Below are 56,365 nucleotides of genomic sequence, written 5' to 3'. Positions count from 1 at the left end.
AGGGCTCATCAATCACCAGCGTGCCAAACGTCAGGTGCTGTGGCTGGCTGGCCACGGCGGTCGTGGCGTGGCCCGCTGGCTGGTGCTGGCGCAACTGGGCGCGCAGGCGGGCGGCCACCACGGCGGGCGGGGTGGTTTTGAGGATGTAGTCGTTGGCACCCAGCTCCAGCCCCAGGATGTGGTTCATGTCGCTATCCAGCGAGGTCAGCATCACGATGGGGCCGTGGAAGGTTGGCCGCAGCTCGCGGCACAGGGTCAGGCCGTCTTTACCGGGCAGCATGATATCCAGCAGGATCAGTGCAGGCTGCACGCGGGCAACGGCATCCAGCGCGGTATCCCCGCGTGGCTCGATGATCACGTCCAGATCGTGGCGCGCCAGGAAGTCGCGCATCAGCGCGGCCAGCTCGGCGTCGTCCTCAACAAAAAGCACGGTATGTTTCATGGCGACAGACAACAGCAGTAAAACGCCAGAGTATCCTCTGCCCCCCTGGTGGCGGCAAGACACCAGTAGCGGCGTGACTGTAGCAAGATGTTGCCGTGCGCTGGCACGCCATGTGAAGGCGCGCTGGCCATGGTTGACCTTCCCCGGCCCGGGCCGGATAATCCGCACTCTTTTCAAATGCTTACGGCCCCGCCGCCTTATTGATGACCGCAGCACCCAAAGCCCTGCCGCCGCGCACCCTGTCCGTTGCCCCGATGTTGGACTGGACTGACCGCCACTACCGCTACTTTGCCCGCCTGATTACCCGCCATACCTGGTTGTATACCGAGATGGTGACCACCGGCGCGCTGCTGTACGGCGACGTGGGCCGCCACCTGCGTTACCACGAGGCCGAGCACCCCATCGCACTGCAACTGGGCGGCAGCGAGCCGGACGAGCTGGCGCGCTGCGCCCGTCTGGCACAGGAATGGGGCTATGACGAGGTCAACCTGAACGTGGGCTGCCCGTCGGAGCGGGTGCAGAAGGGTGCATTTGGCGCCTGCCTGATGGCCGAGCCACAGCTGGTGGCCGACTGCGTGAAGGCCATGCGCGACGCGGTGGACATCGATGTTACCGTCAAGCACCGCATTGGTATTGATGACATCGACAGCTACGACATGATGCGGGCGTTTGTCGATACCGTGGCCGACGCCGGCTGCCGTACCTTCATCGTGCACGCGCGCAACGCCATCCTGAAGGGCCTCAGCCCCAAGGAAAACCGCGAGATCCCGCCGCTGAAATACGACTACGTGTACCGCCTGAAGCAGGAGCGCCCCGACCTGGAGATCCTGATCAACGGCGGCATCAAGACCAACGCCGAGATTGCCGGCCACCTGCAGCACGTAGACGGCGTAATGGTTGGCCGCGAGGCCTACCACAACCCCTACCTGATGGCCGCCTGGGACGCGCAGTTCTACGGCGATGCCCACGACGTGCCGTCGCGCGGCAAGGTGGTGGAAGCGCTGTTGCCTTATATTGCCGACCGCTTGCAAGACGGCAGCAGCGTGCGCCACATCGCCCGCCACGTGCTGGGCCTGTTCCACGGCGAGCCCGGTGGCCGCCAGTGGCGCCGCATGCTGTCCGACGCCAAAGAGCTGAAAGACGCCGACGAAAGCCTGCTGATCCGCGCGCTGCTGGCCACGCACGGTTGAACTGTCACGCAGTCCTTGTAAGATAGCCCTGTCATCCCGTGCCCGGTTCGCCGGGCCCAGGCTGCCGACAAGGTGCCAATCCAGGTCTTGCCGGACCCGGCACCGCCGGGCCGCACCGCAACGTACCTGAGTTCGCAGCCTTCCTGTTTACAAGTCCCCCCCTGTTTGCCCGGCAATCAGGGTGGGGCATCAATCTGCGCCCGGCTTGCCGGGCTTTTGGGTTTTATGGCGAGTACCCCTGCCAACAGCAAGGTTGGCCGCAGTACCCGCCCCGGAGCAAAGCATGATCAATAAACTGGTACTGGCCAGCAATAATGCCGGCAAGCTCAAAGAATTTGCTGCCCTGCTGGCCCCGCTGGGCATCGAGGTCATTCCGCAGGGCCGTCTGAACGTGCCCGAATGCCCCGAGCCGCACTATACCTTTCTGGAAAACGCGCTGGAAAAAGCCCGCCACGCCAGCCATGTGACCGGCCTGCCGGCACTGGCCGACGATAGCGGCATCTGCGTGGAAGCACTGGGCGGCAAGCCCGGCGTGCTGTCGGCGCGCTACGCTGGCGAGCCCAAATCGGACGAGCGCAATAACGCCAAGCTGGTAGAAAAACTGCAGGGTAAAGACAACCGTCGCGCCTATTACTACTGCGTGCTGGTGTTGGTACGCCACGCCGACGACCCGCAGCCGCTGGTGGTAGACGGCGCCTGGTACGGTGAGGTGGTGGACACCCCGTCCGGCAACGGCGGCTTTGGTTACGACCCGCACTTCTGGCTGCCCTCGCACGGCTGCACCGTGGCGGACCTGCCGGCCGACGCCAAGAACGCCATCAGCCACCGTGGCCAGGCCATGCAGGCGCTGCTGGCCAAGCTGCAGGCGCAACTGGCATGAGCGTGATCGATCTGTCTGCGCTCAAAGGCGGCCTCAAAGAGCTGCCGCCGCTGTCGCTCTACATCCACTTCCCCTGGTGCGTAAAGAAATGCCCGTACTGCGACTTCAACTCGCACGAGTTCAAGCCGCAGGACGGCAGCATCGCCATCCATGACGCGGCCAACGTTGGCCGCAACGGCATAGGGCAGGGCTTTGACGAGATGGCCTACGTGGACACGCTGCTGCGCGACTTCGAGCTGAGCCTGCCCGCCATCTGGGGCCGCCCCATCACCACTATCTTTATGGGTGGCGGCACCCCCAGCCTGTTCAGCCCGCAGGCCATGGACGCGCTGCTGTCCGGTCTGCGCGCCCGTGCGCGTATCCACCCGGACGCCGAAATCACCATGGAGGCCAACCCAGGCACCTTCGAGCTGGAACGCTTTGCCGGCTACCGCGCGGCGGGCATAAACCGCCTGTCCATCGGTATCCAGAGCTTTGACCCCGGCCACCTCAAAGCGCTGGGCCGCATCCACGACGGCGACGAAGCCCGCCGCGCGGTAGAGATCGCGCTGACGCACTTCGATAACGTGAACCTGGACCTGATGTACGCGCTGCCGCAGCAAACGCTGGCGCAGGCGCTGGCCGACATCGATACCGCCATCGGCTACGGCGTGAGCCACATCTCGGCCTACCACCTCACCATCGAGCCCAACACCCTGTTTGCCGTGCAGCTGCCGGCCAACCTGCCGGACGACGACCTGTCGGCCGATATGCAAGAGGCCATCGAGGCGCGGCTGGAGGCCGCCGGCTACGTGCACTACGAAACGTCGGCCTTCGGCAAGCCCGGCCGCTTTGCGCGCCACAACGTCAACTACTGGCAGTTTGGCGACTACGTCGGCATCGGTGCCGGTGCGCACGGCAAGATCAGCGCCCACGACGGCATCGTGCGCGAGATGCGCTACAAGCAGCCGGCGGCCTATATCCAGGCGGTAGCCGACGGCCAGCCGGTGCACACCCGTAACAAGGTTGGCCGCAAAGACCTGCCGTTCGAGTTCATGATGAACCTGCTACGCCTCACTGGCGGCTTTGAAAGCAGACTGTTCACCGAGCGCACCGGTTTGCCGGTATCCTGTATCCAATCACAATTGCAGCAAGCACTGGCCGAGGGTCTGATCGAACAGGACCTTACCCACATCCGCCCCACGCTGAAGGGCCAGCGCTTTCTGAACGAACTGTTAACCCTGTTCCTGCATGAAGAAGGAGAAGTCTGATGGCAAAAGAAATCATCCATACCGATAAAGCCCCGGCCGCAATCGGCGCCTACTCGCAAGCCGTGAAAGCCGGCAACACCGTGTACCTGTCCGGCCAGATCCCGCTGGACCCGGCCACCATGACCGTGGTGGAAGGCGGTTTTGCTGCTGAAACCCACCAGATGTTCAAAAACCTGCAAGCCGTGTGCGAAGCCGCCGGCGGCAGCCTGGACCAGATCGTGAAGCTGAATGCCTTCCTGACCGACCTGTCCAACTTTGGCACTTTCAACGAAATCATGGGCCAGTACTTCAGCCAGCCGTTCCCGGCCCGCGCCGCCATCGGGGTGGCCAGCCTGCCTAAAGGCGTACAGGTAGAAGCCGACGCCGTGATGGTGCTGGGCGAGTAAGCTTTTACCTCGTGGTGACAAACAAAAAGCGGCCTGCGGGCCGCTTTTTGTTTGCGCTAGTGGAGGTGGGGTTGGCCGCAGGGCGGAGTCATTATGGTTTTGACATGATGGTAATTGGCGAGTACGCTGCCTGATATTGATGGAAATTAACGGCTTTCAGTGCATTTATGTTGTAGTGTCACGGTGGATAAAAAGCTGAATATACATTTGGAGGTGATAAGCACAATGGCTGGTACAGTTAATCAATATGGCCTTGGTCGTTATATTCCAAGTGATATAAAACAAATGATTAGACAGCGCTGTGGTTTTGGTTGTGTTATATGTGGAACAGCATTTTATGACTATGAGCATTTTGATCCTGAGTTCAAACATGCTAAGGAGCATAATCCTGAAGGTATGACTTTGTTGTGTTCTCAGTGTAATCAAGATAGAGCACGAGGACGACTATCCGCATATACTGTTGCCAAAGCAAATAAAAATCCAAAATGCCTGCAGAAAGGATTCTCTAATCAGTTTTTTGATTTTTGGGATAAGCCAATAGAAGTATTTTTTGCTGGCTCAAGATTTTTTGACTGCAAAAATATTATTGTAATTAATGAATATCCCATTTTGTCCATATTGCCCCCGGTGTCATTGGGCATGCCAATGCGGTTGGCGGGTCTGTTAACCGATGGGTGCGGTAAGGAGGTGATTTGGATAAAAGAGAATGAGTTTGCACTCAACTCTGATACTTGGGATATTGAGTGTGTAGGTCCTCTGATAACTGCTAGGAGCGGGAAGGGAGATGTTTGTTTAAGAATTAGATTGCAGCCTCCATCAGCAATTGTAATAGAGCGGGTCGAAATGCTTTTTTCTGGTGTCAGGTTGTCTGGCAATGAAAATGAGCTAAGACTGTCTCTTGATGGCAAAGGCTGGAGTACTATAGCAAGCTGTAGTGTGGAGAGTTGTTATACAGGGTTATCGTTAAGCAATGGGAGACCTGCAGCTGCTAATGATCCAGTATTCTAAATGTCACGATGGGCTGGAATAAAGTCCCGCGTTTATCATGGATCTTCACCGCATCGCGGCCAACCTTTTTGTTTTGTGGTGCCGCTGCGCGGCAGATGAACATGCCGCTGTCCGCGCGGCGGCGGGGTACTTTCTTTTGCGTCGCCAAAAGAAAGTACCCAAAAAAAAGGCGACCCGGGGCTGCTCGAAACCCCGTGCCAAACGGCCCGCCCCAGGCGCCGCCGAACTCGTCCCTCGCTAGCGGCTCGGAACTCAAACAAATCGGCGTCTTAAAACCTGGGGCAAACCGTTTGGCCCGGCTCGCGCCAACGGGGCAGGGTGGCATCGGTGCGGTTCTATTAATTGACTAGTTTGTGTGCTTTGGGCCTTGAATGCTTTTGTAGTCTTAAAAGCTTGGCCGTAAACATTTGCTTTACTGCGGCCAACCTTGTGCAGCGACCCTGTGCCCCCTTGGGGAGCGCCGGTAAAAAGCCCACCGCAAGGTTTTAAGCAGCCGATTTGTTTGAGCCCGGAGCCGTTAGCGTAGGGCGAGTTCGGCAGCGCCTTGCGGTGGGCTTTTTGCCGGGGTTTCGCGGACCGCGGGGGCGAGGGGGGATGAAAGGGGGCGGCGACCCGCCCCCTTCCCGTCAGCCGGGCGGAACCGGCTGTAATTATTATCCGCGAAGCGGATTCCAGACCTTTCATGTTGTCGCACGACAAAATTAAATGCGACCAACCTTGCACCGCTTGCCCGCGTTACCCACAAAAAAGCCCGCTCATTCGAGCGGGCTTTGGCTTGCTGGCTGTATGGCCAATAAAAACGATCAGCCGTTCTGGCGTGCCAGCTGTGGCGCATCTGCGTGCACGTCGCCGGCGGCGATGCAGGCGGCGGCGGTGAACAGCACGTCGGTGGAGCTGTTCAGTGCGGTTTCGGCCGAATCCTGTACCACGCCGATGATGAAGCCGACGGCGACCACTTGCATGGCCACGTCGTTGCTGATGCCGAACAGGCTGCACGCCATGGGGATCAGCAGCAGCGAGCCGCCAGCTACGCCGGAGGCGCCGCAAGCGGCGACGGTGGACAGCACCGACAGCAACAGGGCGGTGGGCACATCGACATGGATACCCAGTGTATGCACGGCGGCCAGGCTCAGTACCGAGATGGTGATGGCAGCACCGGCCATATTGATGGTGGCACCCAGCGGGATGGACACGGCGTAGGTGTCTTCATTCAGGCCCAGTTTCTTGCACAAGTTCATGTTCACCGGGATGTTGGCCGCCGAGCTGCGAGTGAAGAAGGCGGTGACGCCGCTTTCGCGCAGGCAGGTGAAGACCAACGGGAACGGGTTGCGGCGGATGGTCAGGCCGACGATCAGCGGGTTCACCACCAGCGCGATGAACAGCATGGCGCCCACCAGTACCAGCAGCAGCTTGCTGTAACCCAGCAGCGCCGACAGGCCGGTGGTGGCTACCGCTTCGGCTACCAGGCCGAATACGCCGATCGGGGCAAAGCGGATGATCACGCCCACGATGCGCGACACGCCATCGGCCAACTCGTTCAGCAGGGTTTTGGTGCTGTCGCTGGCGTGATGCAGTGCCATGCCCAGCGCGACGGCCCAGGTGAGGATGCCGATATAGTTGCCGGTAGCGATGGCGTTGATCGGGTTATCCACAATCTGGAATACCAGGTTATTCAGCACCTGGCCAATACCGCCTGGCGGCGTGGTGCCGGTCGCGGCAGCCACCAGTTGCAGCGTGGAGGGGAAGGCAAAGCTGGCCAACACGCCGGTAACGGCGGCCAGGAAGGTGCCCAGCAGGTACAGGGTGAGTACCGGGCGCATATTGGTTTGCACGCCCTGCTTTTTATTGGCAATGGCGCTGGCCACCAGCACGAATACCAGCACCGGTGCCACGGCCTTCAGGCCTTTGACGAACAGGCTGCCCAGGAAGGTCAGCGATTTGGCGGTATCGGGGGCAACGCTGGCCACGGCAATACCGGCCAGCAAACCGATCACGATCTGCAGCACGATGCTGCCGTTCATGATGCGGTGGATCAGGGTAGGGTTCTGCTGCATAGGGGTTCCACGGTTCTGTCGTTATAGGTATCTGGCATGCCTGCGGGCGCGCCGGGCTGGCTTGCGGCCAACCTCCAAGACGATTCAAAACTGCAGAACAATCAAACGGGTAACGCCGTACAAGCAACAGCGCGCGCAGTGTAGCAAATTTTTATTGGTGACAGAATCCTGTATCCAAAAGCTGTCAACTGTCACCATTGTCAGCCTGGTAAAAACAATCTGTTTACCTGCGCCCGCTTTATGCAGCTGTTACCAGCATGGCCTAATGGTGGCTGACCAGTTTGCGCCCCGTTTGCCTGCCGTGTCGCAGGCCAACGCCAGCCCCAAGGAGCCCCGCATGCGCCAGCTTTACCCTTACCAGATCGTGAATGTGTTTGCCGAAAGCCGCTTTGGCGGCAACCCGCTGGCGGTGTTTACCGATGCCACGGGCCTGTCCGATGCCGACATGCAGCTGATTGCACGGCAGTTCAACCTGTCCGAGACGGTGTTCATCCACCCCGGCGACGATGCCGCGCTGGCCAGCTTGCGCATCTTCACCCCCAGCTACGAGCTGCCGTTTGCCGGCCACCCCACGATTGGTAGCGCAGCGGTGCTGCACGCGCTGCGCCAGCCGGGCGACGCCTTTACGCTGCGTACGCAGGCCGGGCTGATTCCGATCACACTCAACGATGGTGTGTTCCGCCTGACTGCCGTGGCTGCCACGCAGCGTGCGGCCAACGTTGGCCGCGCCGACGCCGCCGCCATGCTGGGGCTGGACGAGGCCGACATTGCTCTAGCGCCGGTGTGGGTGAATGCCGGCAGCGAGCAAATGCTGATCCGCCTGGCCAGCCGCGACGCAGTGCTGCGTGCCCGCCCGGACCATGCCCTGTTTACGCGCCACGCCACGCTGCGCCCTGGCCGTAGCGTGGCTTACCTGTGGTACCAGGCCGACGGCGTGGCCACGGTGCGGCTGTTCTTTGAACAGCAGGGTAGCGTGATCGAAGACCCGGGTACCGGCAGCGCCTGCGCCAACCTGGGCGGCTGGTGCGCGCTGAACGGCCTGGCGCCGCTGTCGTGGCGCATCGAGCAGGGTGCTGCCATTGCGCGCCCCAATGTGCTGTATCTGGACGTGGCGGCCGATGGCAGTGTGCAGGTAGGCGGCAAAGTACAAGCGGTGGCCGACGGGGTATTCACCTTGCCCTAAGGCCAGGTGTTTCCCACAATAAAGGCAGCCGCGGCTGCCTTTTTGTCTTTTGCCGCGACCCCGGCGTTGCGAATACGCCCGTGGCGGCCACCGCTGGCCGGCCAGCCATTGACGCTGCCCCGGTGCGCTGATAGCTTTCTGCGCTACGGCTAGAGCCGTAGCTCGAAACAGGCGTTTGATGGCATGAGGGGTGCCGGACGCCCAAAACACAATACGAGGGAGTACAGATGAAGACATTTGCAAAACTGGCCGCAGTCACCGCCCTGACCCTGTGCAGCAGCCTGGCGCTGGCCGCCGGCGCGGGTGGTACCTGGAAAACCATCGATGACGAAACCAAGCAAGCCAAGGCGCTGGTGGAAATCACCGAAGCGGCCAATGGCGAGCTAAGTGGCAAGATCATCAAACTGTTTGCCAACCCCGATGCGGTCTGCGACAAGTGCGAAGGCGCATTGAAAGGCAAGCCGGTCGTGGGCATGACCATCCTCACCGGACTGAAAAAAGATGGTGACGGCTGGGAAGGCGGCAAGATCCTGGACCCGAAATCGGGCAAGGTCTACAGCGCCAAAGCCAAGCTGGCCGATGCAGGCAAAAAGCTGGAAGTACGTGGCTTCCTGGGCGTGGCACTGCTGGGCCGTACCCAGACTTGGGAACGCCAGTAAGCGCGCTGCGCAGCCTTAGCCTGGCGGCTGGCTAGCGGCCGGGTTGTTATCGAAGCGGGATGGCTTGTGCCATCCCGTTTTGCATTGGGTACAATCGCAGCATGAACGCTACCGTCGACATCGCCAGCCAGCCCATCGTGGCGGCCGCCGCCACCGCCAAAAGGCTGGAAAAGCTGGGCCTGACCCGCCGTTTCGACCTGGTGCTGCACCTGCCGCTGCGCTACGAGGATGAAACCCACCTCTACCCCATACAGCAGGCGCCGTACGGCCAGGCGGTACTGGTGGAGGGCGAGGTGACCCACTGCGAGGTGCAGTTCCGCCCGCGCCGCCAGCTGGTGGCGCAAATCGAAGACAAAAGCGGCAAGCTGGTGCTGCGCTTCATCCACTTCTACCCCAATACCCAGCAGGCGCTGGCCAAAGGCCGCCGCGTGCGTGCGTTGGGCGAGGTGCGGCGCGGGTTCTTTGGCGACGAGATGGTGCACCCCAAGCTGCGCGAGGTGCACGAGGGCGACCCGCTGGCCGACAGCCTTACGCCGGTCTACCCCACGGTCAATGGCCTGTCGCAGCCGGTGCTGCGGCGGCTGATCCACGCCGAACTCAAGGCGCAGCCCATCCCCGAAACCCTGCCCGACGAAGTGCGTCGCCGCCTGGGGCTGATGCCGCTGGCCGACGCCGTTCACCTGCTGCACCGCCCCGGGCCGGAGTATTCCGCTACCCAGCTGACCGACGGCAACCTGCCGGCCTGGCAGCGGTTGAAATTTGACGAGCTGCTGGCACAGCAGCTGTCCATGCGCCTGGCCTACCGCGCACGGCGCGAGGGCAGCGCGCCGGTGATTCAGGGTGACGGTAGCCTGCGTACGCAGCTGGCGGCCAACCTGCCATTTGCGCTGACCGGCGCGCAGCAAAAAGTGCTGGGCGAGATCGTGGCCGACCTGGCGCAGCCGCACCCGATGAACCGCCTGCTGCAAGGCGACGTGGGCAGCGGCAAGACCATTGTGGCCGCCATGGCTGCGCTGGCGGCGATCGAGGCGGGGTTTCAGGTAGCGCTGATGGCGCCCACCGAGATCCTGGCCGAGCAGCACTACGTGAAGTTGGCCGCATGGCTGGCACCACTGGGCATCAATGTGGCGTGGCTATCCGGCAGCCTGCGCAAGAAAGCACGTGGGGAGATGGCGGCCAAGATTGCCAGCGGCGAGGCGCGACTGGCGGTAGGTACCCATGCGCTGTTCCAGGACGATGTGGCGTTCGACCGCTTGGGGTTGGTGATTGTCGATGAACAGCACCGCTTTGGCGTGGGCCAGCGCCTGGCGTTGCAGCAAAAAGGTGCCGAGCCGCACCAGCTGATGATGTCGGCCACGCCGATACCGCGCACGCTGGCCATGAGCTTCTACGCCGATCTGGATGTGTCGGTGATTGACGAGCTGCCGCCGGGGCGCACGCCTATCGTGACCAAGCTGATCAGCGCCGAGCGCCGCGACGAGGTGGTGCGTTTTGTGGACAAAGCCTGCCGCGAGGGCAACCAGGTGTACTGGGTGTGCCCGCTGATCGAAGAGTCGGAAACCCTGCAGCTGCAAACGGCGGTGGATACCCACGTGGTGCTGCAGCAGGATCTGCCGCAATGGGGCGTGGGCCTGGTGCACGGCCGCATGAAGGCCGCAGAGAAGGCCGAGGTGATGGGGCAGTTCATCCGCAACGAGCTGCAGCTACTGGTGGCCACCACGGTGATCGAGGTGGGCGTGGATGTGCCCAACGCCAGCCTGATGGTGATCGAGCACGCCGAGCGGATGGGCCTGGCCCAGCTGCACCAGCTGCGCGGCAGGGTAGGGCGCGGCGCGGCCAAGTCCACCTGCGTGCTGCTGTTTGATACCCCGCTGTCGGAGCTGGCCAAGGCGCGGTTGAAGGTGATTTATGAAAACACCGACGGTTTCGAGATCGCCCGTCAGGACTTGAACATCCGCGGCCCCGGCGAGTTTCTGGGGGCGCGCCAGAGCGGCCTGCCCATGCTGCGTTTTGCCGACCTGGAGGTGGATATCGAGCTGCTGGAAGCCGCCCGCGAGCTGGCACCGCAGCTGCTGCAACGTTGGCCGCAATACGCTCAGGCGCATCTGCAGCGCTGGCTGGCGGGCAGGGCGCATTTTCTGAAAGCGTAGTGGCGCTGGCGGCCAAGCTGGCCGGCGTGTAGACATGAAAAAAGGCTGCCGGTTGGCAGCCTTTTGCATGATGGCAGTGGGTGTTTACACGAACAGTTTCACGCCAAAGTAGTACAGGGTAATGGCCAGGCCCATGCTCACCGGCAGGGTCAGCACCCAAGTCGTGAGGATGGTCTTCACGGTACTCATCTGTACACCGGAGCGGTTCACCAGCATGGTACCGGCTACCGCGCTGGACAGAATCTGCGTGGTGGATACCGGTGCGCCGATGGCGCTGGCCAGGCCAATGGACACTGCCGACATGGTTTGTGCCGCCATGCCCTGCGCGTAGGTCATGTCCTGCTTGCCGATCTTGGCACCTACGGTGTTCACCACACGTTTCCAGCCCACCATGGTACCCAGGCCGATGGCCAGTGCTACGGCAACGATCACCCAGGTCGGGGCGTATTCGGTGGTGGCAGACAGGTCTTTCTGGATGCCTTTCAGCTGCTTCTGGTCTACTTCATTAATGCCGGCGACCTTGCCGATTTTCTTGGCTGCATCGCCCAGGCAGATCAGCTGGGTACGTACGTTCCAGCGCTTGTCTTCTGGCAGCTGCTGGAAGGATTTGGCATCGCCAATAGCAGACAGCAGCTCGCCGGTTTCGTCGATGACCTTGGAAACATCACACTTGTGCGAGTTGCTGGCCGGGTATTTGGCATCGATGATGGCCTGGTTGCGCTGGTACAGCTCTTTCAGCTGCACGGCGGCAATCTTGGTGTGCTCGATCTGGATCGGCTCGGCGTCCAGGTTCACCACAAAGTGGGCCGGTGCCAGCGCAATCAGTACCAGCATCACCAGGCCAACACCTTTCTGACCGTCGTTGGAGCCGTGGGTAAAGCTCATGCCCATGGACGACACGATCAGCATGAAGCGCGCCCAGAATGGCGGGTGTTTGCGGCCTTCGATCTGCTGGCGCTGGAACGGAGACTTGTGAATATTGGACAGCGGGCGCAGCTTCAGCAGGGTAAACAGCATCAGGCCTGCCAGGCCGGCACCGAACAGCGGCGACATGAACAGCGACACAAACACGTCGATGGCCTTGCTCCAGTTGATACCGTTGGACAGCGAGTCGCCGGTGATCAGCGCATTGCCCACGCCCACACCCAGAATGGCACCAATCAGGGTATGCGAGCTGGACGCCGGGATGCCGAAGTACCAGGTACCCAGGTTCCACAGGATGGCGGAGGTCAGCAGGGCAAACACCATCACCATGCCTTGGGCAGAGTTGATGTTCAGCAGCAGGTCGGTGGGGATCAGGTTAACAATGGCGTAAGCCACGGCCAGACCGCCAAAGAACACCCCCAGGAAGTTGAACAGACCGGACAGCATTACGGCGGTCTGCGGCTTCATGGACTGGGTGTAGATAACGGTCGCTACCGCATTGGCGGTATCGTGGAAACCGTTGATGAATTCAAAAGCCAGGACAAAGGCCACCGAGAGAACCAGGGTGACTGCCAGCGTAGTGTCGAGCCCCGAGAGGAGTTCCAGCATGATGATGTGCAGTGCGTTATCAGAAAGGCGGGATTCTTGGGCTTTGCAGATGACACGTCAAGAGTTTGTAATAATCTTTTTTTGCCTTATCAAGATCCGGTCAGATTTGTCTTTTCGGGCTTGACAAAGGCGTATTATTTTTTGTCGTAGCTGGTTGATTTTAAAAAGGAAAAAAGCCCTTCGGCGCAGGCCGTAAGGGCTTTGTAATAAAACAGTAATAATCAGCCAAATTTGCCGGTGATGTAGTCTTCTGTTTCCTTGCGCTTCGGTGCGGTGAAGATGCCGTCTGTTTCGCCAAACTCCACCAGCTCGCCCAGATACATGTAGGCAGTGTAGTCGGACACACGCGCCGCTTGCTGCATGTTGTGGGTCACGATGGCAATGGTGTAGTCCTGCTTCAGTTCGTGGATCAGCTCTTCGATGTGGCCGGTAGAAATTGGGTCCAGGGCCGAAGTCGGTTCGTCCAGCAGCAGCACTTCCGGGCGGGTGGCTACGGCGCGGGCGATACACAGGCGCTGTTGCTGGCCGCCGGACAGCGAGTTACCGCTTTGCTTGAGCTTGTCTTTGACTTCGTTCCACAGCGCCGCTTTGCGCAGTGCCCACTCTACGCGGTCGTCCATTTCGGCTTTGGACAGGCTCTCGTACAGCTTCACGCCAAAAGTAATGTTGTCGTAGATGGACATCGGGAACGGCGTCGGCTTCTGGAACACCATGCCCACTTTGGCGCGCAGCATGTTCACGTCCACGCTCTTGGCCAGCAGGTTTTGCGAATCCAGAATGATTTCGCCTTCTGCGCTCATGCCCGGGTACAGCTCGAACATGCGGTTGAAGGTGCGCAGCAGGGTAGACTTGCCGCAGCCGGACGGGCCGATAAAGGCAGTGACCTGGCCTGCGGGAATATCCAGGTTGATATTCTTCAGCGCGTGAAATTTGCCGTAGTAAAAGTTCAGGTTTTTGACCTGGAGCTTGATGGCGTTAGTAGTCATGGTCGTCAAGCCTTAATGAGTAGAGTTGTTTTTGCTGGCAAACCAGCGGGCCAGAATGTTCAGGGTAAGGACGCTGAAGGTAATCAGCAGGGCGCCAGCCCAAGCCAGTGCGTGCCAGTCTTCGTACGGGCTCATGGCAAACTGGAAGATCACGATCGGCAGGTTGGCCATCGGCTGGTTCATATTGCTCCAGAACTGGTTGTTCAGGGCAGTGAACAGCAGCGGCGCGGTTTCACCGGAAATACGGGCTACAGCCAGCAAGATGCCGGTAATCACGCCAGCCTTGGCGGCACGCAGCGTCACGTACATGATGACTTTCCACTGCGGTGCGCCCAGGGCAATGGCGGCTTCGCGCAGGCTATTGGGCACCAGGCGCAGCATGTTTTCGGTAGTACGCACCACCACCGGGATCACCAGCAGCGCCAGAGCCATGGAGCCTGCCCAGCCAGAGAAGTGGCCCACGCTAACCACATAGACTTCATACACGAACAGGCCGATCACGATGGACGGGGCCGACAGCAGAATGTCGTTGATGAAGCGGGTTGCCGGCGCCAGCCAGCCGCGCTCGCCGTATTCGGCCAGGTAGATACCGGCCAGAATGCCGATCGGGGTGCCGAACAGGATGCCAAAGAAGGTCATCTGCAGCGAGCCGGCAATGGCGTTGGCCAGGCCGCCAGCCGAGCCCGGCGGCGGGGTGATCTGGGTAAAGACATCGGTCGACAGGCCGGACAGGCCATGTTGCAGCAGTGTCCAGAGAATCCAGAACAGCCAGAACAGGCCAAAGCCCATGGCCAGGGTGGCGGCCAGCATGTTGAAGCCGTTGACCAGGCGACGACGTGCGTAGATGGCGTTATTGCGTTGTGTAGACTGTGACATAACCTTGATCGCTTTCTCGGAGCCGATAGCTTGGCTGGTGCTCATGACGGGTTCCGATCAGGAAGAGCGGCCTTCCTGCTTCTTCAGCTGCAGCAACAGCAGCTTGGAGCAGGACAGCACGACAAAGGTAATAAAGAACAGGATCAGGCCCAGCTGGATCAGCGAGGACAGATACAGTTCACCGTTGGCCTCGGCAAACTCGTTCGCCAGCGTGGAGGCAATGGAGTTGCCGGCTTCAAACAGGCCGGTAGCGAAAATGGACGAGTTACCGATAACAAAGGTCACCGCCATGGTTTCGCCCAGGGCACGGCCCAGCCCCAGCATGATGCCGCCTACCACACCGGTTTTGGTGTAGGGCAGGACCACGTAGCGTACGACTTCCCAGGTAGTGCCACCCAGGCCGTAAGCAGACTCTTTCAGCATCGGCGGCACCACTTCAAACACGTCTCGCATCACCGAGGCAATGAACGGTATCACCATGATGGCCAGGATCAGGCCGGCGGTGAAAATGCCGATACCCATGGGCGCACCCTGGAACAGGAAGCCCACCAGCGGCAGGTCACCCATGTTTTCCAGGATCCATGGCTGTACGTGTTCACCAAACAGCGGGGCAAACACAAACAGGCCCCACATGCCGTAAATGATGGACGGGATACCTGCCAGCAGCTCTACCGCAATCCCCAGCGGGCGCTTCAGCAACGGTGGGCACAGCTCGGTCAGGAAGATGGCAATGCCAAAGCTGATGGGCACGCCAATCAGCAGGGCAATAAACGAGGTGACCAGGGTGCCGAAGATGGGCACCACGGCGCCAAACTGTTCGGTTACCGGGTCCCACTCGCTGCTGGTGAGAAAGCCCCAGCCGAAGTGGCGAATGCTCGGCATGGCGCCGATCAGCAGCGAAATCAGGATGCCGATGAGCATGGCCAATACCAGGAAGGCAAAGAAGCGGGTTGCCACCCGGAAGACCGAGTCAAGCAGCATCTGGCGTTTCAGATGGGCTGAGTACTGATTATTTTCCATGGGAAATCTCTAAGCGCTTGCAGACAAAAAGCCGGGAACGGGTCCCCGGCCTGCGTTGCTTGATGCCTGTCAGGCATTATTTCCAGATCGGGGCGCCGGAGGCGTCGGTGATCTGTTTCCAGCTATTGCGAATGGTAGTTTTCACATTAGCTGGCATTGGCACGTAGTCCAGTTGGGTGGCAATGGCATCGCCGTTGCTGTAGGCCCAATCGAAGAATTTCAGCGATTCGGTACCCTGGGCTGGTTTGTCTTGTTTCTTGTGCATCAGGATGAAGGTCGCGCCAGACAGCGGCCAGGTGTCTTTGCCCGGCTGGTTGGTCAGAATCAGGTAGAAGCCTGGCGCTTTAGCCCAGTCAGCGTTGGCCGCAGCGGCCTTGAAGGTGCTGTCATCCGGGTTCACGTAAGCACCGGAGGCATTCTGCATCTGGGTGTGGGCAATCTTGTTCTGTTTGGCGTAGGCGTATTCCACGTAGCCAATGGCACCCTTGATGCGGGTTACATAGTTGGCTACGCCTTCGTTGCCTTTACCACCGACACCGACAGTCCATTTCACTGCAGTGTTGGCACCGACGGTGCTGTTCCACTCCGGGGATACCTTGGACAGGTAGTTGGTGAAGATGAAAGTGGTGCCGGAGCCGTCAGAGCGGCGTACGACGGTGATTTTCTGGTCTGGCAGTTTGACGCCCGGGTTCAGCTTGGCGATAGCGGCATCGTTCCAGTTGGCAATTTTGCCCAGGTAGATGTCAGCCAGCAGCGGGCCGGTCAGTTTCAGTTGGCCGGCAGCAATGCCTGGCACGTTGATGACCGGTACTACACCACCGATCACGGTCGGGAACTGGGTCAGGCCGGCTTTATCCAGCTCTTCCGGTTTCAGTGGCATGTCGGAAGCGCCGAAATCCACGGTTTTCGATTGAATCTGTTTGATACCACCACCGGAACCGATGGACTGGTAGTTCATGTTGTTGTTGGTCTTGGCTTTGTAAGCCTCGGCCCATTTGGCGTACAGCGGATACGGGAAGGTAGCGCCGGCGCCAGTGATATCTGCCGCAAACGCGTGGCCTGCTACAAAACCGGAAAAAGCCAGAGTGGCGACCAGGCGGGTAGTGTGTTTCATTGCGTGCTCCAAAGTTTAACGGCGTGTTTCGATGGAGTGCATCGTAATGCTTGGTGATTTCAGAAATATTACAGTTCGTCACATTGCAGCCGGTGGGGTTGGCGCGGGTATAATCCGCCCATTCTTAATGGTTCACCAAAGGTAGGGCGCGATGAATAGCAAGCTGGTAATTGGCAACTGGAAGATGAACGGGCGAACTGCGGCCAACCAGGCTCTGGTGGCGGGCATGCTGGCCGATGCCGACATCAATCGCGCCGGTGTGGGTATTGCTGCCCCCGACATCTATCTTTCACAGCTGGCTACTATGCTGCAAGGTAGCCAGATGGCGGTGGCGGCGCAGGATGTCAGCCGTTTTGCCCATGATGGTGCGTTTACTGGCGAAACCAGTGCTGACATGCTGGCTGATCTGGGCTGTCGCTATGTATTGGTAGGCCATTCCGAGCGCCGGCAGTATTTTGGCGAGGATAATGCCGCGCTGTCTGCCAAGCTGCAGGCGGTGGTAGCCGCCGGTATGGTACCGGTGCTGTGCGTGGGTGAGACCCTGGCACAGCGGGAGGCCGGACAGGTAGAGGCAGTAATTGCTCAGCAACTGGAAGCCTTGGCTGCTATAAATGGACAGCACTATGTCGTAGCGTACGAGCCGGTCTGGGCCATTGGTACCGGCAAGGTGGCAACTATCGAACAAATAGACGAAGTGCATAAGCAGATCCTGGATGTCGTGTTGCAATGCTATGGTGCGTCTGATAGTATTCGCGTCCTCTACGGCGGAAGCGTCAAAGCAGACAATGCGGACGCAATCCTGTCGCTGGCAAGTGTCGGTGGCGCCTTGGTTGGTGGTGCGTCCCTCGAGGTTAACGGATTTGGCAAGATTTGCCAGGCTGCTAAAAAGTTGATATAGTATGGAACTCTTGAATACGTTTGCACTTGTCGCGCTTTTGATTTCTGCGCTGGCAATTATCGTCCTTGTCTTGATGCAGCATGGCAAGGGGGCTGATATGGGAGCTGCCTTTGGTGGTGGTTCTTCGGGAAGTCTTTTTGGTGCAAGCGGTTCCGCTAATTTCCTGAGCAGGGCAACCGCCGTGTCGGCTGCTGTGTTCTTTTCGATGTTGATGTTGATCAGTTATTTGCATGTCGCAAACGACAGCAAGCTTGGTGTAATGGATTCGACCATCGAAAAAGCGACATCGCAAATCCCGGGCGGTGCTGCTAAGGGTAATGCCTCCGGCGTGATTCCGGAATAAAAGTTAAAATTGTGCCGACATGGTGAAATTGGTAGACACGCTATCTTGAGGGGGTAGTGGCCGTAGGCTGTGTGAGTTCGAGTCTCACTGTCGGCACCACATTCAAAAAACAGGCCGCCGGGATTCCGGTGGCCTGTTTTGTTTGGAGTCAAGGGGGTCTGTCCTCCTTTCTTTTAGGGGTGTGCGGGAAATGCTGCAAAATTACTTTCCCATTCTGTTGTTTGTCGTCGTCGGCCTCTTGGTCGGGGTAGGTCCGCTGGTTCTGGGCTGGTTGCTCGCACCTAATAGACCTGATCCTGAGAAACTGTCTCCTTATGAGTGCGGTTTTGAAGCCTTCGAAGACGCACGAATGAAGTTTGATGTCAGGTATTACCTGATAGCCATTCTTTTTATCCTTTTCGATCTCGAGGTCGCATTTCTGGTTCCTTGGGCGGTCGTATTTAAGGAATTGGGCGTGTACGGCTTTGGCGTCATGCTGGAATTCCTGACCGTTCTGACACTTGGCTTTATTTACATGTGGAAAAAAGGAGCGCTGGAATGGGAGTAGAAGGCATTCTCGAAAAGGGTTTTGTCACTACCACTGCTGACAAGCTGATCAACTGGACGCGTACCGGCTCGCTGTGGCCCATGACGTTCGGCCTGGCTTGTTGTGCCGTAGAGATGATGCACGCTGGTGCAGCCCGCTACGACTTGGACCGCTTCGGTATCGTATTCCGCCCAAGCCCGCGTCAGTCTGACCTGATGATTGTGGCCGGCACCCTGTGCAACAAGATGGCACCCGCCCTGCGCAAGGTTTACGACCAGATGGCCGAGCCGCGCTGGGTTATCTCCATGGGTTCCTGTGCCAACGGTGGTGGCTACTACCACTATTCTTATTCTGTCGTGCGCGGCTGCGACCGCATCGTGCCGGTAGATGTCTATGTTCCAGGCTGTCCTCCTACTGCAGAAGCCCTGCTGTACGGCATCATTCAGCTGCAGAACAAGATCAAGCGTACCAATACCATCGCCCGCTGAGGTAAAACCATGTCATTGAAAATGGAAGAGCTCAAGTCGGCGGTTGAACAGGTGCTCGGCGAAAAGCTGGTTAGCGCCAAGATCGCGCTGGACGAGCTGACGATTGTCTGTAAATCCGCTGATACGCTTTCTGTGATGACGTCGCTGCGTGACAACGCTGCGTTGTCGTTCGAGCAGTGCATCGATATCTGCGGTATGGACTACAGCACCTATAAAGACGAGCCGCAAGATGGCCCGCGCTTTGCCGTTGTCTACCACCTGCTTTCCCTGACGCATAACACCCGCATCCGCGTGCGCATTTTTGCCGAGGACGACAGCTTTCCTGTTGTGCCTAGCGTGAATGACATCTGGTCTGCGGCCAACTGGTTCGAGCGCGAAGCGTTCGACCTGTTTGGTATCGTATTTGAAGGCCACCCGGACCTTCGCCGCTTGCTGACCGACTACGGTTTCGTCGGCCACCCGTTCCGCAAGGACTTCCCGGTGTCCGGCCATGTGGAAATGCGTTATGACGCAGCCCAGCAGCGCGTTATCTACCAGCCTGTAACCATCGAGCCGCGCGAAATTACGCCGCGTATCGTCCGCGAGGAGAACTACGGTGGCTGAAATCCGTAACTACACGCTGAACTTTGGCCCGCAGCACCCGGCCGCGCACGGTGTATTGCGCCTGGTTCTGGAGCTGGATGGTGAAGTGGTACAGCGTGCCGACCCGCATATCGGTCTGCTGCATCGCGGCACCGAGAAACTGGCTGAAAGCAAGACCTTCATCCAGTCCCTGCCTTACATGGATCGTCTGGACTACGTGTCCATGATGTGTAACGAGCACGCTTATTGCCTGGCCATCGAAAAACTGATGGGTATCGAGGTGCCGGAGCGTGCGCAGTACATTCGTGTCATGTTTGCCGAGATCACTCGCGTACTGAACCACTTGCTGTGGATCGGTGCGCACTCCATCGATATCGGTGCCATGACCATGTTCCTGTACGCTTTCCGTGAGCGTGAGGACCTGATGGATTGCTACGAAGCCGTATCCGGTGCCCGTCTGCACGCAGCCTACTTCCGTCCGGGCGGTGTGTATCGCGACCTGCCAGATAGCATGCCGCAGTACAAGGCTTCCAAAATCCGCAATGCCAAAGAAATCGCGCGCCTGAACGCTACCCGTGCCGGCACCATGCTCGATTTCATTGAAGATTTCACCCAGCGCTTCCCGGCCTGTATCGATGATTACGAAACCCTGCTGACAGATAACCGTATCTGGAAACAGCGTACCGTAAACATCGGTATCGTTACGCCTGAACGCGCCAAGAACCTGGGTATGACTGGCCCGATGTTGCGTGGTTCCGGTATTGCGTGGGATCTGCGCAAGACCCAGCCATACGACGTGTACGACCGCATGGACTTTGACGTGCCGGTAGGCGTAACAGGCGACTGCTACGACCGTTACCTGGTGCGCGTAGAAGAAATGCGCCAGTCCAACCGCATCATCGCGCAGTGCGTGAAGTGGCTGAAAGCCAACCCGGGTCCGGTCATTACTGACAACCACAAGGTGGCACCGCCTAGCCGTGAAGGCATGAAGTCGAATATGGAAGAACTGATCCATCACTTCAAGCTGTTCACCGAAGGCATGCACGTACCGGAAGGCGAAGCTTACGCTGCGGTAGAGCATCCGAAAGGCGAGTTCGGTATCTATCTGGTGTCCGATGGCGCCAACAAGCCATACCGCCTGAAGATTCGTGCCCCTGGCTACGCCCACCTGGCCAGCCTGGATGAAATGTCGCGTGGCCACATGATTGCCGACGTGGTGGCCATCATTGGTACTCAGGATATCGTGTTTGGGGAGATTGACCGCTGATGTTATCCGCAGAATCGCTAGCCAAGATTGATCGCGAACTGGCCAAGTACCCAGCCGATCAATTCCGTTCCGCGGCCATGTCGGCGCTGCGCATTGCGCTGACCGAACGCCGCGAAACGGGGGCAACGCCAGAAGAGCGTTGCCTGAACGCCGACGTGATCGAGTTCGTGGCCAACTACATCGGCATTCCGCCGGTAGCCGCTTACGAAGTCGCCACGTTCTACAACATGTACGACATGAAGCCGGTAGGCAAGTACAAGATCACGGTCTGTACCAACCTGCCATGCGCGCTGCAAGGCGGCGTGAACGCTGCCCAGTACATCTCCGGCAAGCTGGGTATCGCCCTGGGCGAAACCAGTGCCGACGGCAAGTACACCTTGCTGGAAGGGGAGTGCATGGGTGCTTGTGGTGATGCACCGGTACTGCTGCTGAACAACCACAAGATGTGCAGCTTCATGACCCCTGAAGCCATCGATAAAAAACTGGCGGAGTTGGAATAATGGCAGTCTTCGTCAATGGTGTGATTTTCGAGGGGGTGGATACCCACGCCCCGGATTGCTGGCGCATCGATGCCTATATGGCTCGTGGTGGCTACCAGGCGCTGAAAAAGATCCTGGAAGCCAATATGCCGCAGGAAGACGTGATTGCCGAGGTGAAAAGCTCCGGTCTTCGCGGTCGCGGCGGCGCTGGTTTCCCTACCGGCCTGAAGTGGAGCTTCATGCCACGTTCCTTCCCGGGTGACAAGTACGTCGTCTGCAATACAGATGAAGGCGAACCGGGTACTTTCAAGGACCGTGACATTCTGCTGTACAACCCGCACGCGCTGATCGAAGGCATGATCATCGCCGGCTACGCCATGGGTTGCAAAGCCGGTTACAACTACATTCACGGTGAAATCTTCGAAGCCTACGAGCTGTTCGAAGAGGCGCTGGATGAGGCTCGCAAGGCCGGTTTCCTGGGTGAAAAAATCCTGGGCACCGACTTCAGCTTCGACCTGTTTGCCCACCACGGTTATGGCGCCTACATCTGTGGTGAGGAAACCGCGCTGCTGGAATCGCTGGAAGGCAAAAAAGGCCAGCCACGCTTCAAGCCGCCATTCCCGGCCAGCTTCGGCCTGTACGGCAAGCCAACCACCATCAACAACACCGAATCGTTTGCGTCGGTGCCGTTCATCATTCGCGACGGCGGCCAGAAATTCCTGGAAGCCGGCAAGCCGAATAACGGTGGTACCAAGCTGTTCTCGATCTCCGGCCACGTAAACCGTCCGGGTAACTACGAGATCCCGCTGGGCACCCCGTTTGCCACCCTGCTGGAAATGGCTGGCGGCATGAAAGACGGCAAGAAGCTGAAAGCGGTGATCCCGGGTGGTTCGTCTGCCCCGGTACTGCCAGGCGACGTGATGATGGGCCTGACCATGGATTACGACAGCATCTCCAAAGCCGGCTCCATGCTGGGTTCGGGGGCCGTGATCGTGATGAACGAAGATGTCTGCATGGTAAAAGCGCTGGAGCGTCTGGCTTACTTCTACCACGAAGAATCTTGCGGTCAGTGCACCCCGTGCCGTGAAGGCACCGGCTGGCTGTACAAGGTCATCCATCGCATTGCCAACGGCGAAGGCCGCCCAGGCGATCTTGAGTTGCTGGACTCGGTAGGCAACAACATGGCAGGCCGCACCATCTGCGCCCTGGCCGATGCCGCTGTGTTCCCGGTTCGTAGCTTCACCAAACACTTCCGCAATGAGTTCGAGTACCTCATCGAGCACAAGAAGTCTTTGGTGGATCACAAATGGTGTTGAGCGATGCTTGAAATCGAAATCGACGGTAAAAAACTGACAGTCAACCAGGGCAGCACCATTATTGATGCCGCCCATACTGCCGGTACCTACATCCCTCACTTCTGCTACCACAAGAAGCTGTCCATTGCGGCCAACTGCCGCATGTGCCTGGTAGAAGTCGAGAAAGCACCTAAGCCGCTGCCTGCCTGCGCTACGCCGGTAACAGATGGCATGAAAGTGCACACGGCGTCCCCGCTGGCCAAAAAGGCCCAGCAAGGCGTCATGGAATTCCTGCTGATCAACCACCCGCTGGATTGCCCTATCTGCGACCAGGGCGGTGAGTGCCAGCTGCAAGATCTGGCCGTGGGCTACGGTAATTCCGGCTCCCGCTACCAGGAAGAAAAGCGTGTTGTGGTAGGCAAAGACATGGGCCCGCTGGTTTCCGCCGAGGAAATGAGCCGCTGCATCCATTGCACCCGCTGCGTACGCTTCACCGACGAAATCGGTGGCTTCCAGGAAATCGGTATGGCTAACCGTAGCGAATTCTCGGAAATCATGCCTTACTTGGGCAAGACCGTGAATTCGGAAATCTCCGGTAACGTGATCGACCTGTGCCCGGTGGGCGCGCTCACTTCCAAACCGTTCCGCTACAGCACCCGTGCCTGGGAGCTGTCGCGTCGCAAGTCGGTGAGCCCGCACGACGGCCTGGGTGCTAACCTGATCGTGCAGGTAAAACAGAACGAAGTCATGCGCGTTCTGCCGCTGGAAAACGAAGCCATCAACGAATGCTGGCTGGCCGACCGTGACCGCTTCTCCTACGAAGGCCTGAACAGCACCGAGCGTCTGCACAAGCCGATGATCAAGTTCGACGGCAAGTGGCACGAAACCGACTGGCAGACTGCGCTGGAATACGTCGTAAAAGGCCTGAACGGCGTATCTGCCGACCATGGCAAAGACGCTATCGGCTTCCTGACCAGCCCGCACAGCACCACCGAAGAGCTGTACCTGGCTCAGAAGCTGGCGCGTAGCTTCGGCGTAAACAACATCGATGCCGCCCTGCGCCGCAGCGACAGCCGCGTAGCTGCTGCCCAGCAAGGTGCACTGTGGCTGGGTTCCTCCATCACCGAGTTGGCCGCAGCCAAGTCGCTGTTGGTCGTGGGCTCCTCGCAGCGTCAGGAACAGCCGCTGCTGGCTTCCCGTATTCGCCAGTCGGTGAAAAAGGGTACCCAGCTGAACGTGATTCACGTAGCGGATGACGAGCTGTTTACCACACTGAACGCCAAGCTGATCGTCTCCCCGGCTGCGCTGGTGAATGCGCTGGCCCAGGTGCTGAAGGCTGCTGTGTCGATCAAGGGTGCGGAAAGCACGCTGGATCTGTCTGCGGCCAACGTAGGCGAGCAGGCACAAGCCATTGCTGCCAGCCTGTGCGCTACCGACAGCGCTGCCGTGATTCTGGGCAACGTGGCGCAGCACCACCCGGCCTTCTCCGAGCTGCTGGCCCTGGCACAAGAGCTGTCCCGTGTGACTGGCGCGCGTTTCGGTATCACTGCAGAAGCGGCCAACAGCGTAGGTGCCGATCTGGCCGGTGCCAACCCGGCACATGGCCCGCTGGGCGAAAGCGTCACCGCTGGCCTGTCTGCTGCCGCGATGCTGGCAGCCCCGCGCAAGGCGTACTTCCTGCTGAACGCTGAAGTCGAAGCCGACACCTATAACGGCCAGCAAGCCGTTGCCGCCATGAAACAGGCAGCAACCGTGATTGCGCTGACCGCTTATAAAGGTGCCGGCCTGCTGGACTACGCCGACGTACTGCTGCCAGTGGCCCCGTTCTCCGAAACCGCTGGTTCCTTTGTGAACATGGAAGGCAAGCTGCAGAGCTTCAACGGTGTGGTGCGCCCGCAAGGCGAAGCGCGTCCGGCGTGGAAAGTACTGCGCGTGCTGGGCAATATGCTGAGCCTGGACGGCTTCGAGCAGAATTCGGCTGAAGACGTACGTGCCGAGCTGCTGGCCAAGGGTGACATCGCCGCCAAACTGAATAATGCACTGGCTACCACTGCGGCCAACGTGGCAGCACCGGCTGCTGTCGGCCTGGTACGTGTGGGCGAGGTACCGCTGTACCACGCCGACCCGATCTGCCGCCGTGCACCGTCTCTGCAGCAAACCGAAGCCGCCGCTACCCCGGTAGTGCGCATCAGCCCTGCCGATGCCGCCCGTCTGGGCCTGAACGACGGTGACACCGTTGTGGTAGAGCAGGGTAGTGCCTCGGTAAGCCTGCAAGTACGTGCCGACAAGGCGCTGGCTGAAGGGGGGGTCCGCGTTGCTGCGGCGCATCCTGCTACCCAGGCGCTGGCTGGCATGTTCGAACCGATTCAGATCAAGCGAGGTTAATCCATGGAACTTCTGCAAAGTTTGCTGGGTAGCGAGGCCGGTATGGCAGTGTGGACACTGCTGAAAATCCTGGCCATTGTTGCCCCGCTGATGATTGGTGTGGCCTACCTGACGCTCGCAGAGCGCAAGGTGATCGGCTACATGCAGATCCGTATCGGCCCCAACCGCGTCGGCCCGAAAGGGCTGCTGCAGCCACTGGCTGACGGTGTAAAACTGCTGATGAAGGAAATCATCCTGCCGACCCAGTCGAGCAAGGGTCTTTTCCTGCTGGCACCGGTGCTGTCCATCATGCCGGCGCTGGCTGCCTGGGCGGTGATCCCGTTCAACGACACCATGGTGCTGGCCAACATCAACGCCTCGCTGCTGTACATCATGGCCATTACGTCCATGGGTGTGTATGGCGTGATCGTGGCCGGCTGGGCGGGTAACTCCAAGTACTCCTTCCTGGGTGCGCTGCGTTCCTCGGCTCAGATCGTTTCCTACGAACTGGCCATGGGCTTTGCGCTGGTAGGTGTACTGATGGTGTCCAGCAGCCTGAACCTGGTGGATATCGTGAACCAGCAAGGCCAGGGCATTGCCGGTGGCTCGATCTTCTCCTGGAACTGGTTGCCGCTGTTCCCGCTGTTCATCGTGTACCTGGTATCCGGTGTGGCAGAAACCAACCGTGCCCCGTTTGACGTGGCCGAGGGTGAGTCCGAGATCGTTGCCGGTTTCCACGTGGAATACTCCGGTATGGCCTTTGCCATCTTCTTCCTGGCCGAATACGCCAACATGATCCTGGTGGCAGCACTGACTTCCATCATGTTCCTGGGTGGCTGGCTGTCGCCGTTCCCGGCGAGCTGGGGCGCGCTGGGTGCTTCCAGTATTGCCTGGTTGCTGGTGAAGATGTCCGCGGTACTGTTCTGCTTCCTGTGGTTCCGTGCTACGTTCCCGCGTTATCGCTATGACCAGATCATGCGTCTGGGCTGGAAAGTGTTTATTCCGGTAACGCTGGTGTCGATTCTGGTTCTGGGCCTGTGGATGCTGAGTCCGCTGTCGCTCTGGAAGTGATGGAGCTTAAAGCATGGAAATGATCCGCAATTTTTTCAAAACCTTCCTGCTGGTTGAACTGGTACAGGGCTTGATGGTGACTGGTCGTCACTTCTTTGCCCGCAAGATCACCGTTCAGTTCCCGGAAGAGAAAACGCCGATTTCACCGCGCTTCCGCGGCCTGCATGCGCAGCGCCGTTACGCCAACGGTGAAGAGCGCTGCATCGCCTGTAAGTTGTGCGAGGCAGTGTGCCCGGCCATGGCCATCACCATCGAGTCCGAACAGCGCGACGACGGCACCCGCCGTACCAGCCGCTACGATATCGACCTGACCAAGTGCATTTTCTGCGGTTTCTGCGAAGAAGCCTGCCCGGTAGATGCCATCGTCGAGACGCATATCTTCGAATATCACGGCGAGAAACGTGGCGATCTGTACTACACCAAACCGATGCTGCTGGCGGTAGGTGACAAGTACGAAGCTGAAATCGCGGCCAACAAGGCTGCCGATGCCAAGTATCGCTAAGGGGGACTCATGAGCTTTCAGGCTGTCGTTTTTTATATTCTGTCGGCGATCCTGATCTTCGCGGGTTTCCGCGTCGTGACGGCTAAAAACCCGGTACATGCTGCACTGTACCTGGTGCTGGCTTTCTTTACTGCGTCCGGCCACTGGCTGCTGCTGCAGGCCGAGTTCCTGGCGATTGCCCTGGTACTGGTCTACGTTGGCGCGGTCATGGTGCTGTTCCTGTTTGTGGTGATGATGCTGGACATCAACGTGGAGAAGCTGCGCGAAGGCTTCTGGCGTCATTTCCCGCAGGCTGCCACCGTGGCGCTGATCATGATGGCCGAGATCGTCCTGATCCTGTCCAGCCCGGAAGCACATCTGGCCGATGTGAAACCGGCTGCTGCCGCTGCAGCGGCAGGCGAGATCAGCAACGTGAAGGTGCTGGGTCGTCAGCTTTACACCACTTACCTGCTGGCCTTTGAAGCCGCGGCCGTGATTCTGCTGGTAGCCATGGTGGCTGCTATCGGTATCACCATCCGTCAGCGTAAAGACAGCAAGTATGTTGATCCGGGGGTACAAGTACGCGTGCAGAGCAAAGACCGCGTACGTGTCGTGAAAATGGCCGCTACCAAGCGCCAGGACGACGCAGTATCCGATTCTAACGAGCAACAGGCCTGACGGCCGTAGATTGGGAGGACACGTGCTTACACTCACACACTTCCTGGTGCTGGCCGGCATCCTGTTCGCCATCAGCGTACTGGGTATTTTCCTGAACCGGAAAAACCTCATCGTGCTGTTGATGGCCATCGAGCTGATGCTGCTCGCGGTGAACTACAACTTCATCGCTTTCTCGCACTTCTTGTCGGATTCGGCAGGGCAGATTTTCGTCTTCTTCATCCTGACCGTTGCTGCCGCTGAGTCGGCAATCGGTCTGGCGATCCTGGTGGTACTGTTCCGTAATCTGGACACCATCAACGTAGAAGACTTGGGCAGCCTCAAAGGCTAAAGAAACCGGATTTCAATTCTAAAAAGCACGACAAACATGGATATGAAGAGCTTATACCTGCTGATTGCGCTCTCACCTCTGGTGGGGTCGGTCATTGCAGGCCTGTTTGGATGGGCGATTGGTCGCCGTGCTGCTCACGTCGTGACGATTCTCGGCGTGGCAGTATCGGCGGTACTCTCGATTGGCGTACTGAAGGGCTTCCTTGATGGAAGCGCCCAGGTATTCAATGGCCCTGTCTATACCTGGTTGACGGTGAATGGTTTTGAATTCTCTGTCGGCTTCCTGGTGGATTCCCTCACTGCGATGATGCTGGTAGTGGTTACCAGCGTTTCGCTGATGGTGCACATCTACACGATCGGCTACATGCACGAAGACCCGGGTTATCAGCGTTTCTTCAGCTACATCTCGCTGTTTACCTTCTCCATGCTGATGCTGGTGATGTCCAACAACTTCATCCAGCTGTTCTTCGGCTGGGAAGCGGTGGGCCTGGTGTCCTACCTGCTGATCGGTTTCTGGTTCAAGCGCCCTACGGCGACCTTTGCCAACCTGAAAGCGTTCCTGGTAAACCGTGTGGGTGACTTTGGCTTCCTGCTGGGTATCGGTCTGGTACTGGCGTATTTCGGCGGTTCGCTGAACTACACCGACGTGTTTGCTGCCGCGCCTGCGCTGGCCAGCAAAACCATCCAGATCATCCCGGGCGTGGAATGGTCTTTGCTGACTGTTACCTGCATCCTGCTGTTTGTGGGTGCCATGGGTAAGTCTGCCCAGTTCCCGCTGCACGTGTGGCTGCCGGACTCCATGGAAGGCCCGACCCCGATTTCCGCGCTGATCCACGCTGCCACCATGGTGACAGCCGGTATCTTCATGGTGTCGCGTATGAGCCCGCTGTTCGAGATGTCCGATACCGCACTGAACGTAGTGATGGTAGCGGGCTCGATTACCGCGCTGTTCATGGGCTTCCTGGGCATTGTGCAGAACGACATCAAGCGCGTGGTGGCTTACTCCACCCTGTCGCAGCTGGGGTACATGACTGTTGCGCTGGGCGCGTCTGCCTACTCGGTAGCCATGTTCCACGTGATGACTCACGCCTTCTTCAAAGCCCTGCTGTTCCTGGGCGCCGGTTCCGTGATCATGGGTATGCACCATGACCAGGACATGCGCAACATGGGTGGCCTTCGCAAGTACATGCCGATTACCTGGCTGACTTCGCTGCTGGGCTCGCTGGCGCTGATCGGTACCCCGTTCTTCTCCGGCTTCTACTCCAAGGATTCCATCATCCTGGCGGTGCAAGCCAGCAATCTGTCGGCATCGGGCTTTGCCTACTTTGCCGTGATTGCCGGTGTATTCGTTACCGCGTTCTACTCTTTCCGCATGTACTTCCTGGTTTTCCACGGCAAGGAACGCTGGATGGAGGTGAAACACGATCACCATCACCACGATGATGATCATGGCGACGACCACCACCATGGCCTGGGCCCGAACGACAAACCGCACGAATCGCCATGGGTAGTGACCCTGCCGCTGGTGATGCTGGCGATTCCGTCCGTGCTGATCGGTTTCTTTGCCCTGCACCCGCTGGTCGGTGGCGAGTTCTTCAAAGGCGTGATTTTCACCAACCTGGAAAAACACCCGGGTCTGGAAGCGGCCATGCACCACGCGCATGATGCCGTGGCCATGGGTGCCCATGCCTTCGTCACGCTGCCGTTCTGGTTGGCCGCAGCCGGTGTGGCACTGGCCTGGTTCTTCTACATGAAGGCGCCGCATATCCCGGCCGCCATCAAGCAGAAGTGCTCCGGCGTACATGCTCTGCTGGAAAACAAATACTACCTGGACGAAATCTATTTCGCCGTGTTCGCCAAAGGCTCCCGTGCGCTGGGTACTTTCTTCTGGAAAGTCGGCGACATGCTGCTGATTGACGGCTTGCTGGTAAACGGCACTGCACGTCTGGTGGGCTACTTCTCCAGCGTGGTTCGCAAGCTGCAAACCGGTTTCATCTATAGCTACGCCGCCATCATGATTGTGGGCGTGCTGGTGCTGATGACTTACTGGTTCAAGCCGCTGATCCTGCGCTAGGGTTGGTTACCGGAATCGATTTAACAAATAGGCTATCTATATGTTTTCTAATCCTTTGAGTCTGGTGATCTGGACTCCGATTGTGGCGGGCCTTCTGGTGCTGGCCACCGGCGGTGACCAGCGTGCCACGCTGGCACGCTGGCTGGCACTGGCCGGTGCCCTGGCGGGGTTCCTGGTATCGCTGCCGCTGTTTACCCAGTTCAACAACCTGCATGGCGGCATGCAGTTTGTTGAAAACCTGCCGTGGATCGAATCCCTAGGGATTCGCTACCACCTGGGCGTAGACGGCATTTCCATGCTGTTTATCGTGTTGAACAGCTTTACCACCCTGATGGTGGTACTGGCTGGCTGGGAAGTTATCCAGAAACGTGCCGGCCACTACATGGCTGCCTTCCTGATCATGTCGGGCCTGATCAACGGTGCTTTTGCGGCACTGGACGCCATCCTGTTCTACGTGTTCTTCGAAGGCATGCTGATCCCGATGTACCTGATCATCGGTATCTGGGGTGGCCCGCGCCGCGTATACGCGTCGGTGAAGTTCTTCCTGTATACCCTGCTGGGTTCCCTGCTGATGCTGGTAGCGTTCATCTACCTGTATTTCCAGGCAGGCAAGACTTTCGAGATCGAAGCCTTCCAGGCGTTGGCCAAGATCCCGCGTGACGTGCAGCTGCTGCTGTTCGTCGCGTTCTTCCTGTCGTTTGCGGTGAAGGTACCGATGTGGCCAGTCCACACCTGGTTGCCGGATGCCCACGTGGAAGCCCCTACCGGTGGTTCCATGGTGCTGGCTGCCATCACCCTGAAGATCGGTGCCTATGGCTTCCTGCGGTTTGCCCTGCCTATCGTGCCGGACGCTGCGCTGGAAGTGGCCCCGCTCATGGTAGGCCTGTCGCTGGTTGCCGTGGTGTACATCGGCTTGGTGGCACTGGTACAAACCGACATGAAAAAGCTGGTGGCGTACTCGTCCATTTCGCACATGGGTTTTGTCACCCTCGGCATGTTCCTGTTTACCGGTAGCCAGATGAATGTCTGGGCACTGGAAGGCGCGCTGGTCCAGATGGTGTCGCACGGTTTCATCTCTGCCGGCATGTTCTTCTGCATCGGTGTGATGTACGACCGCGTGCATAGCCGCAACATTGCCGACTACGGTGGTGTGGCCAACAAGATGCCGATCTTTGCTGCTTTCATGATGCTGTTTGCCATGTCCAACTCCGGCCTGCCGGCTACCTCCGGTTTCGTGGGTGAGTTCATGGTGATCATGGGTGCGGTTCAGGTGAACTTCTGGGTTGCTGCTTTGGCTGCGACTACCCTGATCTTCGGTGCGGCGTACACCCTGTGGATGTACAAGCGCGTGATCTTCGGTGACGTAGGCAACGACCACGTAGAACACATGCAAGACGTGAACAAGCGCGAGTTCCTGGTGCTGGCCATCCTGGCGCTGGCGGTACTGGGCATGGGTCTGTACCCGCAGCTGTTTGTGGAGAAGATGCACCTCTCCGTAAACGATCTGATTGCGCACGTTGCGCAAAGCAAGCTCTAAGCTTACAAGGACAACGCTAATGAATTGGGCTGATCTCAACCTGATGCCGGCATTGCCCGAGATGTTTCTGCTCGGAGCTTTGCTGGTCATCCTGATGCTTGACCTCTTTATCTCGGATGCCAAACGCGGCATTACCTACGGCCTGTCCCTGGTGACACTGGCAGTAGCTGCGTTTCTGCAGGTATCCACTTTCGAAACCTTCAGCACCATTACCCTCAGCGGGCTGTTTGTCGATGATCCGATGGCGGACATCGTCAAGGTTGCCATGTATGGCGTGACCGCGACTGTGCTGGTTTACACCCGCCAGTATGTAAAAGACCGTGGCCTGTTCAAGGGCGAGTACTACACCCTGGCGCTGTTTGCGCTGCTTGGCATGAACCTGATGGTGTCGGCCGGTAACTTCATCAGCCTGTACATGGGCCTGGAGCTGCTGTCGCTGTCGCTCTGCTCGCTGATTGCCCTGCAACGTGACTCGGTAAAAGCCACCGAAGCCGCGATGAAGTACTTCGTGCTGAGCGCGCTGGCTTCCGGCCTGCTGCTGTACGGTATGTCCATGGTGTACGGTGCGACCGGCACACTGGACCTGCCTACCGTGGCGAAAGCGGTTGCCGGTGGTAGTGCGAATACCACCCTGATGGTATTCGGCCTGGTATTCATCGTAGCGGGCCTGGCGTTCAAACTGGGTGCTGTACCGTTCCACATGTGGGTACCGGACGTTTACCAGGGCTCGCCAACCGCGCTGACGCTGATGATTGGTGCTGCACCCAAGCTGGCTGCCTTCGTGTTTGTCATCCGTATCCTGGTACAGGGTCTGGGTGCCATGGTGGCCGACTGGCAGGGCATGCTGATCATTATTGCGGTGCTGTCCATGGCGATCGGTAACATCACTGCCATTGCACAGACCAATATCAAGCGCATGCTGGCTTACTCCACCATTTCGCACATGGGCTTCCTGCTGCTGGGCCTGATCGCCGGCACCCCGGAAGGCTATGCTTCGGCACTGTTCTATGCCGTGGTGTACGTACTGACCACGCTGGTGGGCTTTGGCATCCTGCTGGGTCTGTCGCGCGCCGGTTTCGAGTGCGAAACCCTGGACGACCTGAAAGGCCTGAATGGCCGCAACAGCTGGTACGCCCTGCTGATGCTGCTGGCTCTGTTCTCCATGGCCGGTATCCCGCCGCTGGCTGGCTTCTATGCCAAGTTTGCCGTGATCCAGGCTATCGTGAACATCAACCTGGTATGGTTGGCCGTAGTAGCCGTGATCATGTCGCTGATTGGTGCTTTCTACTACCTGCGTGCGGTAAAAGTGATGTACTTCGATGAAGTACAAGACAACAGCCCGATCACCATGCCGGTAGACATGAAACTGATCCTGTCGGTAAACGGTGTGGCCTTGCTGGTACTGGGCGTGGTGCCGGAACGTTTGGTTGCCATGTGTGTCGAAGCGATGCAATTGTCGCTTCACAGCCTGTAATCAAGGAAACTGTTCGTGGAAACCAGCGTTATCACTCTGCTCGTTCTGGCCTTTATCGCGGCCAACTTGCCTTTCGCTACCCAGCGCCTGGCGGGCATCAAGAAACTGGCCAACAAGCATTTTGGCTGGCACTTGCTGGAGCTGGTAGCGCTGTACCTGCTGCTAGGTTTGCTGGCACGTGTGCTGGAGGGCCGTATCAGCCCGGTACACGTGCAAAACTGGCAGTTCTACGTGACAACCTTTTCGCTGTTTGTGGTGTTTGCCTTTCCGGGTTTTGTTGCCCGGTACTTCTGGCAGACGCGTAGCCACTAAGTTGGCCGCAAAAGAAAAGCCCGGCGCGTGCCGGGCTTTTTCGTTTTCGTATGACGGGTTTGCACGCCGTGCCCTGCTGGCATAAGCATGCGTTACAGCGTGCTGGCGTGGACCTTGTTATTACCCTATGCGGCCAACCTTGTGGCTGCATGGATGCACCATAACGATGGCCTGCCATGCCCGCCTGAGTGTGCCGGGGTGTCGGCTTGCTGCTACGGTATGGTTGGCCACCTGCCATTGCCGCTGGTGCATTGTCTGGGTTTGCCCATCAAAAAGCCGCTGCATGGGCAGCGGCTTTTTCGCGCCATAAACAGGGAAGGTGCTTAGTAAAAGCGGGCCTCGCCTTGCGGGCGGCTCTTGAAGCGCTTATGCAGCCAGAAGTACTGTGCGGGTGTCTCGCGGATGCGGTCCTCAAGGAAAGCATTCATCCGGCGAGTATCGGCTACCACATCATCGGTAGGGTAGTTTTCCCACGCCGGGTAGATGTCCAGCACAAAGCGGCTACCTTCGCGGCGGGCAATGGCTGGCACTACCTTGGCACGCGCCAGGCCGGCAATGCGCGACAGGCCGGTAATGGTGGCGGCGTCGGTGTTAAAGAACTTCACGAATACCGAGTCGCGTGCGCCAAAGTCCTGGTCGGGCAGGTACAGAAAGGGTGTGTGGTCTTTGCGCATAGCCTTGATGATGCTGCGCAGGCTTTCCTGGCGCGACACGATGTAGGCGTTATTGAAGCGGTTACGGCCTTTGTAGAACTGCTCATCCAGTGTTTTGTTTTTCTGGTGTGCGTACACGCTCACCAGTGGCACTTCCAGGTTCAGGCGATAAGCGCACATCTCGAAGGCAACAAAGTGGGGGTAGAACAGAATCACGTCCTCACCAGCATCCCGCAGGCGGGTAAGGTGTTCCAGACCACGTATTTCCACCAGATTGCGCAGCCGGTCTGGCGATGACCACCACACCACGCCGTACTCCAGTACCAGCTTCATCATTTCCACAAAGTGGGCACGTATCAGGGTGCGTCGCTGGGCCGGGCTCATGTCCGGGAAGCACAGACGCAGGTTGATCAGCCCCACGCGGCGGCGTTCTTTGGCCAGGGCGTAGGCCAGCTGGCCCAGCAACCAGGCCAGTGCATGAATAAGGCGCAGGGGGAGTAGGTGAATCAGCCACAACAGGGCCAGGGCTAGTTTCATCAGACAGCTTTCATTCGGAATCGGGTGCAGGGGCGCCAGCAGGGCGCTTGTAGCGGTTGTAGCTCCACAGGTACTGGGCAGGCCAGCGGCGGATCAGGTTTTCTACTTCGGCGTTCAGGATGGCACCATCCTGCTGCTTGTCGCCGGTAAACGGCACGCTTTGTGGCTGAATGTGCACGGCAAAACCCTGGCCATCAGGCAGGCGTTCGCCGGTAAACCACAGCACGGCCACGTCCTGCATCTGCGCCAGGCGGGGCAGCAAACTCATGGTGAAAGCCTGACGACCAAAAAATGGCGCCCAGACACCTTCGCCACTGCCGGGCACCTGGTCGGGCAGGATGATGGTGGCTTCGCCGGATTTCAGTGCTTTCATCAACAAACGCACGCCGGCACCGGTAGCGGGGGCGGTTTTGGCACTACCCCGCGCCCGGCCTTCATTCATGATGGGTTCCAGCCAGGCCAGCTTGGAAGGCTTGTACATGGCAGTCAGCGGGAAGGGCAGGCGTGAGCTGAGGTAGCGGCCGGCAATATCGTAGCTGCCCAGATGCGGCGTAACAAATATCAGCCCCTTGCCTGCGGCCAACGCTGTCTCGACGTGCTCCCAGCCATGGCATTGCTTGACCAGCGATATCATGTAAGCCGGTTCACGACACCAGGCTATCGATAACTCCAGCATGCCTTTACCGGTTTCTGCGGCAGACTGTTTGACGAGGGCTTGATAAAGCTGATAACTTCCAGCGATTTTACTCGTGTCGAGGTTCTCGCGTATGCGCGAGCGCACACGAGGTGACGCATAATAAAGCATTCGCCCGAGCAGGCTGCCCAAGGCGTGCAACACAGGCAGTGGCAGGGACGCGAGTGCCTGCAGTATGAAACGTGCGAGTCGGGTCATGGGCTTGTACGCTAACGAAACGCGCTATTTTACCTTAACTCACTGGCCATTATCTGGAACGAAGACAATGAGCGAATATCTCTTTACCTCTGAATCGGTCTCGGAAGGTCACCCGGACAAAGTAGCGGACCAGATTTCCGATGCGATTCTGGACGCCATCCTGACCCAGGACAAATACGCCCGCGTAGCGGCCGAGACGCTGGTGAACACCGGTCTGGCCGTACTGGCCGGCGAAATTACCACCACGGCCAACGTGGACTACATCAAGATCGCGCGTGAAACCATCAAGCGCATCGGCTACGACAGCTCCGAAATGGGCTTCGATTACAACGGTTGCGCCGTGATGGTGTGCTACGACAAGCAGTCGCCGGACATTGCCCAGGGCGTGAACGAAGGCCAGGGCCTGGACCTGGAGCAAGGCGCGGGCGACCAAGGCCTGATGTTCGGCTACGCGTGCGACGAAACCCCGACCCTGATGCCGTTCCCCATCTACTACGCCCACCGTCTGGTACAGCGCCAGGCCGAGCTGCGTAAAGATGGCCGCCTGCCGTGGCTGCGCCCGGATGCCAAGAGCCAGATCACCTGCGTGTACGATACCGCTACCGGCCTGCCAAAGCGTATCGACACCGTGGTGCTGTCTACCCAGCACCACCCGGATGTGGACTACGACACCCTGCGTGAAGCCGTGATCGAGCAGATCATCAAGCCGGTACTGCCGCCAGAGATGCTCACCGCGGAAACCAAATACCTGATCAACCCGACCGGCCGCTTTGTTATCGGTGGCCCGCAAGGCGATTGCGGCCTGACCGGCCGTAAAATCATCGTGGATACCTACGGTGGTGCCGCTCCGCACGGCGGTGGCGCGTTCTCCGGCAAGGACCCGTCCAAGGTGGACCGCTCCGCTGCCTACGCGTGCCGCTACGTGGCCAAGAACATCGTAGCAGCCGGTCTGGCGCGCCAGTGCCAGGTACAGGTGTCCTACGCCATTGGCGTGGCGCAGCCTACCTCCATCGCCGTGGACACCTTTGGTACCAATGTGATCCCGAACGAGCAAATCGTCGAGCTGGTAAAACAGCACTTCGACCTGCGCCCGAAAGGCATCGTACAGATGCTGGACCTGCTGCGCCCGATCTACGCCAAAACTGCCGCTTACGGCCACTTTGGCCGCGAAGAGCCGGAATTCACCTGGGAGCGTACCGACAAGGTAGAAGCGCTGCGCGCTGCTGCCGGCCTGTAAGCCTGCCCTGTGAAGCAAAAAGCCCCGCCAGGGGCTTTTTGCTTTTCTGGCGCGAATTGCGGCCAACCTTTTAACGATCTTCTGCCATAATGTCGGTATTCCGGGGAGCGCTGCGAGGCTAGGCCCCAGGCCCGGAACAGTTCAAAACGGCGCTCACCTGCTTGTTCATCGGCCACCCTACCGGGTCGCCGGAATAACCCGTGCCGGGCACGGGATGCGCGGGTGAGCCATCCCTCCCGGCCTTCGTGATAAAGGATTTGCACGATGGCTGACTTCAACGACTACGTTGTTGCCGATATCAACCTGGCCGCCTGGGGCCGCAAAGAGCTGAACATTGCCGAAACCGAAATGCCGGGCCTGATGGCAATTCGCGAGCAGTTCAAGGATGCACAGCCGCTGCGCGGCGCGCGCATCGCCGGTAGCCTGCACATGACCGTACAGACCGCCGTGCTGATTGAAACCCTCACTGCGCTGGGTGCCGACGTACGCTGGGCCTCGTGCAATATCTTCTCCACCCAAGACCACGCCGCTGCGGCCATCGCTGCTGCCGAGATCCCGGTATTCGCCTTCAAGGGCGAGAGCCTGGACGAGTATTGGGAATTCAGCCACAAGATTTTCGAATGGCCGGAAAACCAGCCTGCCAACATGATTCTGGACGACGGCGGCGACGCCACCCTGCTGCTGATGCTGGGCAGCAAGGCCGAGAAAGACATCAGCGTGGTGGCTAACCCTACCAACGACGAAGAAATCGCCCTGTACGCCGCCATCAAGCGCTACCTGGCCATCGACCCGCAGTGGTACTCCAAACGCCTGCAGCACATCCAGGGCGTGACCGAAGAAACCACCACCGGCGTACACCGTCTGTACCAGCTGGAAAAAGACGGCGCGCTGCCGTTCCCGGCGTTCAACGTGAACGACTCGGTGACCAAATCCAAGTTCGACAACCTGTACGGCTGCCGCGAGTCGCTGGTAGACGGCATCAAGCGCGCTACCGACGTGATGATCGCCGGTAAAGTGGCCGTGGTACTGGGATACGGCGACGTGGGCAAGGGCTGCGCGCAAAGCCTGCGTGGCCTGGGCGCCACCGTGTGGGTAACCGAAATCGACCCGATCTGCGCACTGCAAGCCGCCATGGAAGGCTATCGCGTGGTACGCATGGACGAAGTCTGCGACCAAGCCGATATTTTTGTTACCACCACCGGTAACGTGGGTGTGATCACCCACGACCACATGGTCCGCATGCGCAACAACGCTATCGTGTGCAACATCGGCCACTTCGACAGCGAAATCGAAGTTGCCAGCCTGCGCCAGTACCAGTGGGACAACATCAAGCCGCAGGTAGACCACATTGTCTTCCCGGACGGCAAACGCATCATCCTGCTGGCCGAAGGCCGCCTGGTCAACCTGGGTTGCGCTACCGGCCACCCAAGCTTCGTGATGTCCAACTCGTTCACCAACCAGGTGCTGGCGCAGATCGAGATCTTTGCCAACCCGGGCAAATACGACAGCAAAGTGTACGTACTGCCGAAACATCTGGACGAGATGGTGGCCCGTCTGCACCTGGAGCGAATCGGTGCCCGCCTGACCGAGCTGAGCGATCAGCAAGCGGCCTACATCAGCGTGCCGAAAGAAGGCCCATATAAGCCGGCACACTATCGTTATTGATATTTGATGTCGGTATGAAACGGGCAGGGCAGTAAAATGACCTGCCCGTTTTTGCGGCCAACGTTGGCCGCACCCCGTCAGCGGCGACAGACCGGCACGGGTAGCCAGGGTTCATCACAGACTATTAGCTAGAGTTCGCCATGACAGAACGTAACCGTACTTTCAGTTTCGAGTTTTTCCCGCCGCGCACACCGGAAGGCGTGGCCAAGCTGCGCACCACGCGCCAGCAGCTGGCGCAGTTCAACCCCGAATTTTTCTCCGTGACCTTTGGTGCCGGTGGCACCACGCGTGACGGTACACTGTCCACCGTGCTGGAGATCCGCAACGAAGGCTACGCAGCAGCACCGCACCTGTCCTGCATTGGCTCCACCCGCGACAATATCCGCGCGATCCTTAACGAATATCGCAACCACGGCATCCGTCATATCGTGGCGCTGCGTGGTGATATGCCGTCCGGCATGGTGGAGGCGGGCGAATTCCGCTACGCCAACGAGCTGGTGGCTTTTATCCGCGAAGAGCACGGCGACCATTTTCATATCGAAGTGGCGGCCTATCCGGAATTCCACCCGCAGGCCAAGTCGGCAGAAGACGACATCAACAACTTTGTCCGCAAGGTAAAGGCCGGCGCCAACTCGGCCATGACGCAGTATTTCTTTAATGCCGATGCCTACTTCCGCTTTGTGGACGAGGCGCAGGCGCGTGGCGTGGATATCCCCATCGTGCCGGGCATTATGCCAATCGCCAACTTTGGCCAGCTGTGCCGCTTCTCGGATATGTGCGGTGCCGAAGTGCCGCGCTGGCTGCGCTTGCGCATGCAGGCCTATATGGACGACAGCGCGTCCATTCGCGCGCTGGGCCTGGATGTGGTGACCGAGCTATGCGACCGCCTGCTGGCAAATGGCGCACCCGGCCTGCACTTTTACACCTTGAACCAGGCCGGTACCGTGTCCACTATCTGGCAACGCCTGGGGCTGTAAGCACCGGCTGTGCCGATGAAGCCCCCCGTAGCCTGGCTACCGGGGGTTTTTCTATACCGCAGGGCCCAGGCCATGGCTGGCACTGATGACGCGGTTGCGCCCCAACTGTTTGGCCTGGTACAGGCACTGTGCAGCTTCTTCTTGTAGTGCGCCATCGCTATCGTGCCGTGTCGTGTCCAGGCTGGCTACCCCTACGCTGGCGGTCACGCAGGTGGATACGCTGGAGCTGATATGCGGTATGCCCAGCTGCCAGATGGCCTGCCGCAGGTTCTCGGCCAGGCGGTAAGCGGCTGCGGTATCGGCCCCGGGCAGCAGCAGGCCAAACTCGTCCCCACCCAAACGGGCCAGGACAGCCTGCCCGGTGGCGTGCTGTTGCATGAGCGCCGCCAGGCGTATCAGGCATTGGTCACCTTCCAGGTGGCCAAAGCAGGCGTTGTAGTCGGTAAAAGCATCGATATTGATGAGAAGCAGGGACAGTGCCTGGCTGCCGTCTTTGCTTTGCGAGTAGTGTTTGGCCAGCTGCTGGCGGAAAACCTTGCGGTTGGCTAGCCCGGTCAGGCCATCGATATTCACCATGCCATCCAGTTTTTCGTGTGCCAGCATCAGCGCCTGGCGTGTGACGTCGTGCGCTTGCCGGTATTGGCGCTGCAGCAGGGTATGGCACAGCATTTCGCTGAACAGGCGCATCAGGGTGAGCTCCTTATCCAGCCAGTCCCGCTTTTGCAGCACGCTGTCGCAGCCAAAGAACCCTAATACCTGGCCCTGGTAGGACAGGGTCACGACGGCAATGCTCTGGATGCCATGGGCGGCAAAGCGCATGCGTTCGTTATGCCCTTCTGGTGGCATGTCTTCCAGCTGGCTGAGCGCCACCAAGTGCTGCTTGATCAGTTGCGGCACAAACCAGGCTGATTCTTGCAGCGGGTAGTTTTCATACTGCTGCGCGGTACTGGGTACCCCGGCACGGCACCATTCCTGGGTGTGATGGATACGCAGTGACGGTGCCACCTTGAACAGGTAGCAGCGGTCTACTTCCAGCAGGTTGCCTATGCGCGACAGGGCAATGGCAATTTCTCCCTCGATATCGGCGTGGTCCAGCTGGATCAGCCGGCTGGACATTTCCGAGACCATCTGGTGAAAGCGTGATAGCTGCTCCAGCTCGGCGGTGCGCATGGCCAGCAGGCTCGATAGTTGGTCACGTTGCTGGGTGAGCTCGTAGCATGTTTGCTTGGCCTGTTTCAGCTGTGTGCCAGCGTGCTTGTCATGTGCTTGCAGTATCTGTCCCAGGTGGGCTATTTCGTCTTGTGCCACGATCTGCTCGTGCGCGTCCGGGCTTTGCCAGCGGGTGGCCAGGGCGGCTAGCGGTGCCAGAACCTTTTGCTGGAGATAGCGCCGGGTCAGCCATGCCAGCAACAGTATGGCCAGCATCAGCTCGGCCATGGCCTGGGCGATTTCCCGCCACAGGGTGTACTCCAGGCTGCGTAGCGACAGGCTGAGGCGCAAGGTGCCCAGTGGCTGGTCGCCTGTGCCTGCCGACTGTACCGGCAGCTCGATACGGTGGCTGGCCGGCAGTGGTGTGGCCAACGTTAGCTGTACCTGGCCACGGGTATTCAACAAGCTGACCTCGGCCACGCCATCCAGACTCTGTATGCCTTGCAGCAGTCTTTTCTCCATGGCCGGGTCCACATCCCAGACGCTTTGTGCCAAGAGCGGCATGAATTGCTCTTGTACCTGTTGCGGTATGCGCTGCAGCAGCTGTTGCTGTAGCTGGCTGCCCACGTAGAAACGTATGCCCGCCACCAGCAGGCAAAAGAGGCAGCCGGCGAGCAGCGTCTGCATAAGCCACTGCGGGATGAGCGGTTTGGCAAGTTTCAAAGGTGGCATTCCAAGAGGGTATTAGTGAACTATAGGCAGTTGCAGGGGGCTTGAACAGGGGGCGGCGGGCGTGAAAAAGGCAGCCTGGAGGCTGCCTTGGCAAACAGGGCGCGTTTTACTGGCCCAAGTGATAGATGGGCAGCGAGGTGGTCTGCTTGAACTCTTTCAGTACAAAGCTGGATTTCACGTCTTCTACGCCGGGCTGCTGCAACAGCTCGTCCATGACAAAGCGCGAAAAGTGCTGCAGGTCTTCAAAATACACCTGCAGCAGGTAGTCCATCTCGCCCGTCATAGCGTAGCAGTTCACTACCTCTGGCCAGCGTTGTACCGCTTCCATAAAGCCGGTCAGATGCGCGCTGCCACCGCGCTTTTCCAGTGATACGCGTACGAAAGCCTGCAAGCCCAAGCCTAGTTTGGCCGGGTCGAGCAGGGCAACGTATTGGCGGATCACGCCAGATTCTTCCAGCTGTTTCAGCCGGCGCAGGCACGGGGAGGGTGACAGGGCAACTTTCTCGGCAAGTTCGACGTTGGTCAGACGTCCATTGGCTTGCAGGGCTGCCAACATTTTGATGTCGGTCTTGTCCAGGTTGGCCGTAAGCATGTTATCTCCTGATTTGGGGTTTGCTCTGGAATATTGTTTTATGTTTTTTATTTTCTCGGCACTATATCGCAAGAAAATTGCCAGCAAGTTTACTTAGAATAAAGCGCCTGAGCCAGACATTTTACACGGTGGCAGCAGATCACCGCAGGCTGAGTGAATAAGAGGAGACGCCAGAGGCCCGTAAAGCCGGCTTCAGGCAGACAATTCGGGCATTTTCCCGCTGCTGGCCAGACCAGCAGCATGGTGCTGTGTTGTATTTTTATCTCCCGCTCTGCCCTGGCCCACCCCGTGTAACTGGCACGTCGCTGCAATACCCTACAGAGAAGCAGGCCGTACAGGCCGCAAGAGGAGAGAGAGATGAAAATGGAACATCAGCTGATGAACCCGCTGGCTACCGATGGTTTCGAGTTTGTGGAATACACCGCCCCGGATGCCGAGGGCGTAGAGAAGCTCAAAGCGCTGTTTCTGTCCCTGGGCTTTATCGAAGTAGCCCGCCATCGCAGCAAAAACGTTAGCCTGTTCCGCCAGGGCGATATCAACTTCATCCTGAACGCCGAGCGCACCCAGCCCGCTGCCGAGTTTGCCCATGCCCATGGCCCGTCCGCCTGCGCCATGGCCTGGCGCGTACAAGACGCCGCCAAAGCCTACGAATACGCACTGGCTCACGGTGCTACCCCGTACAACCGTCCGGTTGGCGCCATGGAGCTGAACATCCCGGCGGTAGAAGGCATCGGCGGTTCGGCGCTCTACTTTGTAGACCGCTACGGCCACGACAAGAACATCTACGACATCGACTTTGTACCGCTGGACGGCGTAGAGCAATACCCGGCGGGTGTGGGCCTGAAAGTCATCGACCACCTCACCCACAACGTGGTGCGCGGCAATATGGAGAAGTGGGGCGGCTTCTACGAGAACATCGCCAACTTCAAGGAAATCCGCTACTTCGATATCGAAGGCAAGCTCACCGGCCTGGTGTCCAAGGCCATGACCAGCCCGTGTGGCAAGATCCGCATCCCGATTAACGAGTCGTCCGACGACAAGAGCCAGATCGAAGAATTCCTGCGCCAGTACAACGGCGAAGGGATCCAGCACATCGCGCTGACCACCGACAATATCTACGAAACGGTGGAAACGCTGAAAGCACGTGGTACCCGCTTCCTGGACACGCCGGACACCTACTACGCCAAGGTAGACCAGCGCGTACCGAACCACGGCGAAGACCTGGCCCGCCTGCAGAAAAACAGCATTCTGATCGACGGCGCGCCGGTAGAAGGTATCCTGCTGCAAATCTTTACCGAAACCGTCATCGGCCCGATCTTCTTTGAAATTATCCAGCGCAAGGGTAACGAAGGCTTTGGTGAAGGTAACTTCCGCGCACTGTTCGAATCCATCGAAGAAGACCAGATCCGCCGCGGCGTGCTGAAGGCCGACTAAGCCTGCGCTACCGTATCGCGGCAAAGGGTTGGACGCCGGGCGCCGCCGGTACGGTCAACGGCTATATATAAGGTTGGCCGCAGCTCATGCTGCGGCCAACGCATATCGATACTGCAAGACGAGACACACACATGAAACTCGCTACCTATCAGAACCAGACCCGCGACGGCCAGCTGCTGGTCGTTAGCCGCGACCTCTCCCGCGCTGTGGCCGTGCCACAAATTGCGGCCAACCTGCAGGGTGCACTGGATAACTGGGCGCAGGCCGAGCCAAAATTACAAGAAGTGTATGCCGCGCTGAACCAGGGCGAGGTGGCTGGCGAATTCGCCTTCGACCAGATGCGCTGCCACAGCCCGCTGCCGCGTGCCTACCAGTGGGCCGACGGCTCTGCCTACTTGAACCACGTAGAGCTGGTGCGCAAGGCGCGTGGTGCCGAGGTGCCGGCCAGCTTTTACACCGACCCGCTGATGTACCAGGGCGGCTCCGACGCCTTCCTGCCACCGCGTGCCGGTATCCCGCTGCGCGATGCTGCGTGGGGCCTGGATTTTGAGGGCGAAGTGGCGGTGATAACCGGTGACGTGCCGCTGGGCGCCGACGCGGCCGAGTGCGCCAAGCACATCCGCCTGCTGATGCTGGTAAACGACGTGACCCTGCGCAACCTCATCCCGAATGAGCTGGCCAAAGGCTTTGGTTTCTTCCAGAGCAAGCCGGCTACCGCCTTCTCGCCTGTGGCTGTCACGCCGGACGAGCTGGGTGACGCCTGGCAAGACGGCAAAGTCCACCTGCCGCTGCTGGTGGATTACAACGACGCTTTCTACGGCAAGCCGAACGCTGGTGTGGAAATGCAGTTCAACTTTCCGCAACTGGTGGCCCATGTATCCAAAACCCGCGAGCTGGTGGCGGGCAGCATCATTGGCTCTGGCACCATCTCCAACCACGATCGCAGTGTAGGCAGCTGCTGCCTGGCCGAGCAGCGCATGATCGAGATCATCGATACTGGTGCAGCCGTGACACCGTTCATGAAAGTGGGCGATAGCGTGCGTATTGAAATGAAAGACGCCGCCGGCCACAGCATCTTTGGCGCCATCGAGCAAACCGTGGTGCAGCATGGCTGATGCGGCCAACGTTGGCCGCACCCTGTACGGCTACTTTCGCTCCTCTGCCGCCTACCGCGTACGCATCGCCCTCAACCTGAAAGGGCTGGCGTACCGGCAGGCCCCGGTCAGCCTGGTAAAGGCCGAGCAGCGCAGTGCCGATTTTCTGGCGCTGAACCCGCAAGGCCTGGTGCCAGCGTTGCAGGATGGCAAGGTACTGCTGACCCAGTCGCTAGCCATTTGCGAATACCTGGACGAAGCCTACCCGGATACCGTGCAGCTGCTGCCAGCCGACCCGGTACAGCGTGCGCGCGTCCGTGCCGTTGCTCAGGCAATCGCCTGTGACATCCATCCGGTAAACAACCTGCGCATCCTGAATTACCTCAAGATCGAGCTGGGGTTGGAAGAGGCGACACGCAACACCTGGTACCAGCATTGGGTGGAGGAGGGCTTTATCGCGCTGGAGCAGCAGCTGGCGGCCAGTGCAGGGCAGTACTGCTTTGGCGATAGCATTACTCTGGCTGATGCCTGCCTGCTACCGCAGGTATTCAATGCCCTGCGTTTTCAAGTAGATATGGCCGCTTTTCCGCTACTGGGCCGCCTTGCGGCCAACCTTGAAATCCTGCCCGCCTTTGCCGACGCCCACCCGTCCAAACAGCCGGATGCCACCTGATTGGTCTCACAGAGCAAGCCGAAACCGCCGAAAAGGCGGTTTTTTCATAAAAGGCTTGACGCCTTATGCGGTTTTTGATTTAATGCGTGTCTCTGATGCAGCACGCAAGTGCTGAGCAAGAAGGCCAATTAGCTCAGTTGGTAGAGCAACGGATTGAAAATCCGTGTGTCCTTGGTTCGATTCCGAGATTGGCCACCAAAAAACTTGCGGGTAACATACCAGTCAGCAGACTGGCCAATTAGCTCAGTTGGTAGAGCAACGGATTGAAAATCCGTGTGTCCTTGGTTCGATTCCGAGATTGGCCACCATATTAAAACCCCCAGCTAGAAATAGCTGGGGGTTTTTGCGTTGGATCTCACATCGGATTTAATTTCTAAGTTACCGCGTTCTATCGATGTGTCCCTCCTCATTTTCACTAAGTTTTAGAGACCATTGTAATGACCCACTAAAAACCTGCACAGGTCCTAATTCACACAGGAGCATGTGATGAGTATGACCATGGAAGACGACATCAAACGCTGGGCCGCCAAGCGCAAAGCCGCGCTGGTGATGGAGATCATTCAAGGCAAGAGCACGGTGGCCGAAGCTTCCCGCGCCTTCAACCTGGCGCCCTCCGAGATCGAAACCTGGGTCGATGAGGCCAAGCGCGGCATGGAGAACGCCCTGCGTGCCAAGCCGATGGATATCCGCGAGCAGTACGAAAAGCAGCTCAAAGAACTGCAGGAAGCCTACGGCGAAGCCATGCTGGAGCTACGCGCCCGCAAAAGGCCGTCCCCAAGCTGCAGTAGCAACTGGTCGAGCCGATCAAGGAGATGATTGAAGAGAGCTCTTCATTCGGCTACCGCACCGTAGCAGGCCTGCTGGGCATGAACAAAAAAAAACCGTGCAGCTCATTCTTCCAGCTCAAGGGCTGGCAGGTGAAGAAACGGCCGGTCGGCTTCCGCCCCCGTGTCCAAGCCCTGCCATCGGTGGCGGCAGAGCCCAACTAACGATGGTCGACAGACCTGTGCCGCATCTGGGCCGCCAAGGATGGCCGGTGCCATTTGGCACTGGTGATCGACTGCTGCACCCGCGAATTGCTGGGCTGGGATCTGTCACGCAGTGGCAAGTCCAAAACGGTCGAATCGGCGCTGGAACACGCGCTGATCAACCGCTTTGGCTGCCTGGACTGGGTGTTGCAACGCTTCCTGCTCCGCAGCGACAACGGTTTGGTATTTACCAGCCGCAGCTACACCGCGCTGGTGAAAAGCTACGGTTTGCAGCAAGAGTTCATCACGCCGTACACGTCGGAGCAGAACGGCATGGTGGAGCGGGTGATTCGTACATTGAAAGAGCAGTGCGCGCATCGACACCGCTTTGAAAGTCTGGCGCACGTCAGCCGGGTGATTGCCGACTGTATCGGGTTCTACAACCACCGGCGCTCGCACCAGGCTTTGGGGATGAAGACGCTGGCGATGGCATAACAATTAGTAGCCTGACCTGTGCAGAAAGGGCTGGGTCATTACAGATTTGTGTAACAAGGTCATCCTTATGAGATAAGTCTATCTGGAGATTTGGGTAGTCTGGTCTGCGACTGATTTTTACAGTAAGCCTGGTTAACACCGCTAGCACGGAAGATGTGGTCCAGCAACAGCAAGTTGCAGAGACCTGAACCTTTTTACTTCTGAAAACTATTTTTTATGACGGAGTGGACCGAACAGCGGAGCACTGGGTAGAATGTTCAAGTTCTTACAGAACGTTACTAAATTACTCACCACGACAGTGCTTGCTGGACGTGATATGGCATGGTGGTAGGGTGTCTAGAACACATTCAAGCCCACACAGTACATGGAAAGCTAGTCAAGTTTATGACAAGTCGCCAAGCCAAACCCCAAGAAGATACTTACTTCAGGGTGATGCGCATCCTGCAACAAAGCCCAGGCCTTGCCCAGCGCGAACTGGCCGAAAAGCTGGGTATCAGTGTCGGTGGGCTGAGTTACTGCCTGAAAGCGTTAATGGCGAAGGGAATGGTGAAGATGAAAAACTGCGCCACTTCTAAGAACAAATTTGGCTACTTCTATGTACTCTCCCCAACTGGCATGGCAGGAAAAGCAGCCATTACGTATAGGTTTTTACAACGAAAGATGGATGAGTATGAAGCACTAAAGGCTGAGATAGAAACGCTTAGGCCTGATGCGGATCTGATGCAGGCATCCGTTGACATGGAGCGATCAGTTGGCCACTAACGCTCACCGCCTGTTAAATTCGGTTCTTCAGGCGATAAATCTGATTGCAAGGTTTGCATTAATTTTTTTCTTGGCAAAATATATAGATCCAGTTCAAGTTGGCTATTTTGGTATTTTTGCAGCTACTGTGAGTTATGCGCTTTATTTTGTTGGATTGGATTACTACATATATGTGTCACGAGAAATTATCAAAAAAAATCCAGAAGAACGAGGTCGGCTGTTAAAAGGTCAAGCATTGCTATCTGTTGCTTTGTATGCGGCCTTTATTCCGCTTGCGGTAATATATTTGCCTATGTTGGGTTGGCCTGCGGGTTTAATTTGGTGGTTCTTTCCAATCCTGGTGCTGGAGCACTTTAACCAAGAAATGACCCGTCTGCTAATCGCACTCGCCAAGCCGATTAGTTCTACGGTTATACTGTTCATTCGTCAAGGTGCGTGGTCGGTAGTTATGGTAGCTGCAATGGTTTTAAATTCTGGAGCGAGGAATTTGGATCTGCTTATGAGCCTCTGGGCTGTTTCAGGTCTGATTGCGGCCAGTTTTGCAATTTTAAAACTTAGAGCGCTAGCAATTGCGGGTTGGAGCTTGCCAGTAGATTGGGGTTGTGTAAAAAAAGGTGTTCTACTTAGTTTGACTTTTCTAATTGGAACGCTTGCATTGCGAGGCATACAAACTTTTGATCGCTACTGGGTTGAAAGGTTGGCTGGCATTGAGGCAGTAGGTGCTTATGTTTTGTTGTATGGAATAGCTAGTACTCTACTTGTATTTCTTGAGTCGGCGTTATTTTCGTTTTCTTACACAAGGTTAATTCAGCTCAGTCAGGGTGGGGAATATTCTGAAGTTCGAGCTGCAGTGAAACGACTTTTTCTTCAGGCTTTATGTCTGGCGGTTTTGTTTGGGATTGCGAGCTGGTTTATACTGCCATACTTGTTGCGCTGGATTGGGAATCCAGTATACATTGAAGCTATAGATTTATATCCGTTGTTGCTGCTCGCAATAATATTGAATGCGTTAAGTATGGTGCCTCATTACGCATTATATGCTCTTGGTGTTGATAGACCGATTGTGTGTAGTCACTTTGCTGCACTCATATTTTTTGTAGCCGCGACTTGGATGGCTGGTAATATTACGCTAAAGTATGCTGTGCCAATTGGGCTTTGTTTTGCATTTGGACTTGTATTTGTCTGGAAAACAGCCGCTTATTTTATTTCGATTTCGACAAAGCCGGCCTTAAATCATCACCAAAAAAATTAGGACACTTAGTCTTGTATCTGGAGATCAATCATGCTTAAAGACTCAACAATTCTTATTACCGGCGGGACGGGATCTTTTGGCAACACTTTTGTGCCAATGACTTTGGCTAAGTATAATCCGAAAAAAATAATAATACTCTCTCGTGATGAGATGAAGCAATGGGATATGGCCAAAAAATTTGTGGGTGATGATCGTGTGCGTTTTTTCATCGGTGATGTCCGTGATAAGGATCGGCTGTACCGAGCGCTGGATGGCGTAGACTACGTTGTACATGCAGCAGCAACTAAGATTGTTCCCACAGCAGAATATAATCCATTTGAATGCATCAAAACCAATGTTAATGGTGCAATGAATCTGATTGATGCCTGCATTGATAAGCGAGTTAAAGGTGTAGTCGCCCTATCCACCGATAAAGCAAGTAGTCCTACTAACCTGTACGGTGCAACTAAGCTGACATCGGATAAGTTATTTGTTTCTGGTAATTCGTATTCCGGTGAGCATGGAACTAGGTTTTCTGTTGTGAGATACGGGAATGTCATGGGCTCGCGTGGTTCTGTTATTCCGTTCTTTATGTCGATTCGCGATAAAGGATCTTTGCCAATCACAGACGAGCGTATGACTCGTTTTATGATTTCTTTGGAGCAAGGTGTAGAACTGGTTTGGCACGCCTTCGAAGATATGGTTGGGGGTGAGATTTACGTAAAAAAAATACCCTCAATGAAGGTGACTGAATTAGCTAAGGTGATTGCGCCTGATGCCAAACATGAAATTGTTGGTATTCGCCCTGGCGAAAAATTGCACGAGCAGATGATAGGTACAGAAGACGCACTTTATACGTACGAATACCCTGAACACTACAAGATACTTCCTGCTATACATAGCTGGGATTGTGATGCCAATAGAATTAAAAATGGTAAGCGTGTGGAAGAGGGTTTTAGCTACACAAGCGACAACAACGCTGAGTGGATGACGAGCGCAGACCTGCAAGCATGGATTGACGCTAACCGCGAAAAAATTGGGAGCATCTGACATGATTCCCTACGGTCGCCAAGACATCAGCCAAATAGATATTGATGCGGTCGTGGCCGTGCTGCAGTCGGATTTTTTGACGCAAGGCCCGCAAGTCCCTCTGTTTGAGCGGACAGTGGCCCAACACGTTGGCGCCAAACACGCTTTGGCAGTCAACAGTGCCACTTCGGCCCTTCACATTGCTTGCTTGGCGCTTGGCCTTGAATCGGGTGATTGGCTCTGGACCACCCCTGTGACCTTTGTAGCCTCGGCTAACTGTGGTTTGTACTGCGGCGCACAAGTGGACTTTGTGGACATAGACCCGCGCACCTACAACCTGTGCCCGCTAGCGTTGGAAGCCAAACTGGTTGCTGCAGAAAAGACTGGCAAGTTACCCAAGGTGCTGGTAGCCGTACACTTGTGCGGCCAGCCGTGTGACATGGCCGCAATCTATGCGCTGGCTCAAAAATACGGTTTCAAGATCATTGAAGACGCCTCGCACGCCATTGGCGGCAAATACAAAGACGAATTCATTGGCAATGGCCGCTACAGCGACATTACGGTATTCAGTTTTCACCCAGTCAAAATAATTACCACCGCCGAAGGTGGCATGACCCTGACGAACTGTGACGAATTGGCCCACAAAATGGCCCTGCTGCGCAGCCATGGCATTACTCGTGATACCGCTCACATGACCCACGCGCCAGACGGTCCTTGGTATTACCAACAAATTGACCTAGGCTACAACTATCGCATGACGGAATTGCAGGCGGCGCTTGGCGTGAGTCAAATGCAGCGACTGGACGCTTTTGTGGCTAGCCGTCACCAGCTGGCCCGGCGTTACGACAAGTTGCTGGCTGCTTTACCAATTGCCACGCCTTGGCAACAGCCCGACAGCTACTCTGGCATGCATCTCTACGTGGTACGTCTGCAGCTGGATAAGATCCATAAAACCCACCGCGAGGTGTTTGATGGTCTGCGCGAACTGGGCATTGGCGTCAACTTGCACTACATACCTGTACACACTCAGCCGTACTACCAGCGGATAGGTTTTAAAGTAGGCGACTATCCGCAAGCAGAGCAGTATTATGCCGAAGCCATTAGTCTGCCCATGTTCCCAACCTTGAGTGAGCAGCAACAAGACCAAGTGGTTGCCGCGTTGCACAGGGTGCTTCTGACATGAAATTGGTACTCGGCACAGTTCAGTTTGGTCTGAATTACGGTGTGGCCAATGCCGCTGGTCGCGTCAGCACTGATATGGCAGATGCAATCTTGCGCAGAGCGCAGCTAGCAGGTATGGATACGCTGGATACCGCTATTGCTTATGGTGATAGTGAATCGGTACTAGGCGGTTTGGGTGTTAAAGGCTGGAAGGTGGTATCCAAGCTACCTGCGGTGCCTGAGGGTTGCCTGGATATCGCCCAATGGGTTAAAACGAAAGCGCAAGAGTCTTTGCAGCGCTTGGGCTTGCAAAGCATGTATGGTTTGCTACTACATCGTCCAACGCAGTTGCTTGAAGGTTTTGGGCCTGATCTCTACGCTGCACTGCAGGTACTCAAAGCTGAGGGCTTAGTGTCCAAAGTGGGTATCTCCGTGTATGGACCAGCAGAGTTGGATCATCTGTGGCCAAAGTACCCGGTAGATATAGTTCAGGCACCGTTGAGTATTCTCGATCGCAATCTGGTGGATTCTGGTTGGGCATCGCGGCTCAAAGATGCTGATGTGGAGATTCATACCCGATCAGCATTTTTGCAGGGGTTATTGCTCATGCCCTCAGACAAGCGCCCGGTTAAATTCAATCGCTGGGTTAATATTTGGCAAGAGTGGGATCGCTGGTTGTTGGCTACAGGGCTGACGCCAGTACAGGCTTGCTTGCGATATGCAAATTCACTTGATGAGATAGACCGTGTGGTGGTCGGGGTAGACTCGGTGATGCAGCTCAACGAGATATTGGCAGCTACCAACGGGGTTCTGGACACTTTGCCAGCATTTAAACCCTTGCAAGACGAGCGCTTGATCAACCCCGCCAGTTGGAACCAGCTATGAAAGTCGTTGCCATCGTTCAGGCCCGTATGGGCTCCACTCGTTTGCCCAATAAGGTAATGAAGGCGATTGCGGGCGTGCCCATGATCGAGCTGTTATTGGCTCGCTTGTCCAAGACCAAACAAATCAATCAAATTGTATTGGCCACATCCACTGACGAGCGCAACACCCCCTTGGTTGAACATGTACAAAAGCTGGGCTATACCTGCGTGCGCGGCAGCGAAAGCGATGTACTCGACCGCTATCTCGTGGCCGCCCGGCAAGCCCAGGCCGATGTGGTGGTGCGCATCACCGGCGACTGCCCGCTAATTGACCCAGCACTGGTGGATCAGGTCGTTGCACAGTTTAAAGCTGAAGGCCTGGATTACCTGAGCAACACAGTGCCTGCAAGTTACCCGGATGGCCTGGACACAGAAGTATTCACCTTACAAGCTCTGGAGCGGGCCGGGCGCGAAAGCCAGGACCCGTTTGACCATGAGCACGTCACCCCGTATATGCGCAAACCCGGCCTTTACAAAACTGGCGTCATGCAACACAGCGAAGATCTGTCTGGCCTACGATGGACAGTTGATGAATCCGCAGACTTTGAAGTGGTCAGACGAGTTTTTGCGCACTTTGCGCCCAATATTTATTTCTCTTGGAAAGAAGTGCTTGGACTGCAGCGCAGCCAACCCGCACTTTTTGCCGCTAACCACAACATAATTCGAAACGAAGGGGCTGCTGTGGGCACTGGTCAAAAACTTTGGAAACGCGCTAAACAAGTCATTCCTGGCGGCAATATGCTGCTGTCTAAGCGGGCAGAAATGTTTTTGCCCGAGCAGTGGCCCGCCTACTTCAGTAAGGCCAAAGGCTGCCAAGTGTGGGACATGGACGGCAAGCAATACACCGACATGTCCATCATGGGCATTGGTACCAACATCCTCGGCTATGGCCACGAAGAAGTGGATGCTGCAGTACGTCAGACGGTGGACGCCGGTAATATGTCCACCTTCAATTGCCCCGAAGAGGTGTACTTGGCCGAGAAACTGGTGGAGCTGCACCCTTGGGCTGACATGGCACGCCTTGCCCGCTCGGGTGGTGAGGCCAACGCTTTAGCCATTCGTATTGCGCGGGCAGCCTCAGGCAAGGATAAAGTGGCCGTGTGTGGGTATCACGGTTGGCACGACTGGTATTTGTCGGCCAACTTGGGTGATGACGAGAACCTTGCCGGTCACTTGCTGCCTGGCTTGGACCCAAAAGGCGTGCCGAAAAATCTGCGCGGCACCGTTTTCCCGTTCAACTACAACAACTACGCTGAACTCGAAAATCTGGTTAACACCCAAGACATTGGCGTCATTAAAATGGAAGTGGTGCGCAACAGGGGGCCGGAAGACAACTTCCTGCACAAAGTGCGCAAGCTGGCAACTGACCGTGGCATTGTGCTAATTTTTGACGAGTGCACATCGGGTTTTCGCCAAACTTTTGGCGGCCTGCACAAAATGTATGGCGTGGAGCCCGACATGGCCATGTTTGGCAAAGCCCTTGGCAACGGCTATGCCATTACCGCTACCATTGGCCGCCGCGAAATTATGGAGGCGGCGCAGTCCACCTTCATCAGCAGCACTTTCTGGACCGAGCGCATTGGCCCCGCGGCAGCACTCAAAACGCTTGAGGTGATGGAGCGCACCACGTCTTGGGAAACCATTACCCAAACCGGCTTGAGCATTCGCCAGCGCTGGCAGCAATTGGCTGACAAACATAGTCTGCAAATTGACCACTGGGGACTGCCCGCGCTGACGGGCTATACCTTCAAAAGCGACAATGCTCTAGCCTACAAAACCTTGATCACGCAAGAAATGCTAGCCAAAGGCTATTTGGCGGGTAATAGCGTGTATGTTTGTACCGAGCACACGCCCGCTGTGTTGGACGGCTACTTTTCCGAGCTCGACCCGATCTTCGCCATCATTAAAGAGTGCGAAGAGGGGCGCGATGTTATGAGCTTGCTTAAAGGCCCGGTGTGTCATGGTGGCTTCAAGCGCCTGAACTGAACCACGTCATCTGCCAACAAATGCAAGTAGCCTTCCGCGTTGACTCTTCTTTACAAATCGGCACTGGCCACGTCATGCGTTGTCTCACTCTGGCAGATGCGCTGCGCGAACGTGGGGCAAAGTGTAGCTTTGTCTGCCGACCGCATACTGGCCATTTACTGGATATGATCAAGCAGCGGGGGCATATGACTATTGCCCTTGCACCGGCTGATCTGGCCTTCAGCGGCCCGGCTGAACCCGACCATGCACAGTGGTTGGGCTGCAGCTGGGAAAACGATGCTAAGCAAACCAAGGAAGCTTTGGCCACTCTGAAGCTCGACTGGCTGGTGGTGGACCACTACGCACTAGACCGCCGTTGGGAGCAAGAGCTACGTTACTCCGCAAAGCACCTCATGGTCATTGACGACTTAGCCGACCGCCAGCATGACTGCGACGTCTTGCTGGATCAAAACCTTGGGCGTCAAGATAAGGACTATGACGGCTTGCTGAGCCCAAAAACCAAAACCTTCATAGGTCCTGAAAACGCCTTGCTGCGCCCCGAGTTTGCCCAGTGGCGTGAATACAGCCTACAACGCCGCGTACAACCTAAGCTGCAACACTTGCTCATCACCATGGGCGGGGTGGACAAAGACAACGCCACTGGTAAGGTGCTGCAAGTCTTGCGCGACTGCGATCTACCGGCAGACCTTGGAATTACTATCGTTATGGGGCCAACCGCGCCTTGGCTGACGGAGGTGCAAGAGCAAGCGGCAGCCATGCCTCTTCCAACTCAGGTCTTGACGGGTGTGAACAACATGGCCGAATTGATGGCTAAGAGCGATCTTGCCATTGGTGCGGCGGGTAGCACTTCTTGGGAGCGGTGTGCGTTGAGTTTACCCACCATCCTTTTGATTTTGGCGACGAATCAGCAAAGCAGTGCGCTGGCTTTGCAGTCTTTTGGTGCTGCGCACATAGCGGCTGATGTACAGCAACTGATCGTCATCATGCGTGCCTTGCTCAATCCGCAAAGTGAGTCTGTAGCACTGAAAAAAATGAGTCAAGCTGCGGGACAATTAACCCGAGGCGATGGCACATCAAAAGTTGTTAAATTCCTTTGGTCAGCTAATGTCTAACACCCACACCATTCGCGAGTTAACCGAGGCCGATTTGCCTATGGTTCTGACTTGGCGCAATCATTTATCTGTGCGCACCTTCATGTTGACTCAACATGAAATCAGTTTGCAAGAGCATCGCAGCTGGTTTGAAAGCGTGAAAAATGACAAGAATCGCAAGCAGATGTTAGTTTTTGATGGTTCAGAGCCGATTGGCTTCGTTCAATTCAATCCGGTTAGTGCAGGCGGTATTGCCAATTGGGGGTTTTACGCTCGGCCAGATGCGCCAAAAGGCAGTGGAACAAAACTAGGCAATGCCGCTCTGACGTACGCATTTCAAGACTTGGGCCTGCATAAAGTATGTGGACAAGCCATTGAAAGCAACGCGGCATCTATTGCGTTCCATCAAAGGTTGGGCTTTATCGAAGAAGGTCGATTGCGCGATCAACAACAAATTAACGGCCGATACCAGACCTTGGTTTGCTTCGGTCTGCTCGCAAATGATTGGTATGAATCCCAGCCAACAGAGAAAGAAAAAAATGCCACAAATTGAAATAGCAGGACGCCCTATCGGCCCAAACCATTTCCCCTATGTGATTGCCGAGCTCTCGGCTAATCACAACGGTAAGCTAGAAACCGCTCTTCGTATCATCGAAGAAGCAAAAAAGGCTGGGGCAGATGCCGTTAAACTGCAAACCTATAAGCCTGACACCATTACCCTTAACTGTGACACCGAGGAGTTCAAAATTCGAGGTGGGCTTTGGGATGGTCGCACGCTACATGAGTTGTACACAGAAGCCCACATGCCCTGGGACTGGCACAAACCGCTGTTTGATCATGCCCGCAAACTGGGCATTACCATATTCAGCTCGCCTTTTGACAACACGGCTGTCGACTTGCTGGAAGACCTGAACGCGCCGGCTTACAAGATTGCCTCGTTCGAGGCCGTGGATCTGCCCCTGATCAAATACGCGGCCAGTACAGGAAAGCCCATGATCATTTCCACAGGCATGGCCGATGCTGATGAGATACAAGAAGCTATCGATGCCGCGCAAGCGGGTGGCTGCAAGCAGCTGGCCATCCTTCACTGCGTCAGTGGATACCCCGCCCCTGCCGAGGACTATAACTTGCGTACGATCCCCGATATGATCAAACGATTTGGTTTGGTCACGGGCTTGTCCGACCATACGCTTGATAACACCACAGCTATTGCTAGCGTTGTTCTGGGGGCCTCGATTATTGAGAAGCACTTTACCCTTGACCGAAACGGAGGCGGACCTGATGACAGCTTCTCACTTGAGCCGACGGAACTGGGCGATCTTTGCCGCGATAGCAAGACAGTTTGGTCAGCATTAGGACAAGTGGACTATGGTCGAAAATCGAGTGAGCAGGGAAATGTCAAGTTCCGCAGATCTCTTTATTTTACAAGAGACATGAGCGCAGGTGAATTGATCACCGAAAATTGTGTGCGTAGCGTAAGGCCAGGGTTTGGACTTCCTCCAAAGTATAAAGATCAGATTATTGGTAAGGCTTTGCATAAAGATGTGCGGATGCATACCCCAGTCACGTTAGATTCGATTTGTGGAGGTGATTTTGGTACGATTTTATAATGTATGTAAAATAGAAGTTTCTGTGCGTCATGTGGGTATTAAAATTAAAATTTGATAAATGCAACATTTCAATCTTATGAGTAGCCGAATTACACTTTACAGTTATGCTGACTCCTGGTCAAATACCGATCACTCTAAAACATTAGGAAAGACAATAAAAAGAACGTATTTAATAAAGTTGGTATTGCTAACTTTTGCGCTGCCTTTTGATTTGCTTTTTTTGCTTTATGTTAATTTAATAAAAAAGAAGTTCGGCGTCTTTTTTGCGACAGAGAAATGGCCGAATCTCACAAGTGCGGTTTCAAAAGAAGTGGAAACGGCAAGCATTTCTTCACCTGCTTTCTTATTTAGAAGATCTGAACGAGGAGCGATTTATTTTCCTGCAAGTGTCTTTTATGTTCCTGCCGCAATTGGCTTGTTCTTACCGAAATCTCTTCATTTGCCTTGGACAAAATTTATAGTTTTTTTTGAAAAAAAAATACTAAAAAACTTTGCTAAAGATAGCGCTACGATAGTCGTTCATTCTGATGCGCTCCCTTTTGGGCGG

General features: G+C 57.1%; 53 protein-coding genes, 3 tRNA genes, 1 pseudogene and 1 riboswitch (2 of these 58 cut by a window edge). Of the genes and pseudogenes, 46 read left to right on the top strand and 11 right to left on the bottom strand.

Going from position 1 to position 56,365, the window contains the following annotated elements:
* Window positions 1-430, bottom strand: the 5' portion of a protein-coding gene (rstA, locus tag ACZ9XP_RS12055) for a two-component system response regulator RstA (protein ID WP_465188505.1). 269 nt of this gene lie to the left of the window's left edge; the window shows 430 of its 699 coding nt (coding positions 1-430); it begins with the start codon at window positions 428-430; its stop codon lies beyond the left edge, outside the window.
* Window positions 431-645: 215 nt separating this feature from the next.
* On the opposite strand from rstA, the gene dusA reads away from it, so the two are divergent.
* The 5 genes from dusA to ACZ9XP_RS12030 all read left to right on the top strand — a co-directional run bounded on the left by dusA (window position 646) and on the right by ACZ9XP_RS12030 (window position 5,156).
* Window positions 646-1,632, top strand: a complete 987-nt coding sequence (gene dusA, locus ACZ9XP_RS12050; RefSeq protein WP_147689027.1) for a tRNA dihydrouridine(20/20a) synthase DusA — start codon at window positions 646-648, stop codon at window positions 1,630-1,632.
* 283 nt (window positions 1,633-1,915) lie between these two features.
* Window positions 1,916-2,512, top strand: a complete 597-nt coding sequence (gene rdgB / locus ACZ9XP_RS12045; protein WP_026108092.1) for an RdgB/HAM1 family non-canonical purine NTP pyrophosphatase — start codon at window positions 1,916-1,918, stop codon at window positions 2,510-2,512.
* Window positions 2,509-3,762, top strand: a complete 1,254-nt coding sequence (gene hemW / locus ACZ9XP_RS12040) for a radical SAM family heme chaperone HemW (RefSeq protein WP_147689026.1) — start codon at window positions 2,509-2,511, stop codon at window positions 3,760-3,762. The genes rdgB and hemW overlap by 4 nt, the downstream gene beginning before the upstream one ends.
* Complete coding sequence (locus tag ACZ9XP_RS12035; RefSeq protein ID WP_017509644.1) at window positions 3,762-4,148, top strand: RidA family protein; 387 nt, start codon at window positions 3,762-3,764, stop codon at window positions 4,146-4,148. Before hemW ends, ACZ9XP_RS12035 begins: the two co-directional genes overlap by 1 nt.
* Window positions 4,149-4,373: 225 nt before the next feature.
* On the top strand, window positions 4,374-5,156 hold the full coding sequence (locus tag ACZ9XP_RS12030) for a hypothetical protein (RefSeq protein WP_465188504.1): 783 nt from the start codon (window positions 4,374-4,376) through the stop codon (window positions 5,154-5,156).
* 803 nt (window positions 5,157-5,959) lie between these two features.
* On the opposite strand, the gene sstT is transcribed toward ACZ9XP_RS12030, so the two are convergent.
* Window positions 5,960-7,210 (bottom strand): serine/threonine transporter SstT, encoded by a 1,251-nt coding sequence (gene sstT, locus ACZ9XP_RS12025; protein WP_147689025.1) that lies wholly within the window; start codon window positions 7,208-7,210, stop codon window positions 5,960-5,962.
* Window positions 7,211-7,547: 337 nt separating this feature from the next.
* On the opposite strand from sstT, the gene ACZ9XP_RS12020 reads away from it, so the two are divergent.
* The 3 genes from ACZ9XP_RS12020 (at window position 7,548) to recG (ending at window position 11,202) form a co-directional block, all read left to right on the top strand.
* Window positions 7,548-8,393, top strand: coding sequence for a PhzF family phenazine biosynthesis protein (locus ACZ9XP_RS12020; RefSeq protein ID WP_147689024.1), 846 nt, complete (start codon window positions 7,548-7,550; stop codon window positions 8,391-8,393).
* 227 nt (window positions 8,394-8,620) lie between these two features.
* Entirely contained in the window at window positions 8,621-9,052 is a 432-nt protein-coding gene (locus ACZ9XP_RS12015) for a DUF2147 domain-containing protein (protein ID WP_147689023.1), read from the top strand.
* Between the two features lie 101 nt (window positions 9,053-9,153).
* Window positions 9,154-11,202 (top strand): ATP-dependent DNA helicase RecG, encoded by a 2,049-nt coding sequence (gene recG / locus ACZ9XP_RS12010; protein WP_465188503.1) that lies wholly within the window; start codon window positions 9,154-9,156, stop codon window positions 11,200-11,202.
* 84 nt (window positions 11,203-11,286) lie between these two features.
* On the opposite strand, the gene ACZ9XP_RS12005 is transcribed toward recG, so the two are convergent.
* From ACZ9XP_RS12005 to pstS, 5 genes are all read right to left on the bottom strand, one after another.
* Window positions 11,287-12,735 (bottom strand): inorganic phosphate transporter, encoded by a 1,449-nt coding sequence (locus ACZ9XP_RS12005; protein WP_147689021.1) that lies wholly within the window; start codon window positions 12,733-12,735, stop codon window positions 11,287-11,289.
* Between the two features lie 221 nt (window positions 12,736-12,956).
* Window positions 12,957-13,721, bottom strand: coding sequence for a phosphate ABC transporter ATP-binding protein PstB (gene pstB, locus ACZ9XP_RS12000; protein ID WP_017509637.1), 765 nt, complete (start codon window positions 13,719-13,721; stop codon window positions 12,957-12,959).
* Between the two features lie 12 nt (window positions 13,722-13,733).
* Window positions 13,734-14,597, bottom strand: coding sequence for a phosphate ABC transporter permease PstA (gene pstA, locus ACZ9XP_RS11995; RefSeq protein ID WP_147689063.1), 864 nt, complete (start codon window positions 14,595-14,597; stop codon window positions 13,734-13,736).
* 57 nt (window positions 14,598-14,654) lie between these two features.
* Window positions 14,655-15,617: a phosphate ABC transporter permease subunit PstC gene (gene pstC, locus ACZ9XP_RS11990; RefSeq protein ID WP_147689020.1), complete on the bottom strand. Its 963-nt coding sequence runs from the start codon at window positions 15,615-15,617 to the stop codon at window positions 14,655-14,657.
* Between the two features lie 76 nt (window positions 15,618-15,693).
* The gene (gene pstS / locus ACZ9XP_RS11985) at window positions 15,694-16,731 is read right to left on the bottom strand and encodes a phosphate ABC transporter substrate-binding protein PstS (protein ID WP_147689019.1); all 1,038 of its coding nucleotides are present in this window, start codon (window positions 16,729-16,731) and stop codon (window positions 15,694-15,696) included.
* A gap of 151 nt (window positions 16,732-16,882) precedes the next feature.
* Between pstS and tpiA the strand changes: the two genes are divergently transcribed.
* The 18 genes from tpiA to ACZ9XP_RS11895 all read left to right on the top strand — a co-directional run bounded on the left by tpiA (window position 16,883) and on the right by ACZ9XP_RS11895 (window position 32,927).
* Entirely contained in the window at window positions 16,883-17,629 is a 747-nt protein-coding gene (gene tpiA / locus ACZ9XP_RS11980) for a triose-phosphate isomerase (RefSeq protein WP_147689018.1), read from the top strand.
* A 1-nt stretch (window position 17,630) separates the two neighbouring features.
* A complete protein-coding gene (secG, locus tag ACZ9XP_RS11975; RefSeq protein ID WP_465188502.1) occupies window positions 17,631-17,972 on the top strand; it encodes a preprotein translocase subunit SecG in 342 nt (113 codons plus the stop codon).
* Between the two features lie 13 nt (window positions 17,973-17,985).
* Window positions 17,986-18,071, top strand: a tRNA-Leu gene (locus tag ACZ9XP_RS11970).
* Between the two features lie 91 nt (window positions 18,072-18,162).
* Window positions 18,163-18,519: an NADH-quinone oxidoreductase subunit A gene (gene ndhC / locus ACZ9XP_RS11965; RefSeq protein WP_017509631.1), complete on the top strand. Its 357-nt coding sequence runs from the start codon at window positions 18,163-18,165 to the stop codon at window positions 18,517-18,519.
* Window positions 18,510-18,986 carry a NuoB/complex I 20 kDa subunit family protein gene (locus ACZ9XP_RS11960; RefSeq protein ID WP_017509630.1) on the top strand — a complete coding sequence of 159 codons (477 nt, stop codon included), beginning with the start codon at window positions 18,510-18,512 and terminating at the stop codon, window positions 18,984-18,986. Before ndhC ends, ACZ9XP_RS11960 begins: the two co-directional genes overlap by 10 nt.
* A 9-nt stretch (window positions 18,987-18,995) precedes the next feature.
* Window positions 18,996-19,589 carry an NADH-quinone oxidoreductase subunit C gene (locus ACZ9XP_RS11955; protein WP_147689016.1) on the top strand — a complete coding sequence of 198 codons (594 nt, stop codon included), beginning with the start codon at window positions 18,996-18,998 and terminating at the stop codon, window positions 19,587-19,589.
* A complete protein-coding gene (locus ACZ9XP_RS11950) occupies window positions 19,582-20,835 on the top strand; it encodes an NADH-quinone oxidoreductase subunit D (RefSeq protein ID WP_147689015.1) in 1,254 nt (417 codons plus the stop codon). Before ACZ9XP_RS11955 ends, ACZ9XP_RS11950 begins: the two co-directional genes overlap by 8 nt.
* Entirely contained in the window at window positions 20,835-21,335 is a 501-nt protein-coding gene (gene nuoE, locus ACZ9XP_RS11945) for an NADH-quinone oxidoreductase subunit NuoE (protein ID WP_017509627.1), read from the top strand. Before ACZ9XP_RS11950 ends, nuoE begins: the two co-directional genes overlap by 1 nt.
* The gene (gene nuoF / locus ACZ9XP_RS11940; RefSeq protein WP_147689014.1) at window positions 21,335-22,630 is read left to right on the top strand and encodes an NADH-quinone oxidoreductase subunit NuoF; all 1,296 of its coding nucleotides are present in this window, start codon (window positions 21,335-21,337) and stop codon (window positions 22,628-22,630) included. Before nuoE ends, nuoF begins: the two co-directional genes overlap by 1 nt.
* Window positions 22,631-22,633: 3 nt before the next feature.
* A complete protein-coding gene (nuoG, locus tag ACZ9XP_RS11935; RefSeq protein ID WP_147689013.1) occupies window positions 22,634-24,994 on the top strand; it encodes an NADH-quinone oxidoreductase subunit NuoG in 2,361 nt (786 codons plus the stop codon).
* A 3-nt stretch (window positions 24,995-24,997) separates the two neighbouring features.
* The gene (gene nuoH, locus ACZ9XP_RS11930; protein ID WP_147689012.1) at window positions 24,998-26,044 is read left to right on the top strand and encodes an NADH-quinone oxidoreductase subunit NuoH; all 1,047 of its coding nucleotides are present in this window, start codon (window positions 24,998-25,000) and stop codon (window positions 26,042-26,044) included.
* A gap of 22 nt (window positions 26,045-26,066) precedes the next feature.
* Window positions 26,067-26,546: an NADH-quinone oxidoreductase subunit NuoI gene (gene nuoI, locus ACZ9XP_RS11925; RefSeq protein ID WP_197693963.1), complete on the top strand. Its 480-nt coding sequence runs from the start codon at window positions 26,067-26,069 to the stop codon at window positions 26,544-26,546.
* A 9-nt stretch (window positions 26,547-26,555) separates the two neighbouring features.
* Complete coding sequence (locus ACZ9XP_RS11920) at window positions 26,556-27,203, top strand: NADH-quinone oxidoreductase subunit J (RefSeq protein ID WP_017509622.1); 648 nt, start codon at window positions 26,556-26,558, stop codon at window positions 27,201-27,203.
* A gap of 22 nt (window positions 27,204-27,225) precedes the next feature.
* Window positions 27,226-27,531, top strand: coding sequence for an NADH-quinone oxidoreductase subunit NuoK (nuoK, locus tag ACZ9XP_RS11915; RefSeq protein ID WP_147689011.1), 306 nt, complete (start codon window positions 27,226-27,228; stop codon window positions 27,529-27,531).
* A gap of 36 nt (window positions 27,532-27,567) precedes the next feature.
* Window positions 27,568-29,604: an NADH-quinone oxidoreductase subunit L gene (gene nuoL / locus ACZ9XP_RS11910; RefSeq protein WP_147689010.1), complete on the top strand. Its 2,037-nt coding sequence runs from the start codon at window positions 27,568-27,570 to the stop codon at window positions 29,602-29,604.
* A 40-nt stretch (window positions 29,605-29,644) separates the two neighbouring features.
* Window positions 29,645-31,141: an NADH-quinone oxidoreductase subunit M gene (locus ACZ9XP_RS11905; protein ID WP_147689009.1), complete on the top strand. Its 1,497-nt coding sequence runs from the start codon at window positions 29,645-29,647 to the stop codon at window positions 31,139-31,141.
* 19 nt (window positions 31,142-31,160) lie between these two features.
* Window positions 31,161-32,615 (top strand): NADH-quinone oxidoreductase subunit NuoN, encoded by a 1,455-nt coding sequence (gene nuoN / locus ACZ9XP_RS11900; protein ID WP_147689008.1) that lies wholly within the window; start codon window positions 31,161-31,163, stop codon window positions 32,613-32,615.
* A 15-nt stretch (window positions 32,616-32,630) separates the two neighbouring features.
* The gene (locus ACZ9XP_RS11895; RefSeq protein WP_147689007.1) at window positions 32,631-32,927 is read left to right on the top strand and encodes a DUF2818 family protein; all 297 of its coding nucleotides are present in this window, start codon (window positions 32,631-32,633) and stop codon (window positions 32,925-32,927) included.
* Window positions 32,928-33,250: 323 nt separating this feature from the next.
* Here the strand turns inward: ACZ9XP_RS11895 and ACZ9XP_RS11890 are convergent, their stop codons facing one another.
* The gene (locus ACZ9XP_RS11890; RefSeq protein WP_147689006.1) at window positions 33,251-34,117 is read right to left on the bottom strand and encodes a lipid A biosynthesis lauroyl acyltransferase; all 867 of its coding nucleotides are present in this window, start codon (window positions 34,115-34,117) and stop codon (window positions 33,251-33,253) included.
* 10 nt (window positions 34,118-34,127) lie between these two features.
* Window positions 34,128-35,009, bottom strand: coding sequence for a lysophospholipid acyltransferase family protein (locus tag ACZ9XP_RS11885; RefSeq protein WP_465188501.1), 882 nt, complete (start codon window positions 35,007-35,009; stop codon window positions 34,128-34,130).
* Window positions 35,010-35,076: 67 nt separating this feature from the next.
* Between ACZ9XP_RS11885 and metK the strand changes: the two genes are divergently transcribed.
* The 3 genes from metK to metF all read left to right on the top strand — a co-directional run bounded on the left by metK (window position 35,077) and on the right by metF (window position 38,888).
* Window positions 35,077-36,246, top strand: a complete 1,170-nt coding sequence (gene metK, locus ACZ9XP_RS11880; RefSeq protein WP_017509614.1) for a methionine adenosyltransferase — start codon at window positions 35,077-35,079, stop codon at window positions 36,244-36,246.
* A 96-nt stretch (window positions 36,247-36,342) separates the two neighbouring features.
* Window positions 36,343-36,408, top strand: a riboswitch (S-adenosyl-L-homocysteine riboswitch).
* A 102-nt stretch (window positions 36,409-36,510) separates the two neighbouring features.
* Window positions 36,511-37,911 carry an adenosylhomocysteinase gene (ahcY, locus tag ACZ9XP_RS11875; protein ID WP_147689004.1) on the top strand — a complete coding sequence of 467 codons (1,401 nt, stop codon included), beginning with the start codon at window positions 36,511-36,513 and terminating at the stop codon, window positions 37,909-37,911.
* A 140-nt stretch (window positions 37,912-38,051) separates the two neighbouring features.
* Window positions 38,052-38,888: a methylenetetrahydrofolate reductase [NAD(P)H] gene (gene metF / locus ACZ9XP_RS11870; protein WP_147689003.1), complete on the top strand. Its 837-nt coding sequence runs from the start codon at window positions 38,052-38,054 to the stop codon at window positions 38,886-38,888.
* Between the two features lie 51 nt (window positions 38,889-38,939).
* Here the strand turns inward: metF and ACZ9XP_RS11865 are convergent, their stop codons facing one another.
* Window positions 38,940-40,724: a sensor domain-containing diguanylate cyclase gene (locus tag ACZ9XP_RS11865; RefSeq protein WP_465188500.1), complete on the bottom strand. Its 1,785-nt coding sequence runs from the start codon at window positions 40,722-40,724 to the stop codon at window positions 38,940-38,942.
* A gap of 151 nt (window positions 40,725-40,875) precedes the next feature.
* A complete protein-coding gene (locus ACZ9XP_RS11860; RefSeq protein WP_147689001.1) occupies window positions 40,876-41,361 on the bottom strand; it encodes an Lrp/AsnC family transcriptional regulator in 486 nt (161 codons plus the stop codon).
* Between the two features lie 357 nt (window positions 41,362-41,718).
* On the opposite strand from ACZ9XP_RS11860, the gene hppD reads away from it, so the two are divergent.
* The 17 genes and pseudogenes from hppD to ACZ9XP_RS11775 all read left to right on the top strand — a co-directional run.
* Window positions 41,719-42,795: a 4-hydroxyphenylpyruvate dioxygenase gene (hppD, locus tag ACZ9XP_RS11855; protein WP_147689000.1), complete on the top strand. Its 1,077-nt coding sequence runs from the start codon at window positions 41,719-41,721 to the stop codon at window positions 42,793-42,795.
* A gap of 131 nt (window positions 42,796-42,926) precedes the next feature.
* The gene (locus tag ACZ9XP_RS11850) at window positions 42,927-43,910 is read left to right on the top strand and encodes a fumarylacetoacetate hydrolase family protein (RefSeq protein ID WP_147688999.1); all 984 of its coding nucleotides are present in this window, start codon (window positions 42,927-42,929) and stop codon (window positions 43,908-43,910) included.
* Window positions 43,903-44,562: a maleylacetoacetate isomerase gene (gene maiA / locus ACZ9XP_RS11845; RefSeq protein ID WP_147688998.1), complete on the top strand. Its 660-nt coding sequence runs from the start codon at window positions 43,903-43,905 to the stop codon at window positions 44,560-44,562. Before ACZ9XP_RS11850 ends, maiA begins: the two co-directional genes overlap by 8 nt.
* 122 nt (window positions 44,563-44,684) lie before the next feature.
* Window positions 44,685-44,760: transfer RNA gene (locus tag ACZ9XP_RS11840), tRNA-Phe, on the top strand.
* A 34-nt stretch (window positions 44,761-44,794) separates the two neighbouring features.
* Window positions 44,795-44,870: transfer RNA gene (locus ACZ9XP_RS11835), tRNA-Phe, on the top strand.
* A gap of 178 nt (window positions 44,871-45,048) precedes the next feature.
* Window positions 45,049-45,378 carry a DUF1153 domain-containing protein gene (locus tag ACZ9XP_RS11830; RefSeq protein ID WP_147688351.1) on the top strand — a complete coding sequence of 110 codons (330 nt, stop codon included), beginning with the start codon at window positions 45,049-45,051 and terminating at the stop codon, window positions 45,376-45,378.
* Window positions 45,379-45,563: 185 nt separating this feature from the next.
* Window positions 45,564-46,025 (top strand): annotated as a pseudogene (locus ACZ9XP_RS11825) (transposase); the annotation flags it as partial.
* A gap of 384 nt (window positions 46,026-46,409) precedes the next feature.
* Window positions 46,410-46,787, top strand: a complete 378-nt coding sequence (locus ACZ9XP_RS11820; RefSeq protein ID WP_147688350.1) for a MarR family EPS-associated transcriptional regulator — start codon at window positions 46,410-46,412, stop codon at window positions 46,785-46,787.
* Window positions 46,777-48,039, top strand: a complete 1,263-nt coding sequence (locus ACZ9XP_RS11815; RefSeq protein ID WP_147688349.1) for an MATE family efflux transporter — start codon at window positions 46,777-46,779, stop codon at window positions 48,037-48,039. Before ACZ9XP_RS11820 ends, ACZ9XP_RS11815 begins: the two co-directional genes overlap by 11 nt.
* 30 nt (window positions 48,040-48,069) lie before the next feature.
* The gene (gene pseB, locus ACZ9XP_RS11810) at window positions 48,070-49,068 is read left to right on the top strand and encodes a UDP-N-acetylglucosamine 4,6-dehydratase (inverting) (RefSeq protein WP_147688348.1); all 999 of its coding nucleotides are present in this window, start codon (window positions 48,070-48,072) and stop codon (window positions 49,066-49,068) included.
* 1 nt (window position 49,069) lies between these two features.
* Window positions 49,070-50,230 carry a UDP-4-amino-4,6-dideoxy-N-acetyl-beta-L-altrosamine transaminase gene (gene pseC, locus ACZ9XP_RS11805; RefSeq protein ID WP_147688347.1) on the top strand — a complete coding sequence of 387 codons (1,161 nt, stop codon included), beginning with the start codon at window positions 49,070-49,072 and terminating at the stop codon, window positions 50,228-50,230.
* Window positions 50,227-51,093: an aldo/keto reductase gene (locus ACZ9XP_RS11800; protein WP_147688346.1), complete on the top strand. Its 867-nt coding sequence runs from the start codon at window positions 50,227-50,229 to the stop codon at window positions 51,091-51,093. Before pseC ends, ACZ9XP_RS11800 begins: the two co-directional genes overlap by 4 nt.
* The gene (locus ACZ9XP_RS11795) at window positions 51,090-53,117 is read left to right on the top strand and encodes an aminotransferase class III-fold pyridoxal phosphate-dependent enzyme (RefSeq protein ID WP_147688345.1); all 2,028 of its coding nucleotides are present in this window, start codon (window positions 51,090-51,092) and stop codon (window positions 53,115-53,117) included. Before ACZ9XP_RS11800 ends, ACZ9XP_RS11795 begins: the two co-directional genes overlap by 4 nt.
* A gap of 20 nt (window positions 53,118-53,137) precedes the next feature.
* The gene (gene pseG, locus ACZ9XP_RS11790; RefSeq protein ID WP_147688344.1) at window positions 53,138-54,229 is read left to right on the top strand and encodes a UDP-2,4-diacetamido-2,4,6-trideoxy-beta-L-altropyranose hydrolase; all 1,092 of its coding nucleotides are present in this window, start codon (window positions 53,138-53,140) and stop codon (window positions 54,227-54,229) included.
* The gene (gene pseH, locus ACZ9XP_RS11785) at window positions 54,222-54,761 is read left to right on the top strand and encodes a UDP-4-amino-4,6-dideoxy-N-acetyl-beta-L-altrosamine N-acetyltransferase (protein WP_147688343.1); all 540 of its coding nucleotides are present in this window, start codon (window positions 54,222-54,224) and stop codon (window positions 54,759-54,761) included. Before pseG ends, pseH begins: the two co-directional genes overlap by 8 nt.
* The gene (gene pseI / locus ACZ9XP_RS11780) at window positions 54,718-55,818 is read left to right on the top strand and encodes a pseudaminic acid synthase (RefSeq protein ID WP_240803493.1); all 1,101 of its coding nucleotides are present in this window, start codon (window positions 54,718-54,720) and stop codon (window positions 55,816-55,818) included. The genes pseH and pseI overlap by 44 nt, the downstream gene beginning before the upstream one ends.
* 58 nt (window positions 55,819-55,876) lie before the next feature.
* Window positions 55,877-56,365, top strand: partial view of a glycosyltransferase family protein gene (locus ACZ9XP_RS11775; protein WP_147688341.1) — the 5' end (the start) only. The gene runs 699 nt beyond the window's last position; 489 of the gene's 1,188 nt are visible here — the first part of the coding sequence; the start codon lies at window positions 55,877-55,879; the stop codon falls past the right edge of the window.

The organism is Vogesella perlucida (assembly GCF_979366545.1).
Note: the sequence above shows the minus strand (reverse complement) of the source record. Positions and strands in the feature narration are given on the sequence as shown.

What these genes read in the sequence shown, in the direction of transcription:
- dusA (WP_147689027.1), top strand. Translation starts at nt 646, where the DNA reads ATGACCGCAGCACCCAAAGCCCTGCCGCCGCGCACCCTGTCCGTTGCC.
- rdgB (WP_026108092.1), top strand. Translation starts at nt 1,916, where the DNA reads ATGATCAATAAACTGGTACTGGCCAGCAATAATGCCGGCAAGCTCAAA.
- hemW (WP_147689026.1), top strand. Translation starts at nt 2,509, where the DNA reads ATGAGCGTGATCGATCTGTCTGCGCTCAAAGGCGGCCTCAAAGAGCTG.
- ACZ9XP_RS12035 (WP_017509644.1), top strand. Translation starts at nt 3,762, where the DNA reads ATGGCAAAAGAAATCATCCATACCGATAAAGCCCCGGCCGCAATCGGC.
- ACZ9XP_RS12030 (WP_465188504.1), top strand. Translation starts at nt 4,374, where the DNA reads ATGGCTGGTACAGTTAATCAATATGGCCTTGGTCGTTATATTCCAAGT.
- sstT (WP_147689025.1), bottom strand. Translation starts at nt 7,210, where the DNA reads ATGCAGCAGAACCCTACCCTGATCCACCGCATCATGAACGGCAGCATC.
- ACZ9XP_RS12020 (WP_147689024.1), top strand. Translation starts at nt 7,548, where the DNA reads ATGCGCCAGCTTTACCCTTACCAGATCGTGAATGTGTTTGCCGAAAGC.
- ACZ9XP_RS12015 (WP_147689023.1), top strand. Translation starts at nt 8,621, where the DNA reads ATGAAGACATTTGCAAAACTGGCCGCAGTCACCGCCCTGACCCTGTGC.
- recG (WP_465188503.1), top strand. Translation starts at nt 9,154, where the DNA reads ATGAACGCTACCGTCGACATCGCCAGCCAGCCCATCGTGGCGGCCGCC.
- ACZ9XP_RS12005 (WP_147689021.1), bottom strand. Translation starts at nt 12,735, where the DNA reads ATGCTGGAACTCCTCTCGGGGCTCGACACTACGCTGGCAGTCACCCTG.
- pstB (WP_017509637.1), bottom strand. Translation starts at nt 13,721, where the DNA reads ATGACTACTAACGCCATCAAGCTCCAGGTCAAAAACCTGAACTTTTAC.
- pstA (WP_147689063.1), bottom strand. Translation starts at nt 14,597, where the DNA reads ATGTCACAGTCTACACAACGCAATAACGCCATCTACGCACGTCGTCGC.
- pstC (WP_147689020.1), bottom strand. Translation starts at nt 15,617, where the DNA reads ATGGAAAATAATCAGTACTCAGCCCATCTGAAACGCCAGATGCTGCTT.
- pstS (WP_147689019.1), bottom strand. Translation starts at nt 16,731, where the DNA reads ATGAAACACACTACCCGCCTGGTCGCCACTCTGGCTTTTTCCGGTTTT.
- tpiA (WP_147689018.1), top strand. Translation starts at nt 16,883, where the DNA reads ATGAATAGCAAGCTGGTAATTGGCAACTGGAAGATGAACGGGCGAACT.
- secG (WP_465188502.1), top strand. Translation starts at nt 17,631, where the DNA reads ATGGAACTCTTGAATACGTTTGCACTTGTCGCGCTTTTGATTTCTGCG.
- ndhC (WP_017509631.1), top strand. Translation starts at nt 18,163, where the DNA reads ATGCTGCAAAATTACTTTCCCATTCTGTTGTTTGTCGTCGTCGGCCTC.
- ACZ9XP_RS11960 (WP_017509630.1), top strand. Translation starts at nt 18,510, where the DNA reads ATGGGAGTAGAAGGCATTCTCGAAAAGGGTTTTGTCACTACCACTGCT.
- ACZ9XP_RS11955 (WP_147689016.1), top strand. Translation starts at nt 18,996, where the DNA reads ATGTCATTGAAAATGGAAGAGCTCAAGTCGGCGGTTGAACAGGTGCTC.
- nuoE (WP_017509627.1), top strand. Translation starts at nt 20,835, where the DNA reads ATGTTATCCGCAGAATCGCTAGCCAAGATTGATCGCGAACTGGCCAAG.
- nuoF (WP_147689014.1), top strand. Translation starts at nt 21,335, where the DNA reads ATGGCAGTCTTCGTCAATGGTGTGATTTTCGAGGGGGTGGATACCCAC.
- nuoG (WP_147689013.1), top strand. Translation starts at nt 22,634, where the DNA reads ATGCTTGAAATCGAAATCGACGGTAAAAAACTGACAGTCAACCAGGGC.
- nuoH (WP_147689012.1), top strand. Translation starts at nt 24,998, where the DNA reads ATGGAACTTCTGCAAAGTTTGCTGGGTAGCGAGGCCGGTATGGCAGTG.
- ACZ9XP_RS11920 (WP_017509622.1), top strand. Translation starts at nt 26,556, where the DNA reads ATGAGCTTTCAGGCTGTCGTTTTTTATATTCTGTCGGCGATCCTGATC.
- nuoL (WP_147689010.1), top strand. Translation starts at nt 27,568, where the DNA reads ATGGATATGAAGAGCTTATACCTGCTGATTGCGCTCTCACCTCTGGTG.
- ACZ9XP_RS11905 (WP_147689009.1), top strand. Translation starts at nt 29,645, where the DNA reads ATGTTTTCTAATCCTTTGAGTCTGGTGATCTGGACTCCGATTGTGGCG.
- nuoN (WP_147689008.1), top strand. Translation starts at nt 31,161, where the DNA reads ATGAATTGGGCTGATCTCAACCTGATGCCGGCATTGCCCGAGATGTTT.
- ACZ9XP_RS11890 (WP_147689006.1), bottom strand. Translation starts at nt 34,117, where the DNA reads ATGAAACTAGCCCTGGCCCTGTTGTGGCTGATTCACCTACTCCCCCTG.
- ACZ9XP_RS11885 (WP_465188501.1), bottom strand. Translation starts at nt 35,009, where the DNA reads ATGACCCGACTCGCACGTTTCATACTGCAGGCACTCGCGTCCCTGCCA.
- metK (WP_017509614.1), top strand. Translation starts at nt 35,077, where the DNA reads ATGAGCGAATATCTCTTTACCTCTGAATCGGTCTCGGAAGGTCACCCG.
- ahcY (WP_147689004.1), top strand. Translation starts at nt 36,511, where the DNA reads ATGGCTGACTTCAACGACTACGTTGTTGCCGATATCAACCTGGCCGCC.
- metF (WP_147689003.1), top strand. Translation starts at nt 38,052, where the DNA reads ATGACAGAACGTAACCGTACTTTCAGTTTCGAGTTTTTCCCGCCGCGC.
- ACZ9XP_RS11865 (WP_465188500.1), bottom strand. Translation starts at nt 40,724, where the DNA reads ATGCAGACGCTGCTCGCCGGCTGCCTCTTTTGCCTGCTGGTGGCGGGC.
- ACZ9XP_RS11860 (WP_147689001.1), bottom strand. Translation starts at nt 41,361, where the DNA reads ATGCTTACGGCCAACCTGGACAAGACCGACATCAAAATGTTGGCAGCC.
- hppD (WP_147689000.1), top strand. Translation starts at nt 41,719, where the DNA reads ATGAAAATGGAACATCAGCTGATGAACCCGCTGGCTACCGATGGTTTC.
- ACZ9XP_RS11850 (WP_147688999.1), top strand. Translation starts at nt 42,927, where the DNA reads ATGAAACTCGCTACCTATCAGAACCAGACCCGCGACGGCCAGCTGCTG.
- maiA (WP_147688998.1), top strand. Translation starts at nt 43,903, where the DNA reads ATGGCTGATGCGGCCAACGTTGGCCGCACCCTGTACGGCTACTTTCGC.
- ACZ9XP_RS11830 (WP_147688351.1), top strand. Translation starts at nt 45,049, where the DNA reads ATGAGTATGACCATGGAAGACGACATCAAACGCTGGGCCGCCAAGCGC.
- ACZ9XP_RS11820 (WP_147688350.1), top strand. Translation starts at nt 46,410, where the DNA reads ATGACAAGTCGCCAAGCCAAACCCCAAGAAGATACTTACTTCAGGGTG.
- pseB (WP_147688348.1), top strand. Translation starts at nt 48,070, where the DNA reads ATGCTTAAAGACTCAACAATTCTTATTACCGGCGGGACGGGATCTTTT.
- pseC (WP_147688347.1), top strand. Translation starts at nt 49,070, where the DNA reads ATGATTCCCTACGGTCGCCAAGACATCAGCCAAATAGATATTGATGCG.
- ACZ9XP_RS11800 (WP_147688346.1), top strand. Translation starts at nt 50,227, where the DNA reads ATGAAATTGGTACTCGGCACAGTTCAGTTTGGTCTGAATTACGGTGTG.
- ACZ9XP_RS11795 (WP_147688345.1), top strand. Translation starts at nt 51,090, where the DNA reads ATGAAAGTCGTTGCCATCGTTCAGGCCCGTATGGGCTCCACTCGTTTG.
- pseG (WP_147688344.1), top strand. Translation starts at nt 53,138, where the DNA reads ATGCAAGTAGCCTTCCGCGTTGACTCTTCTTTACAAATCGGCACTGGC.
- pseH (WP_147688343.1), top strand. Translation starts at nt 54,222, where the DNA reads ATGTCTAACACCCACACCATTCGCGAGTTAACCGAGGCCGATTTGCCT.
- pseI (WP_240803493.1), top strand. Translation starts at nt 54,718, where the DNA reads ATGAATCCCAGCCAACAGAGAAAGAAAAAAATGCCACAAATTGAAATA.